Here is a 56,795-nt window from a genome sequence, read left to right on the forward strand (position 1 = left end):
CCGGTTGCTTCGCTGACGCTTTTCCAATTGGTGCCGCGCCCGGTGACGGTGGCAGCCAAGGATTTGAAATAAGAAGAGAAATCAAATTCGGCGACGGGGCGCATGCGTTTTTCCTTCCAGATTGCTAAAAAGCAATTGCAATTCGAAGTGGCAATTCCTATAATTGCTCATCAGCAACTGCATGCCAAAGGAGAAAGGTGATGGCAAGTCCCGATAAGCCGGACAAACCGGACAAACCCGATAAGGATCCGAAGCCCAAGAAGATCAAGATCGAGGTTAACGGCAACGAAATCACGGTTCCGGAAAAGGAAATGAACGGCGCCGAGATCAAGGCGGCGGCGATCGAACAGGGTGTCCAGATCCAGCCGAACTTCGTCCTGCAGCTCGAACTGCCGAACGGCACGAGCAAGGTGATCGGCGACACCGAGGAAGTGAAGCTCCACAACCATATGAGCTTCACCGCCATCGCCGCTGACGACAATAGCTGAAGGAGCGGGCCGTGAACCAGGATGTCCTCCAAGCGATCGAAGAATTGAAGCGGGCCTTTCCGTCTTCGGCCGTCACGGTTGCCGAGGATGGCCAGGGTGGAGCGCGGGTCATCATCGAGACGGTCGATCTCGGGGACCGCTATGTTCCGCGCATCACCTGGATGGGCGGTCATATCTCCGCGCTCTATCCCAATGCCGACATCTATCCCGTCTTCGTCGGCGGCGATGTCGCCCGCACCGATGGACGGGCCTTCGAGGTGCCGGTCACGGGCGGCCATAGCTTCGAAGGCCGTCCCGCGCTCCAGGTGTCGCGGATGAATAATCAGATGCATCTCGCGCGGCAGACCGCGCTCTCGAAATTCCTCAAGATCCTGCATTTTATGGAGACGCTGCCATGACCAAGACTTGCGACGTCTGGATCGGCGAGGCGGATCATCGGGCGCTCATGGCGCATCTCTATCCGGGGGACCGGGACGAATATGGCGCAATCCTGCGCGCCGGCATCGTCGACGTCGGCGGACGCCTCCGGCTGCTCGTGCGCGACATCGCTACGGCCAAAGTCGGCGTCGATTATGTCGGCGGTCAATATGGCTATCGCGCCCTCAAACCCTCCTTCATCCATACGCATATCACGCGCTGCCGCGACGAGCGGCTCGCCTATCTCGCGGTCCACAACCATGATTGCGACGAATGGGTGGATTTCAGCCCGATCGATGTCGAATCCCACGAACGCGGATATCCGGCCTTGCGCGATATCGGGAAGGGCGTCCCCGTCGGCGCGCTAGTATATGGTCGGCGCTCTGTCGAGGCCGACATCTGGCTGCCCGACGGCACGCGCGCAAAGCTCGGCGAATATCGTATCATCGGTCAGACAATCAGTCGGCTCACCGCAAGGCCGTGCAGCGCTGCGGCACCCGGCAGCGCCTACGACCGGCAGGTTCGCATGTTCGGCAAGACGGGACAGGACATTTTGGCACGCGCGAAGGTCGCGATCGTCGGGTTGGGCGGGGTCGGTTCGCTCGTTGCCGAATATGCGGCGCGGCTTGGCATAGGCGAGCTGATCCTCATCGATCCGGATGAAATCGAAGACACTAATCTCTCGCGCGTCGTCGGCGCCACGGCAGCGGACGTGGCTGCGCGTCGCCGCAAGACCGCGATCGCTGCGCGCCTCATCCGCGCTGCCAATCCGGGCGTGAAGATCGCCGAATATCCGGTCGATGTCCTCGACGCCGATGCGGCGGCCGCGCTGAAAAGCTGCGACTATATATTCCTTTGCGCGGACTCGATGCGTGCCCGCCTGCTCGTCAACGCCGTCTCGCACCAATATTTCGTACCGGCGGTCCAGCTCGGCGCCAAGATCGCAACCGATGATCGCGGTGCGCTTGTCGATGCCATGAGCGCAGTGCGCGCGGTCCGCCCCGGCGAAGGCTGCCTCTGGTGCAACGGGTTTATCCCGTCTGGGGTGCTTGCGCTCGAGTCGAAGAGTGACGAGGAGCGAAAGGCGCAGGCTTACGGTACGCATGAGCCGAACCCGAGCGTCATCACGATGAATGCAATTGCCGCCGCGCAGGGCATCAACGACTTTTTGTTCGACTATCTCGGCCTCCGCGAGACTGTCGGCGACTGGCGATACGAGCATATGCATTTTCTATCCCGCAAGACGATGAAAGTCGTGCCGCGCCGAGAGGAGGAGTGCTCCGACTGCGTGCAACGCTACGGTCGTGGGGACGCGTTGAGGCTGCCGGGCGTCATGGCGAAAATATCCGAAGTTCAGAAGCCAAGTACGCGGAAACCGTGGTGGACAAACCTTATGGCGCGGTTCGGCCGATGAACGATCTCCCGACGCACGGCGGTACTTATCGTCGCCCAGAAGACCGGGGGGGGGGGGCGCTGCCGCCGATGATCTGAGCAGCGAAGTGTCGCGGTTCGGATCCGGCAGCTGGCGCGACGTAACCAGAGATGTCGAAGACGCGTCGAGCCGGGTCATTGGCGCGGTGTCGGAGCTCGAAACAGCGGGCGACTACTAGGGCGGCGGGATTGCTTTTTTTCAATCTGGCCCTAGATTCGGATCATGATCGACCGCTTGTGGAGATGGTGATGAGTTTTTTCGTGAAGCTCGGTTTCGCTCCCAGTGAGCGCGACAAAAAGCTCAAGACTCTCGTTGATAACAGCTACCCGTCGGTGCGCGTCGTTGGACGCGGCACAGTGAAAATCGATGCGAAGGAAGTCCGCAAGACTGACGAGTTCAAGCAGGCACGCGACAAGGCTAGGATGGTCGTTAAGCCCTGACAGGGATTCGAGGGCATGTTCTTCCTGCTGATCTTTCCGGTGCTCGTCGCCGGCTTTGTTGCGTGCCACATCCATCCCGTCCACTCATACCGCCTTCATCGCTACGAAGGCCAGTATCTCTACCTCAAGAGCGCCGAGCTCGGTCTCAAATGTTTCTTCCTCGCCAGCCTTGCCGCGCTCGCCTTGCATTATTGGCTGCCCGATAACGTGAATATATGTCACCGGCTCTTCTCTTGGGAACTGCTGACCTGGCTCACCGCGCAGATGACGATGGTGGGCGCTGCAGAAGGTAGCGAATCTAGCAAGATGGCCTGGTTCATCGAATTGAGTTTCCTCACTTTCGTCGCGGCCTACGTCCTCAAACTGTGGGCGCATTTTCGACTTTGGCTCCGTTTCCGGAAATGGGACACCAAAGTCTATGTTATCGCCGAAATCCTCGAGGACAGCCCGCTCGACAATCTCCTCTTCAGTCTGTCCCTCGCCAAGGACAAGAATGTGATGCTGATGATGGAAGACCGCAAAGTCTATGTTGGCCGCGTGATCGATCTCGGCGAACCGTCGGCGACCGGCGGCATGGACCAGGACATTCTCCTCATTCCGCTGATGAGCGGTTATCGCCATAAGGACACGCTGAAAGTCACCTTCACGACCATGTACAGTGAAGTAGACGCCGAAATTGTTATCTCGCTCAGGCAGGACAATATCGTTTCGGCAACCGAATTCGATTTCGACGCATACCGAAAGTGGAACCCTGAAACGTCCCCGAGGGCCGTGAAGGACGGCGAGGTGGCCATGTCTGCCCCGAAGGTCCAAAAGCCGACCGCCAAGCCAAAACCGGCGGCCGACGCATAAAATATGACGAATCTTTCGCGGCGCCCGCCACCTTGATTGCGCGCTCATCGGGCGGGTTGCAAACGCGAGAATTGAAGGCGGACGCAGGCCTTGGCGCTGACTGAGCGTCTACATCATCAGCTTTGGCGCTCAACGTGCCGAACCCGGATTGTCTCAAACCAGGCAACACGCGATCTCCGGCTCAACATGTGGCAAATCAGCCACACGGCGTACCAATTTTGTTCTCCGGCACCCAATCACCTTGCGCCGCGTAAGAAATCGCGCATGTTGCGATCTGTGGATGCGAAAGACCCAATATCTTGCGCTGCACGCGGAAAGGAGGTGATGTGATGAGCAAGACTTTCAAACCTGGCCAGACCGCTCCGCGGTCCGGACAATATGGCATCCTTGGTCCTCGGGGCGGTGCTACCGGCGCGGAGCGAACTGTCGTTCGCGGCGAGCCGCTTCCGCCGACGCCCAAGCCTGGGATGGGTTATCGTTTGGTCGATCCGACCAAGCACAAGTAAAAAAATGCGATAGCTGCGGCAAACGGGGAACCGGCAAGATCCTAACGCGGAACGGTTTGGCGGACACGTGAGATACTGCCTGCTGGGAAGGTTCATATCTACTGGGACCAGGAAACTGACTTCAGCTCGCTAATCCAAACTTGGGCGGCTCAACAAGTCGCCCATTTTTATGACCGCTTTTTCATGCTGCGTTCCGGGTAGCTGTCAGTCCGGAACGGCCATCCGCGGTCATCGTCGACCCCGTATTCGCTGACCAAGAATCACCAGTTTCAGCGAAACCGGTCATTCCCATGCACGGCGATCGGCGGCTCTTTCATTTCTTTTTGGGGGGCTTGCTAGATTTGCTGGGTTTGAGGGACGGTGTGTTACCTGGTGTGGATTTGTTGTCACGGCGACGCTGATCGGGTTTCCCTGTTGATTTTGCTATCGGCTTGGGTCCTGGCTTAAGTGCCATGGGCGCTCTCCCTTTCTTGTTTAAAACCAATCCTGCACGTAACTTTTGCCTATGCTTTAGCGCGGGGAAGTATTACGCAACAATCCGCACGATTTAATAATGAAGTCAAGGCTGAATGCCTTTCCCAGCCTGCCAGCAATCATAGCAGCCGGTGAGAAAGGATTACAGGGGGACATCGGACGATCGTCCCATGCGCTTCAATTAGCGCGCGCAAATCTCGTTAGAGGAAGCCAGAGCATAATTGCATAAGTCCGCTTTTGCAGACTTCTGAGTGAAACCGGTCAGTCCGAAATCGGCCACCATCAGCACGACCGCGTAAGCCTCCAAGACAGCGACTGCAGAAATGTTGCAGCGCCGGCGAGCGCCAGCCCGATTGCCACGGTCCCTGGCCATCCGAAGGCGAGCCAGGCGGGGGCAGCAGCAGCTGAACCGGCCGCGCCGCCAAGAAACATGGTGCCCATGAAGATGGTGTTGAGACGTGCCCGGGCATCGGGGCGGAGCGCGTAAACGAGGTGCTGGTTGGAAACGAGCGAAACTTGCACCGCGAAATCGAGAAGGATCACCCCGACGATCAGCCCTGCCAGCGAGGTCCAGAGACCGAAGATCGCCCAGGAAGCGAATGTCAGCGCTGTGCCTGTCAAAATCATCCGGTGCGGTCCCTGCCGGTCGGCGATGCGCCCGGCGAGCGGCGCTGCCAGTATACCGACGGCGCCGACAATACCGAATAGGCCAGCGACATCGGCACCAAGCCCGAAGCGCGGCTCTTCAAGACGAAAGGCCAGGATCGTCCAGAAAACAGTGAACGATCCGAATACGAGCGCCTGCGTCACGGCGGCGAGTCGCAAGGCCGGAAATTCGTTCCACAGATGGATCAGCGAGCGCATCAGCGAACCATAGGTCAGGCTGGTCTCGGGCCTGCTTATGGGCAGTTTGCGGGCCATCCAGGCGCCGCTCAGCAAGGCGACGGGCGCAGCAATCCAGAACATGGCTCGCCAGCCCGCAGTCGAGACGATGAAGCCGGCAATGGTCCGGCTGAGCAGGATGCCGCAAAGAAGGCCCGCCATGACCCGGCCGATGATCGCTCCGCGCCGCTCTGGCGGAGCGAGATGTGCAGCAAAGGGTACGATTTGCTGGGCGACCGTCGCCGCCGCGCCGAGAAGCAGCGATGCGAGGACGAGCATGGCTGCTCCCGGTGCGATTGCGGCGGCGGCGAGCGCGAGAGCCAGGGCTCCAAACTGCGTGGCGATAAGCCGCCTGCGCTCGACAAGGTCGCCGAGCGGTACGAGCAGGAAGAGGCCGGCGGCATAACCAAGCTGGGTCGCGGTCGGGACGAGTGCCGTAACCGGTCCGGGCAGATCGCGCTCCATTATCGCAAGCATCGGCTGGTTGTAATAGATGTTGGCAACCGCGATTCCGGCGGCAGCGGCCATCGAAAAGGTCAGCGCATTATCCATCGATGGGCGAAGATCGTTGGTCATGGGGATCTCCTGATCAGCAGGTTTGGTCATCTTCGCGGAACATGATCGGCCGGACATGGTTGGGTGCGGTCATGGTAGAATGCTTTCGCGATGAGGGAGAGGCGAGGGTCGCTCTCCGGATTGCTGCGGAGGCTAGGCAGGGGCGGACGAACCGCCAATCATACGAAGATATGCAAACCTTTGTTTGGATTGGATGAGGCCTTTTCGCCTGTATCTAAACCTCCGCCGGACGGCATAGGGCCGCCCCGACCAGGAGAATCAAGATGGCGGATCAACACCAGCGCGTCTCGCTAGCCGAGCGCTTTCTCGGCACACCCACAGATCTCGGCACCGATGCTACCCGCGATATTTCGGCGGGTCTTGCGGGTCTGCTTGCCGACGTCTTCGCGCTCTATCTTAAGACCAAGAATTTTCACTGGCATATGAGCGGGCCGAATTTCCGCGACTATCATCTCCTGCTCGATGAGCAGGGCGATCAGATTTTCGCGATGACCGACATGATCGCCGAACGCGCGCGCAAGATCGGCGGCACGACGATCCGCTCGATCTCCGACATCGCTGGCCGCCAGCGGATCCTCGACAATAACGCCGCCTACGTCGATCCCAAGGACATGCTCGCCGAACTGCACGGCGACAACAAGCAGCTCGTGGCGGAGATGCGCCGCGTTCATGAGCTATGCGACGAATATGCCGACGTCGCCACCGCGAGCCTGCTCGAAGTGTGGATCGACGAGACCGAACGGCGAAGCTGGTTCCTTTACGAGAGCTGCCGATCGCCGAAGATCCTCTGAGGACTTCGGCCGCGGCGACCCGCCTGCCTCCCGCTCTCCCCCGGCGGGTCGCCGCATCCTCCAATCGAGAAACCTGACAGACACATGCTCCCGGTTGCTGTCGGTCTCATCTTGTTGATCACCGGCTGCCGGAATTACCAACGGCGCGGCGATCAGCGGCTTGCGCGCTTGCGATGCGGCGGCGGGTGCGAGCGATATCGCATATTTCCTGTTGCGGACGATCCTGCCGATGTGGCGAGGAAGCGCGCGATCACGGGGTTCCGCAAGGCCCCCAGTGCCGCCTTCCGCGTCCGGATTGACGCGCCGCTCGGCGACAAAAAATCTCCCTTGTTAAAGCTTCGGCGTCGTCGCGGCTTCGGCGCCCCTCCATCTGATCGCGTCTTCGATCGCGTCGAGCAGGCGATCGGGGTCGACCGGCTTGGTCAGGAATCCGCAAGCGCCTGCCCTCGTCGCCTGGTCGCGGGCGGCGTCGGTTGGATAGGCGGTCACGAGAATGAAGGGCGTCCGCCAGCCGCGCGCGCCCATTTGGGCCTGCAACTCCAATCCTGTCATCCCGGGCATGTGCAGATCGGTCACGATGCAGGCGAGCTCCTCATGCCCGCCGCTCGCCAGCATCTCTTCGCCACCCGCATAGCAGCGCGGCGTCATGCCGGCCGAGCGGAGCAGACTGTCGAGGCTGCCACGGACATCGGGATCGTCGTCGACAATGGCTATGATGGGGGAAGAAGACACGAAAGCAATTCCAGTGAAATAGCGGCACGGGGCACGGGGGACTTTCTGAATGCGCCCGCCCACGCCGTTTTTCCATCATACTCAGATGTTAAACCGGTGGATGCTGTCGTCGCGCACGCCGAGCTGTTCGGCCATGCGGACGAGGTCGGCGAGCGACTGCGCCGCCATCTTGCGCATCACATTGCCGCGGTGGATCTTGACCGTGATCTCGGACAGATTCAATCGCGCTGCGACCTGCTTGTTCATCAGGCCCGTAACGACCAGCGCCATGACCTCGCGCTCGCGCGGGGTGAGCCTGTCATGGGCCTCTTTCACGGCAATAGCTTTGGCGGCTTCGGCGCGCTGCGTCCGGCTGGCTTCGATCGCCGCCGCGACCGCCGTCAGCATCTGATCATCGCTGAACGGTTTGGGGAGGAAATCGACCGCGCCTGCCTTCATTCCCCGCACCGTCATCGGAATATCGCCATGTCCCGTCATCAGGATGACGGGTATCTGGATTCCCTGCTTGGCCAATCGCTCCTGGAAATCGAGACCGCTTTCGCCGCGGAGCCGGATGTCGAGGACCAGGCAGCAGGCCGTGTCGGGTTGCCCGGACGCGAGGAAATCCTCCGTTTCCTCATGAAGCGCAACGTCATGGCCGGCAGAGCGCAAAAGGCTCCCCAAGGCGCCGCGCACCTCGGCATCGTCGTCGATAACATGAACGCGTGCCGCATTGCTCATATCGCTTCGGCTCCCTCGGGCGCGATCGGCAGACGAAACCAGAATGTCGCGCCGCGATCGCCATTGTTCGCGGCACCGATCGTGCCGCCATGCTGCTCGATAATCGAGCGACAGATCGAAAGGCCCATGCCGAGGCCAGTCGTCTTGGTGGTAAAGAAAGGCGCAAAAAGGCTTTCCGGATCGGCCGCGATACCCGTGCCCGCATCGCAGACGTCGATCCTCACCGCGTCGCCATCGCGGCGCGCTTTGAGGTCCAGTGTTCGACGCTCGACCGGAACCTCGCTCATGGCCTGCTCCGCATTCAGCATCAGGTTCATCAGCACCTGCTGGATCTGGACCCGGTCGCCCGCCACGCGAGGAAGATCGGCGGCAACAGTCAGCTTGATGGCGACCCCATGCGTTTGCAGGTCGCGCTGCAACAGGGCGACCGTTTCCTCGATCAGCGGCGCAAGCGCTATGGCCTCCCGGCGCGGGTCGGCCTTGCGCGCGACATCGCGGATTCGCGCGATCACATCGGCGGCGCGTGTGCCGTTGGCGGCAATATGATCGAGACAGTCGGACACCTCGGCGGCATCCGGCGCCTCGCGCGCGAGCCATCTCTTGCCCGACTTGGCATAGGTCACGACCGCCGACAGCGGCTGGTTGACCTCGTGCGCGATGGAGGCGGCAAGCTGGCCGAGCGTGGTGAGACGCGAGACATGGGTCAACTCGGCTTGTGACTGCGCAAGCCGCGCCTGCGCGCGTTTGCGTTCGGTAATATCGAGCGCCATCACAAGAACCCGTTCCCAGCCATCGCTGCCAGGCGGGATGGTAACACGCAGCAAGACGTCAACGGGCTCACCGGATGCGTCTCGGAACTGGGTTTCCTGCTCGATCGTCTGATCACCCGAGGTCAGCGCCCGCGCGATATCGCCAAAGGTCGCCTCGGCCGCGGGGGTGTGGTGCGGCGTGAGCGTCTGACCAACCAGCGCGTCGCGGCCCTGCAAACCGAATAGGCGCGCCGCCGCTTCATTTGCGTCGCGTATGACCGCCGCTCGGGCCGCGCGCTGGATCATGGGGAGTTCCGGCTCATCAACGTCGGCCAGAAGGCTGTGGGCCGCCGACCAGTCACTTTCCCAGATCGACAGACCGGCAGCGTTGAAGATGGTGCGATACCGTGTTTCCGAGCGCCGGCGCGCTTCGGCCAATAGCTGATGTCGTACGCACAGCAAGGTCGTGATGCCGATCGCGACGAGGCTGACGGCGAGGCGCATCGCCGCCGAATCGAGCGGTTCGCCCCAATGGCTGATGTAATAGCCCGTTACCGCGAGCAGGATCGTCAGGCTCCCGGCCGCCCATATCAGCGCGCGCATCTGACTGCGCGATGCGACAAGCACAACGGTCGTATAGAGCACCGCTACTGCACCCTGCAGCGGGCTCAGAATATCGAGGGCAAAAATAACGAGCGCGAGGGTCGCCGCCATCGCGCCGTGCAACTGCGCGCCCAGCCTTCTGGCGTCCGCATCCCCGCGCATCAAAGCCTCCCGCAGCTGGCCCGGCGAGGAGAGCCGGCCCCAGGGGAAGCTGGACGAGCCAGGGCGCAATCGCAACAGCGAAGGCGGCTCGAGACCGAAATTCAACGTGGTTCGACGCATAGTGTGAACCGCGTTCCTGGCGCGTTATCGTGCCACCCATGCGCCGCTCGCAGACGCTGCGCCATTATCGCTACGAGCTGCGAGCCGATGCCGGTGCCTCCAGACGGCTGGCCGCGCACCATGCCGCAGCCGCGGTCCGAAACCTCGAGCCAGTAGCCGCCGTGCGGCAGAGCGCGCAGAGCGATACTGACGTGACCCGGCGCGCCCGGGGCATAGGCATATTTGAAGGCGTTGCCGACCAGTTCCGAGACGATGATCCCGACCGCGGTCGCATCTTCGGCGGGGACATCGACCGCAGCCGGCTCGACCCGGATCCGGCTTTCGCCTTCGATAGCGGCTGCCGCCGCATCAAGCTCTTCGGCTAGCTCGCAAAGATAGGCGCCGAGGTCCACGAAGGCCTTGTCAGGTGCAATATAGAGCTGGCGGTGGACATTGGCGATCGCGCCGATGCGCCGCTGCACTGTGGCGAACCAATCGCGCATCTCGGGGTCGGCTACCCGACGGGCGTCCAGGGAAATGAGCGCGCTCAGCAACTGGAGATTGTTGGCGATGCGGTGATTGGCCTCGTCGGCACGGCTCGGTTCCCGCAGGGGCGGCAGGACCGCGACAGGGGACGGCGCAAAGATCGGGACTTGATGTTGCTGGGTCATCGGGCATCCTTTCGGTCCGCCGCCAAGCGGCATGTCCCCCTTGTTTCCCGATCGCGCGGGCAGGCGCCATCATACCTAGGTTTGCCGGCTTCAACGGGCGACCCGAAACCTGCGTATAATATCGCCGCGGAGCCGCAGCGCCGATGGTTCGATCACCGGACGGACACGTCTTGCCGTCCGCTGCATTCACAGGAGACGATCATGGCTTTTGTTACCACGCCCGACGGCACCGAAATCTTCTACAAGGACTGGGGTCCGAAAGACGCTCAGCCGATCATGTTCCATCACGGCTGGCCGCTGTCCGCCGATGATTGGGACGCGCAGATGCTCTTTTTCCTTGCCCATGGCTATCGCGTGATCGCCCATGATCGCCGCGGACATGGCCGGTCATCGCAAACCGACATCGGCCATGATATCGATCATTATGCGGCGGACGCCTCGGCTGTCGTCGAGCATCTCGATCTTCGGGGCACGGTGCACATCGGGCACTCGACCGGCGGCGGCGAGGTCGCGCGCTATGTGGCGCGGTTCGGTCAGCCGCAGGGGCGCGTCGCCAAGGCCATTCTGGTGGCTGCGATTCCGCCGCTGATGCTGCGAAACGACGCGAACCCGGGGGGAACTCCGATCGAGGTTTTCGATGGTTTTCGCGAGGCGCTTGCAGCCAATCGTGCCGCCTTCTTCGTCGATGTCGCCGCCGGGCCCTTTTACGGCTTCAACCGTCCCGATGCCGCCGTATCGGATGCGGTGATCCGCAACTGGTGGCGGCAGGGCATGATGGGCAGCGCGCTGGCGCATTATGAAGGCATCAAGGCATTCTCCGAAACCGACCAGACCGAGGATCTCAAGGCGATCACTGTGCCGACGCTGGCGGTGCAGGGCGATGACGACCAGGTGGTGCCCTACACCGACGCCGCACTGCTTCAGGTCAAGTTGTTGCAGAACGGAACGCTGAAGATATACCCGGGCTTCCCGCACGGCATGCTCACCACCCACGCCGATGTCATCAACCCCGACCTGCTCGCCTTCATCACGCAATGAGCTTTGCATGAAGGGGCGGCGCGCGGCGCCGCCCCTACCCATCCAGGGAGATGATCATGACCGACCCCGATACTCGCGCACCCCAGATGTTTCCCGTTCTGAGCCATGCGCAGATCGAGCTTGCGCGGCGTTTCGCCAGCGGTCCGGAGCATCGCTTTGCGCCCGGTGAGACCGTATATGCGATCGGCGAGCGCGGCGCGCCAGCCTGGCTCATTCTCGATGGCGAGATCAAGGTGACGCGCGGTGACGGGCTCGATCGCACGGCGCCGATCACCGTCCATGGCGCGGGGCAGTTCACCGGAGAGGTCAATCAGCTTGCCGGCCGTCCTTCGATTGCCGGGGGACACGCAGGCGACCTAGGATGTACAGCGCTCCCTTTCGATCCCGCGCATCTCCGGGCCTTGATGATAGGGTCTGCCGAGATCGGCGAAATCATCATGCGGGCGCTGATCCTTCGGCGCGTCCGGCTTATCGAACAAGGAGGCGCCGGCACGATCCTGATCGGTATTCCCGGGAGCGCCGAGATTATCGCGCTACAGGAGTTTCTGACCCGCAGTGGATTGCCCAATCTTGTTCTCGATGTTCGCGTCTATGGCGAGGGACGCGCGCTGGTCGAACAGGCTGGGGTTTCGTCTGACGAGCTTCCCCTCGTCGTCTGCCCCGGCGGGGCGCTTCTTCGCCGGCCGACGAGCGTAGAGATTGCCGCCTGCCTGGGGATCATCCCGGACCTCGATCCCGATCACCTCTACGACGTCGCGGTCGTCGGTGCGGGCCCCGCAGGTCTCGCAACCGCGGTCTACGCCGCGTCGGAGGGGTTATCGGTTATCGTTCTCGATGCGCGCAGCATGGGCGGACAGGCGGGGGCCTCGGCCAGAATTGAAAATTATCTCGGCTTTCCCACCGGCATCTCGGGACAGGCGCTTGCCGGACGCGCCTTCAATCAGGCGCTCAAGTTCGGAGCCGAAATCGCGATCCCGGTCGCCGTCGAGCGGCTGGTCTGTGACGCAGGTCCGCTGACCCTGGTCTGCGCGGAGGAACGCCGTGTCAGCGCGCGGTCGGTAGTAATTGCCTCTGGCGCGCAATATCGCCGGCCCGACGTCCCCAATCTGGCGGCCTTCGAAGGAAAGGGTGTCGCCTATTGGGCGTCGGCGATCGAGGCACGGCTGTGCGCAGGCGAAGACATCGCCCTTGTCGGCGGCGGCAATTCGGCGGGACAGGCAATCGTATTTCTCGCACCCTTTGTGCGTACGCTTCGCCTGTTTGTTCGGCGCGATCTTTCGGAGACCATGTCGCGCTATCTGATCGACCGCATCGCTGCGCTCCCGAATGTGGAAATCCATTCCGGCGAAGAATTGTCTGCACTTGAAGGAGATGAGGCCGGAAATCTTGCTGCGGCGACGTTTCGCAGAGCGGCCGACGGCGAGGCCCGCCGTTACGCGCTGCGACACCTTTTCCTGTTCATCGGGGCCGACCCCAATGCCGGCTGGGCACGCGATTGCGTGGCCACCGATGAGGACGGCTTTATCGTCAGCGGTGCCGGCAGCCGATCGCTCGAAACGAGCCGCGCCGGCGTCTTTGCAATTGGCGATGTTCGTGCCGGATCGACGAAGCGCGTGGCCGCCGCGGTCGGCGAGGGCGCGGCGGTCGTTTCGCAGATTCATTCGTTGCTCGCACAATCCTGAAGGAATTCGCTGTGTCTGGATGTTCTCACCTGTCGCAGGTTCACGACGTTACACCGAGTGCACGGGGCTGCGAGGAATGCCTCAAAATTGGCAGCCCATGGGTGCATCTGCGGCTCTGTCGCGAATGCGGACATGTCGGTTGCTGCGACCAATCGCCAAATCGCCATGCCCGCGCGCACTTCGAGCGTTCGGGCCATCCGATCATCGAGGGATATGATCCGCCCGAAGGTTGGGGCTGGTGCTATGTTGATGAGGTCCAGGTAGCGCTTCCTGATCAGACCAGCCAAATCGGGCCCATTCCTAGCTTTATCTAGCCCTTGTTTCTGACACCGGGATTGCGTTGCAACTGTCCGCTGTTCTAGATTCTTCACTGAAATCTGCCAGTCTCCAAACTGGCCACCTCAAGCCCATCGCAGCAAGAAGTTGGTCAAGGCGACGTGCGGATATCGGGCGTCGTCCCAAGGGATCGGGCGGTCGAGGGGATCTTCGTTCAGCGGACCATCGATATTCTGGAAATCGAGCGACAGTCCGGTGAGCGTCCGACCTGCTTGCATCATCGCGAGCAGCCGGTCGAAGGCGGCGGGCGACAGATCGATCGAAACCACATAGTCGGGCGCGTCGGGGGTACCTGTCCCGAAGGCGCTCCGGCGGATGCTGCCGCTCCAGTCGGAGCCGTCCTCTTGGGCGTCGAGGACGACCAGCATTCCTTGTAGCGCGCCGATATGCTGCGCTGCGCTGGTGATCGGCTGGCCCTCGATCGCACTGAGTGGAGCGGTCATGCACCGCTCCAGCCGTTCATACTCGCCATGCGCACCGCCCAGTTCGAGGCCGATCGCGCCGACCTCGAAACGGAGGAAATCCGGAACGATGGCGTAGGTGGCCGGGTTCGTCATGCCATCGTCCGATGGCGTGACGACGAGCTCTTTTCAGAGATCACGGACTTTTTTCCAGTAGAGCGCCGAAATCTGGCTTCCATCGTCGGCCGTATACCAATCGACGACCGCCTTGCCGTGCTCGACCCGAAAGACGCGGTACCCCTTCTCCGTCCGCAGATAGTCGACCTTTTGTACATAGCCATATCCAGCGACCATCTTGCTTTCTTCGGCGCGTTTGGGATCGGCGATGCGGCGCAGCGACGCGGACATGTGGATCGTGGAAGGATAGTCGCTGCGGAGCCAGTAGAGGAGGATGGTATCCTCCAGCATCGCGCGAGACCGGGCGTTCGGATCAGCTGCAACGGGCGTGAACCGGATAGAGTCGTAGATGCGCGTTGAATCGGGGGGAACGTCGCCGGCGTCGCCCCATACCCAGTTGAATGTGTAAAGCTTGTTTCCTCGCGCCACGATCAGATAGCGGTGGGTTGCCGGGGTGTTGAAATAGTCGATGGTGAACGAGAAGATCACCTCGCGCGCCGGGAGACCCTGGAAGGTCAAGGGACGGTTTTTAAGGACCTTGAAATTGTTGAGGCCGCCGCTGGCGATCTGATCGGCCTGGTCCTTCAGAAGGCCGGCGACGTCGGAAATTTCATAAATGCCGAAATCCACGACCCCGAAGTTGAAGCTGCTGCAGCGGCCGCCGATCTCTTTCCCGGGCCGCGCGCGCTCGGTTACCTCGACATTGACGAAATCTTCTGCCCCCAGGCTGTAGGTTTGATGCACATCGGTGCTGACGTCGAGCGTCACGCCGAGCCGCGGATCGGTGAAGCGTTGCCATTCCGGCCCGTAGCAACTCATCGTCGCGGCGGCTGGTGATGCGGCCAACACGCCCGCGAGAGCCACGAGGCCAAGGTGCCATTTCGTCATTTTCATTTCCCCAAAGCGCTTGCGATTAGCAAAAGCAGCAACCCCTTGGTCTGCATTGCCTATCTCGTCGCCGTTCGCAACATGCCTGTCTCTCGATGATGACGCTCTGCCTGCCGCGATCTTAGTCCGCTGCATCGGGCGGACGGTCGATGGCGGCTGTGGATCACGCCTTCCCCGGCCGATCAACCGGCATATCTTCGATTGGCGTCATAGGCCTCGAGTTCGAGTGGGGATTTGTCGTGGCCATATTGGATCAATTCCGAGACATATTGGCCCGCATAGGCCGCGAAGCTCGTGCTCCGCTCGATCTGCCACACATGAACGAGCTCATGTGCGAGGCGCGGCTGGTCGAGCGTGAAGCCCTTCCGCACCCAGATTGTGTATCCAAAGGCCTGGGCGTTGTTGACGATGCCCGGACCGATGAAACCGAACGTCTCGCCGGCAAGCTTGATCTCGGGATTCTCCCTCGGGAAAGGGATTTCGTCGACGAAAACGAGGCGCACTTTTTCGGGATGTTTTATGCCGATCTCTGCGGCGAGGCGCACCTGGTCCGGATCGAGAGGAGTGCCCGTCGCTTGGCCGCGCGCTTCAATTTCCTCCGCCCATTTGACATAATAGGCCATGAATTTGCTCAGAAACTCTTCCTGGTTGGCCGAGACCGCTTTCTGACCTGCCTGCGCTTCGGCTGCCAGAAGCGTGGCTGAGGGGGGCACGGTGCACCCAACAAGAGCCGCGACCATGATGGCTTGCCTCAGCACGGAATGACGCTCTGGCCGTCCTGCGAAAGCAAGATGGGTGCTGATATGCTGCAATTTTTCGGCCTCCTGTTATGGAATGGTCTTCAGTGTTTGCGGGCGGCGTAGGTGCCGCGCCGCCGTCGACTGATGGAGCCGGCTGCTACGGCTTATTCATCGCTTCGTCGAGACGGGAAGCGCGAATGGCTCGCAAAGTCATTCATGCCATTGCAGCTGCGAATCCGGCGAGCCTGCTTCAGTTCGCAAGCTGGACCGAGGGGTTGGTCTGCAATAACGGCTTTTCGCAATCCTGTGGCTTTCGCCCCCGCGCCTCTCCAAGCTTATCTAGAAAGTCACCCACGCGCGCCACGACCTTTTCTCTGCCCTCGGGCGCAATGGCCGTGAAGGTCAAGCCCGCTGTGGCCATGAACTTATACTCTAAAAACCTCCCGCACCGCCGGAGCCATTCCCAGCCAGCGCGCCACCCGCGGCAGGCGCGGCAGGATCAACCGGTCGACGAGCCACAACAGGATCAGCGACGCCGCAAGCAGCGGCAGCAGCGCGGCAAGGCACAGCACGATCGCCGCCACACCCTTAAGCCGCGCCGGATCGCGCGGCATGGGCGGCGCGCCGATCGCATCATAGGGCTTGCGGCGGCGCCACATCAGGAAACCCGACACGGCAAGCGTGATCATCGCAAGCGCCGTTGCGACGCCGACGAGTTGATTGACGACACCGAATAGCTGCCCTTCGTGCCAGGCGATGCCGTAGCCGACGGCGCGGTCGATCACATGCTTGTCGGCAAAACCGCTGCGCCCCACCTCGATCCCGGTCACCGGATCATAGCTGACCTTGCGCACGAGCGGGCGGTTCTGCGTCTGCGTCGTCAGCGTCCAGACATTGCCGTTGGGCGGCCCGAACATATTGGGCGCCCCCGGCGGCTGGATGATCGCCGGCGCGGGCATATGTTCGGCTTGCGCGCGCAGCACGATCCGATCGAGCTTGACCCGCGGCGCATCGTTTGCATTCGCCATCCGATGCGCCGGCGTCGCCCCGCTCATTGCCTTGGCCATCGCGCCATGGTCGTGCGCGGCGTGCGGATCGAGCCCCCCCTTCCAGTCCTGCACCCCCGACACCCAGCCCATCTCGGCGCGCACGGCGCGAAAGCCCGTCGCCCAGATGTCGGTCCACGGCAGCGCGGTGGTGAGGAGAACGAGCGCGAGGCCCGAAACCCAGAATCCCGTGACGGCGTGCAGATCGCGCAGCGCCGCGCGTCCGCCAAGGCGCAGCCGCGGCCAGACGACCCCGGCCAGTCCCCGCCCGCGCGGCCACCAGAGATAGAGGCCGGTCAGGATCATCACGATTGCCCAGCTTGCGGCAAGTTCGACCAGAATGCCGCCGCCCAGCCCAAGGAGCAGCTTGCCGTGCAACCGCGCGAGCCACGCCGTCCAGCGCAGCTCGGGATCGGCCGACCCGATGACGCGCCCCTGCGGCGACACCGCCACATCGCGCATTGTGCCGCCGGGCAGGCCGAGGTGGATCACCGCGGCGTCGCCCGGCGCTTCCGGGATGCGATAAGAGTGAAAGGCCGCGCCGGGAAAGGCGGCGAGCGCCGCCGCGACCTGCGCGTCGGCATCGACGGGCTGCGCGGCGGCGAGCCCGCGCCAGTCGCGCTCCTCCCACCGGTCGATCTGCGGCTTGAACAGATAGGCCGCGCCGGTCAGCGACAGGATCAGGATGAAGGGGATGACGAATAGCCCGGCATAGAAATGCCAACGCCAGATCGTGCGATAGAGCGGCATGCGGCTGACGTCGGTCATCCCCCTCCTCCCCCTCAGAACCGCGCGCGAAGGCCGGCCGAAATGGCACGGCGTTCGACGGGGTAGTAGATCGCCGACGCCGGTGCCGCGGTGATCGTCGCGCTGATATCGCCGATGGCCTTTTTGCCGGTGATGTTGCGCACATCGACGAACGCGTCGATGCCGTCGGTAATCCGCGCACCGCCGGTGATACCGATCAGCGAATAGCCCGGCGTCCGCACCAGATTGCGATAATCGGCAAAGGGGCCGTCGGGTACCCATTCGACATTCGGCGCGACGTGCAGCGCCTCGCTCCCCAGCCGCAACTCGGCGCGATAGACATGCTTCGGCACCACCGGCAGGCGGTTGTTGCCGAACTGGCTGTCGCCGCGGAAGCGGAAGTCGCTGTAGGTATAGATCTGGCGCAGCCGCACCCACGGCGCGAAATTGAGCTCGAGCGCCGCCTCTATCCCCTGATGCAGCGTCCGGTCGGCGTTGAAGGTCGCGGCCGGAATGCTGCTGTTCGTCGAGAATTGCAGCATCTCACCGGTCAGCGTCGAACGGTAGAGCGCCAGATCCCAATGCGCGATGCCGACGCTGCCGCGCGTACCGATCTCGGCCGTCCACGCACACTGCGGGCGGATGGCGGAGACGACAGCGCTGGTCGGCGGGGTGCCGATCGTCTGGAACACCTCGCCGAAACCGGGGAATTCGGCCGAACGACTGTAGTTGGCAAAAATCTGGATGCGGCTCAATGGTTCGAACAGCAATCCGAATTTCGGCGAAAAGGCGTCGAGATCGACGCGCCCGTCGCTCGCCGGAGAGGCCGAAAAATTGACGTGGCGCTTGCGCCAGCCATCGGCATAGACGCCGCCCGCAATCAGCGAAAGCTGCGGCACCGGGCGCACGCGGACCTCGCCATAGAGGCTCGCCGTCTGCGCTTTCTGGTCGGCATCGAAGGTCAGCGCGCCGCGCGACCCGCTGATGTTGACGAACTGCTTCGCCTTGGTGCTGCCATGGCGAATTTCGCCGCCCAGCGTCAGTTCGACCGGCCCCGCCGCATAGTCGAGCCGCGCGAAGCTGCCGACATCGGTCGATTTCTGGTCGATCACCTGAAAGATCGGGTGGAACAGCGATTTGGCGTTGATGAAGCCGCCAACCTCCAGCGTCGCCGATCCGAAATCGAAGGTCGTGCGGTTCTGCAGGCGCAGCGAATCGATGTCGCGCTGCTGATCGCCCGCCGCACTGCCCGCGTTCGCAATTTTCGGCGTCGTGAGCGCCTGATCATAGGTCAGCGCGCCGGGAAGCTGCTGGTTGATATTGTTGAAGCTGGCGTAAAAGCGCGTCGAGACGGTATCGCTGAGCCGCAGGCCAACATTGGAATGAAAGCGAAAGCTCCGCCGCTTCGCATGATCCCGATCCCCGTCGGACGTGTCGGCGCTGACCGCGCCCCAGGCATCGACCGCATCGCTCGCCACCCCGGCCGAGACGAGGCCGCGCAGCATCGAAAAGCTGCCCGCGTCGGCGCGCAGATAGACGCCCTCGGCGGTGCGGCCGGTCGGCGTCACACCATTGATCGCGCCGCCCAGCGTGCCCGACCCGAAGCGCAGCGCATTGGCGCCGCGATAGACTTCGAGATGGTCGAAGAAGATCGGTTCGAGTTCCTGAAAGTCGCCATTGTCGTCGGCGAGATTGATCGGCACGCCGTCCTGGAGCAGAGTGATGCCGCGCATGTGGAAACCGCGCGACAGGCCCGAACCGCGGATCGACAGGCGCACTTCCTGCCCATAGCGCGGCTGGAGATAGACGCCGGGTGAAAAGGCCAGCGTGTCGCGCAGGCTGACGATCGATTTGTCGGCATAATCTTCATAGGAAACGACATCGGTGCCGCCGGGCGTCCTCGCGGCGCGCGCTTCGGCCGCGTCGGTAAGCTGCGGCGCGGTGACGATGATCGTCGACTGGTCTTCGGCGTCCGCGGCATGGGCGGCAGGCGCCAGGGAAATGGCGAGCGCCAGTAACGGCGCCGCACGGGTAACGTGACTCTTCATGGAAAATCCTTCGCTTGAACACAGGCAGAACCGCGCCGCGCGAGGTGCGCGGACGGTCGTCAAACCGGGTCAGGCGAAGGCGGGTGGTCCGGTGCTTGGCGGCAGCGGCGACGCGATCCCGGGCGCATAGCCAAGCGCGGGAATCGCGACCGGCGCGGGATCGGCCGCGGCGAGCGCGGCGGGGAGCACGGGCGTATCGGGAACGATCGGCGCGACCGCGAGCGCGCCCCACGGACAATGTTGCTGCCCCTTGCCGCTGTCGTGGTCGCCCGCCTTTTCAATGGGGATGGTCAGCGTCGCGCCGGGATTGGCGGGGTCCGAACAGACGCGCACCGTGATCGCGCCCTTTGCGTCGCTTTCGATCATCCAGCCGGGCGCGACGAAGACGCGCGCCGCCAGCGCCAGCAGCACGGGCAGCAGCAACAGGATGCCGGGACGGCGCAAGATGGCAAGAACCCCCACGCGCCGCGCCTTATGTCCGTCCGCGTGCGCTGGCAAGCGGGCATGATGCCCTATTCGGCGGGCGCCTCGTCGATCTTCTTGCCCGTCCGCGTCCACGGATAGAGGAACTGGCCGCCATAGCTGCGCGGTACATCTTCGGGGATGCCATAATTTTCGGGCCAGCGATCCTTGGGCAGATGAAAGGTGCCGAACAGCTTGTCGAGAAAAGGAAAGTGGATCGCGAAATTGACGTCGAACGCCTCGCGCTCCAGCCCGTGGTGCCAATGGTGAAAGCGCGGCGTCGCGACCCAATGCCCCAGCCGGTTGAAATCGCCGCCGACATTGGCGTGGAGCAGCGACGACCAGACATAGACGAAGCCGATATAGGCCTGCATCACCGACGGGCTGAACCCGAGCGTGAAAAGCGGCAGCGAGGTGATCGAACGCAGGAGGATGATCTCGACGAAATGCATCCGCGATCCCGCGAGCCAGTCCATCGATTTCGCGCTGTGATGGATCGCGTGAAATCCCCACAGAAAGGGGATTTTGTGGAACAGCCGGTGATACCAATATTGCGCGAGGTCGGAGACGAGAAGGACGATGGCGAACTGTGCGATCCACGGCAGCGCCGCGACCCCGGCGCGGAATGCCGCCCAGCTGCTCGTATGGTCATTGACGAACGCCTGCGGGGCGAGCGCGAGAAAGCCCAATATCTGCACGAACATCGTGCTGACGAGATAATAGAAAAGATCCTCGCGCCACTCGGTACGGAACAATCGCTGCGCACGGCGGTGCGGAAAGGCGCGCTCGAGCGGCGCGAACATGAAGCCGGTGACGAGAAGGTTGACGACGAAAAAGTCGAGCCCGAAGAAAATGCCCCAGTCGCGCGTCTCGGCGGGCTGGACATTGGCGCCGCCCATCAACGCCGCCGCCAGCCCGATCATCAGCGCGGTCAGCCCCAGCACCTTGCGCGGCCGCAGCAGCAGGCTGAGCAGCGACAGGCCATAGCTCGCGAGCAAAGTCAGGTGGACGATCCCGCGAAATCCGGTCCAGCCCTTGACGATCTCGAGCTCGGGGGTCGCGAACCAGTCGGGAAAGCGCAGCGCGACGACCATGAAAAAGCCGCTGATCGCAAACAGCAATCCGAAGAAGCCCGACAGCCACCCGCTCCCGAACCGTCGCACCTCGGTATGCGATTCCAGATCGCGCATGAGGCTTTTCAGATAGTCGCTCTTCGCCATTTTGCCCCCCTCGCCCCCTCCGCATGACCAACCATATGCGCCGCGGTGCTATCCCGCCGCCGCCACAATTTCCGCCCACGCCGCTTCGTCGATCACGCGGATGCCGAGCGCGGCCGCCTGCTTGAGCTTCGATCCCGCGCCCGGCCCGGAGACGACGAGGTCGGTCTTGGCACTCACCGATCCCGCCGCCTTGGCGCCGAGCGCCTCGGCCTGCGCCTTCGCTTCGTCACGGCTCATCGTCTCGAGTTTGCCGGTAAATACGACCGTCTTGCCCGACACCTCGCTCTCGCGGGTTTCGACGACGTAAAGAGGCGGCGACACTTCGCTGAACAGATCGTCCCAGAGCGCGCGGTTGTGCGGCTCATGGAAGAAATCGCTCAGCGCCTCGGCGACCGCGGGACCGATGCCGTCGGCGCGCACCTCGAGGATGGCCTTGATTGCGTCGAGCTTGCGGCTTGCATATTTGCCGTCGGATTCGTCCGAATCTTGCGGGTTCGCCTCGGTCCAGGCCCGCAATTGCTCGGCCTTTTCGGGCAATCGCCGGATGTCGCCGATCCCCTTGAGCAGATCGCGCGCGGTTACTGCGCCGACATGACGGATCCCGAGCCCGAACAGCAGCCGCGCAGCATCGGGCTGCCGCTTTGCGTCGATTGCGGCAAACAGCTTGTCGACCGATGTTTCCTTCCACCCTTCGCGTCCGAGCAGTTCGTCCCGGTGCGCCTTCAGGCGGAAGATGTCGGCCGGGCCCTTGTCGAGCCAGCCGAGGTCCATGAACTCCTGAATGCTCTTCTCGCCCAGCCCCTCGATATCGAGCGCGCCGCGGCTGACGAAGTGGCGCAGCCGCTCGAACTTCTGCGCCGCGCAGATCAGCCCGCCGGTGCAGCGGACATCGACCTCGCCCTCCTCGGCAACCGCTTCGCTGCCGCAGACGGGGCAATGATCGGGGAAGATATAGGGGTCGCGCGCCGTGTCGCGGGTGAGATTGTCGACCACTTGCGGAATCACGTCGCCCGCCCGCTGGACAATGATGCGGTCCCCCGGCCGGACACCGAGCCGTTCGATCTCGTCGCGATTGTGCAATGTCACGTTCGAGACGACGACGCCGCCGACGGTAACGGGGGTGAGGCGCCCGACGGGCGTGAGCTTGCCCGTCCGGCCGACCTGGATGTCGATCGCCTCGAGCGTCGTCTGCGCGCGTTCGGCGGGGAATTTATGCGCAATCGCCCAGCGCGGCGCCTTGGCGACGAAGCCGAGACGCGCCTGCCAATCGAGCCGGTCGACCTTGTAGACGACGCCGTCGATATCATAGGGCATCTCGGCGCGCTCGGCCTCGATCGTCCGGTAGTGCGTCAGCACGCCCTCGACGCTGTCGAAACGCTTCAACAGCGGCGATACGGGGACGCCCCACCCCGCGATACGCTTCATCATCGCAAATTGCGTCGCCTCCGGCACCGCGCTGACGTCGCCCCAGCCATGTGCCAGGAAGCGCAGCGGGCGCGACGCGGTGACGCTGGCGTCCTTCTGACGCAATGATCCCGCCGCCGCGTTGCGCGGATTGGCGAACTGGCGCGCCTTTTCGGGATCGTCAGCCTCGGCAAGCAGGCGCGCGTTAAGCGCCGCGAAATCGGCCTTGGCCATATAAACCTCGCCGCGGATCTCGAACACGTCGGGTACTTCGCCGCTCAGCATTTCGGGAATGTCAGCGATGGTGCGGACATTGGCGGTGACATCCTCACCGACCGTACCGTCACCGCGCGTCGCCGCCTGAACCAGCTTGCCCATTTCATAGCGCAGCGAGCAGGACAATCCGTCGATCTTGTCCTCGGCGGTCAGCGCAATCGCCTCGTCCGCGTCCAGATTGAGGAAACGCCTTACGCGCGCGGCAAATTCTTCGACATCTTCCGCCGCGAAAGCATTGTCGAGGCTCATCATCCGCACCGCATGCGTCACCTTGGCGAGGGGCGACGCCTCGACTGCCGCGCCGACCAGCCGGTTCGGACTGTCGGCGCGGACGAGATGCGGGAACGCCGCTTCGATCGCATTGTTGCGGCGGACGAGCGCATCATAATCGGCGTCCGAAATCTCCGGACTATCCTCGGCATGATAGAGTTTATTGTGATGCGCGATCTGTTTCGCGAGGCGCATCAGTTCGTTGGCGGCGTCGGCTTCGGTCAGCGATTCAATGTCGATCATGGACGCGCTTTTGCCACCGGCACGAACTCGGCGCGAGCGCCAAATCCGGAAATCAGCGGTCGCCCCTTCGCAATCGCCGCCTGCACCGACGGCAATTGCAGCGAGGCGGCATGGGCATCCTTGTCAGCCCAGAGCTCGACGATCCACAGCGCATCCGGATTCGCGCTGTCCTCGCCGACCAGATAGGCGAAATTGCCGGGCATCGCGTCCGTATTCTCGGTCAGGATCGCAGCAAGCGCGGCGCGCTGGCCGGGCTGCGCGATCATCTGGCCGATCAGGCCGTAATGGGGCTGTTCTTCGTCCATGATCGTCTCCAAGGCCAGCAGGTCGCGCGGTGCCAGAACGGCTGCTGCGAACGTCGCGAGCGCGGCAAGATGGGTGCGTCTGCCGATCACCGTGCAATCACCAGCACATGCACCTGTCGCCGTTCCCGAAAGCCGAGCGATTCATACAGCGCGATCGCGCCTTCATTGTCGGCATAGCTGTGCAGAAAGGGCATCTCGCCGCGCTGCGCCATCGCGCGCATGACATGGCCGATCAACGCGCGCGCCAGTCCGCGGCCGCGGCAATTTGCCCAGGTCGCGACGCCGCTGACCTCCGCCATGCCGGGAACAAGCATGCGTTGCCCCGCCATCGCAAGCAGGCGCCCCTCTTCGCGTACGCCGAAGAAGGGGCCGTAGAGATGCGTCTTCGGCCCCCACGGCCCCGGCTTCGCATGCTCGGCGAGTGCGGTCATTTCAACCGCATCGGCCTCGCCCAGCGGCACGATGGGGGGATCATCCGCGCGCGGTTCGGGCGGCGGTCCTTCCGCAACCATCTGCGTCAGAATGGCGCGCTTGATCTCGCGGGTTCCCGGCGGCAGCGGCCAAGCCTCGCCTTCGACCAGCCACAGCTCGCCGTGCTCAGGAACAAGCGCCGCGAGCGCGGCTTGCGCCGCCGCGCCGGTGTCGGCGGCGGCACCGAACGGGCCGTAGTCCCCATCGATCCGCACCGCCCGCGCGTCGCCCTGTGCCAGATGTGCCTGTCGGCCGGTCAGGATGCTGAGGATCGGCCGATCGAGGGGGTGCGCGCTCACCCCGCAACCTCGAGCAACCGGTCTGCCTGTGCCCGCGCCTCCGCGGTCACTTCGGCCCCCGACAGCATCCGGGCGATTTCTTCGCGGCGCCCCGCTTCGTCGAGCGCGCGGACGCCGGTGCGCGTCACCGTTCCTTCGCTCGACTTGGCGATCATGAAATGCGTCGCGCCCTTGGCGGCGACCTGCGGGCTGTGCGTCACCGCGAGCAATTGCTTGCCCCCGCCCTTTCCGCTTCCGCCGGCCAGCCGCGCCAGCCGCTCGCCGATTGCGCTCGCGACCGCACCGCCGACACCGCGGTCGATCTCGTCGAAGATGATCGTGTCAGCACCGCCCTCTTCGGCAAGCGCAACCTTCAGCGCGAGGATGAAGCGCGACAATTCGCCGCCCGAGGCAATTTTGGCGAGCGGAGCAAAGGGTGCGCCGGGATTGGTCGCGATCAGAAATTCGACGCGGTCGATACCGTCCGCACCCCAACGCTCGGCAGGCAGGCGTTCGACGAGCGTGCGGAAGCGCGCCGCATCGAGCTTGAGCGGCGCCAGTTCGCCGGCGACCGCCGCATCGAGCCGCGCCGCGGCCTTCGTCCGCTGATCCGACAGCGCGGTCGCGGCATGAGTGTAGGCGGCGGCACCTTCGGCGACCGCTGCTTCGAGCCGGGCAAGCCCCGCGCTGCCGCCTTCGATCGCATCGAGCCGCGCGGCAAGGTCGTCGGTCAGCGCCGCCAGTTCGTCGGGCTGGACGCCATGCTTGCGCGCCATCGCGCGCAGTTCGAACAGCCGCGTCTCGGTCGCCTCGAGCCGATCGGGATCATATTCCAGGGCGCGTGCCGCCTCGTGCAGCTTGGCCTCGGCATCGTCGGCATCGATGATTGCGCGATCAAGGCTGGCGAGCGCTTCGGCAAGCAGCGGATGGTCGCCCGCCAGCCGGTCGAGCCGCCGCGCGGCACCGCGCAGCAGGGCGGGACCGCCGGCGCTGCCGTCGAATGCTTCCATGATCGTCGACAGGTCGCCCGCAATCCGCTCGCCCTTCTGCATCGCGGCGCGCGCCTCGGCGAGTTCGGCTTCTTCGCCCGGCTGCGGTGCCAGCGTTCGCAACTCGGCGACGCAATGTTCCAGCCATTCGCGGTCGCGCTCGGCCTCGGCAATCGCGGTCCGTGCAGCCGCCAGTCGCTCCTCGGCGCTGCGCCAACTCGCATGCGCCGCCGCCACCGCGCCGGCATCGGCGCGCGCATAGGCATCGAGCAGCGCGCGATGCCCCGCGGGCGCGAGCAGGCCGCGATCATCGTGCTGCCCATGAATTTCAACGAGATAGCTGCCGACTTCGCGCAGCAGCGCCGCCGAACAGGGCTGATCGTTGAGAAAGGCGCGGCTGCCGCCGTCGGCCTTGACGGTGCGGCGGATGAGCAGCGGTTCGCCATCCTCCATTACGACATCATTGTCGGCGAGCAGCGCGGCGAGCGGCGTGCCTGCTGCCGGCGGCGCAAAGCTGGCGGTGACCTGCGCGCGGTCGCTGCCCTGCCGCACCAGCGCCGTGTCGGCGCGCGCGCCCAGCGCAAGCCCCAGCGCGTCGAGCAGGATCGACTTGCCGGCGCCGGTCTCGCCCGTGAGCACGCCCAGCCCGCCCTCGAAATCGAGGTCGAGCCGTTCGATCAGAACGATATTCGATATGGACAGCGCGGTCAGCATCCGGCCCCGCCTTACAATAGAACAAAGCGCGAATCTATCGCGCGATGCATCAGGCGCTGGGCGCGTGCTTTTCCATCAGCTTGTACGCGCGTTCGTACCATTTGCTGCCGGGATAATTGGCGCCGAGGACGGCCGCCGACTTCTTCGCCTCTTCGGGAACGCCGAGCGCGAGATAGCATTCGGTCAGCCGGAACAGCGCCTCGGGGGCGTGGCTGGTGGTCTGATATTTGTCGACGACTTCGCGGAAGCGGATCGAGGCCGCGAGCCAGTTCGAGCTGCGCTCGTAAAAGCGGCCGATTTCCATCTCCTTGCCCGCCAGATGGTCGCGGACAAGGTCAAGCTTCAACCGCGCATCGGCGGCGTAGCGGCTATCGGGATAGCGGCGCACAATCTCGCCCAGCGCGGCCTGCGCCTGCTGCGTGATCTTCTGGTCGCGGGTCACGTCGCTGATCTGCTCATAATAGCTGAGCGCGATCAGATAATAGGCGTAAGGCGCATCCTTGTTGCCGGGGTGGATCGACAGGAAACGCTGCGCCGATTCGATCGACGGCGTATATTCGCGGTCCATATAATAGGAAAAGGCGCTCATCAGCTGCGCGCGGCGCGCCCAGGGCGAATAGGGGTGCTGACGCTCGACCTCGTCGAACAGCGCCGCGGCAATCTTGTACTGGCCGCGGTCGAGACGATCCTGCGCGGCGCGATAGAGCGTATTCACGTCACGCGCGACGTAGCGCGTGTCCTTCTTGACCCCACCCCCGCCGGCGCAGGCCGCGAGTAGCGGCGAAATCACGAGGGCGGCGGCGATCAGGCGCACGGCGGCGCGAGAGGAAGGGCGCTGAGTCATGGGCGCGGTATAGCCACAGCGCAGATGAACGCAAAATAAATGATCATGTCTTTCGTCGGCATCGCGAACCAAATCGTCCGGCGGCGCCCGGGGGCGTCACGGCGCCGGAACCGGGGGCGCCTTCACCACACAGCCTTTGGGTGCATCGGCAGGCGCCGGAACGCGGCGCGCCGACAGGATGGTCACGGCCGGATCGAGGATCTGGCCGCGCATCACGCCCTCGCCCGCGGTCTCGGAAACCGGCATCGCGAAGATTTTTTCGGCGACGTCGCGCCCCGAAGCAATCTCGCCGAATACCGCGAAACCCGCCCCATCGCCGCCGGGCGCGTCGGCGTCGAAGCCCTTGATGCCGGACAGCAGCAAAAAGAAATCGGTCGTCGCATCGCCCGGGCGCAAATGCGCCATCACCAGCGCACCATCGCAATTGGTAAGGCCGGTTTTCGTTGTCGGCTCATGCGCGATGGGTGGGAAGTTGGTCCGCGGGTCGCCGCGGTTGCCCGCCTGAATCAGCTTGTTTCCCTCGCCCCAGCTGCGCGTCGTGCGATAGAATTTGAACCCGTCCATCCGCTTGCTGTCGACATAGCGGAGGAAATTGGCGCTGGTGATCGGCGCCCGCTTGTCCTCCAGCCGAACGACGATCGTGCCCGCGTCGGTCTTGAGCGCCACATAAGGCCGCGTATCGGGCGCCGCGACTTCGACCGGGGGCGTCACGGCCGCCGGAACGGGCGGCGGCGGCGGGGGCAACTGCGTGGTCTGGGCTGGAACCGACTGCACCGCAAGGACGAGCGACAGGATCAAGGGAGCGAACATGGATCTCTCTGCGGACCTCTCTCTGGTTGGCGGGGGGTCAGGCTAGACGCCCCGGCAGCGAACGCCAAGCCTTTGCGCCGACACCTATTCGACGAAGGCCGCCGCCACGGTCACGCCCTCGGGGTTCCAGGCAGGAACCGCCTGCGCGGTCATCGGCACCATGAAGCGCTTCGGCTTGTGTCCCGCTTCGGCCGGACGTTCGATTTCCAATATGTCGCCGGCGCCGAAATTCTCGACCGCCACGACATGGCCGACAGCCTCGCCGTCGGTCGAAACGCAGGGCAGGCCGATCAGATCGTGATGATAATATTCCCCCGGCGCGAGCGACGGCAGCGCCGAGCGCGGGACTGTCAGCACCGTGCCGCGCAGCGCTTCGGCGGCGCTGCGATCGGCGATTTCGGCAAAGCTTGCCACCGCGCCCTGATTGGCGGGGCGTATCGATTTCAGCGTCAGCTTGCGGGCGCCGGCGTCGAAAACGGAAAAGGCGCGGAGAGCCTCCGCGCCTTCACCGAACAATTTGAGCCGCACCTCGCCCCGGACCCCGTGCGCGCCGGCAATGGCGGCCAGGGTGACGGGACGATCGGCGGCGGCCAAGGGTTTAGCCTTCGGCCTTTTCTTCGCCGGCTTCGGCGACGGGGCCGCCTTCGGCAACTTCTTCGGCGATCGCAGCCGCGTCGTCGGCGCTCGCGTCGGCCGGAACTTCCTCGGCAACTGCGTCGGCAACCGCTTCGGCGGTTTCTTCGCTCTTCACCGAGCCGGTCGCATCCGATTCAGCCGCTTCGGGAGCCGCTTCTTCGGCCGGAGCCGGAGCCGCAGCGGCGGCCGCCGCAGCTTCTTCGGCCTCGGCCAGCTTCGCGGCCTTTTCTTCGGCGCGTTCCTTGGCCTTTTCACCCGGGACAGCCTTGTTCGGGTTGTTGCGGGCCGAACGTTCCTTCACGCCTGCGGCGTCGAGGAAGCGGGCGACGCGGTCGGTCGGCTGCGCGCCAACCGAAACCCAATGCTTCGCACGTTCGGCGTCGAGCTTGACGCGGTCCGGATTATCCTTGCCGAGCAGCGGGTTGTAGCTGCCGATGCGTTCGATGAAACGGCCGTCGCGCGGGCTGCGCGAATCGGCAACGACGATCTTGTAATAGGGGCGCTTTTTCGAACCGCCGCGCGAAAGGCGAATGGTGGTAGCCATGATATTTTCCTTCTGACTTGCTAACTTTGACTTTGATTTTTAAGGGTTATTTCTTCTTGTTCAGCAGATTGGCGAGATCGGGCGGAAGTCCGGCACCGCCAAGGCCGGGCAGTCCGCCGGCACCGCCGCCGCCGCCCATGCCGCCGCCGCCCATTCCGGGGATACCGCCGCCGCGGCCGAGGAGAGCGCCAAGGCCCTTGAGGCCGCCCATCTTGCGAATCTTCTTCATCGCGGTGGACATTTCCTGATGCATTTTCAGCACCTTGTTCACCTGCTGCACCGTGGTACCCGACCCGTTGGCAATGCGGATCTTGCGCTTCGCATTGATGATTTCGGGTTTCGCGCGTTCCTTTGGCGTCATCGAGCCCATGATCGCGTCGAAATGGACGAGCACCTTGTCGTCGGTGCCGCTCTGCGCCATCGCCGCCTGTGCTTTCTTGAGGCCGGGGATCATGCCCGCCAGCGCACCCAGCCCGCCCATGCGGCGCATCTGGTTCAATTGCGTGCGAAGATCGTCGAGGTCGAACTGACCCTTCGCCATCTTCTTGGCCATCGCCTCGGCCTCTTCGGCCTGAATCGTCTCGGCGGCGCGTTCGACGAGGCTGACGACGTCGCCCATGCCGAGGATGCGGCCCGCGATGCGCGAGGGCTGGAAGACTTCAAGGCCGTCAAGCTTTTCGCCGGTGCCGGCGAATTTGATCGGCTTGCCGGTGACGGCGCGCATCGACAGCGCGGCGCCGCCGCGCGCATCGCCATCCATGCGGGTGAGCACGACGCCGGTCAGCGGCACCTGTTCGGTGAAGCGCTGCGCGACCTGCACCGCGTCCTGACCGGTCAGGCTGTCGACGACAAGCAGCGTTTCGGCCGGATTCGCCGTGCGCGACACCGCCTGCATTTCGTCCATCAATTGCTGATCGACGTGGAGGCGGCCCGCAGTATCGAGCATCAGCACGTCGAAGCCCTGAAGCTTGGCCGCCTGCATGGCGCGCTGCGCAATCTCGACCGGCTGCTGCCCGGCGATGATCGGCAAGGTCGCGACGTCGATCTGGCTACCGAGGACGGCGAGCTGTTCCTGCGCGGCGGGACGATTGACGTCGAGCGACGCCATCAGCACCTTCTTGCGCTCCTTGTCCTTCAGCCGCTTCGCGATCTTCGCGGTCGTCGTCGTCTTGCCCGACCCCTGAAGGCCGACCATCATGACAACGGCGGGCGGCGTGACGGCAAGGTCAAGTTCAGCAGCTTCGGAGCCGAGCATTTCGGTCAGCGCGTCGCTGACGATCTTGACGACCTGCTGCCCCGGCGTGACCGAGCGCAGGACATTCTGACCGACCGCAAGTTCGGTGACCTGGTCGACGAAGCTGCGCACCACGGGCAGCGCGACGTCGGCTTCGAGCAGTGCGATGCGCACTTCGCGCATCGCCGCGCGCACGTCGGCCTCGGTCAGCGCACCGCGGCCGCGGAGCTTCCCGAATACATCGCCTAGCCGATTGCTCAGACTGTCGAACATGCGCTTCCAAATCCTTCTCTCGATCCGCAACGCAAAAGACGCCGGTGAGCGAAACCTCGCCAACCAGCGGCTATCCGTGGACAGAAATTCCGTCGCGGATGTCGATATGCCCACCCGAATCCAATAGGCGGACAGCGGCTCCTTAGGCGAGATCGCCCGCAAAGGCAAGTCGGACCGCCCGCTGGCTTCGCGATCGCCACCAAGCCCCACTTAACGCAAATTTCACCGCTTTGCCGGCATATGCGAGGGAATGGTGGGGACTATAGCATGAATTCGACGATGAAGCCGCGAAACCGTAGCGAGGACGCCCGACGCGACATGATCGCAGGGGGAATCGTCGTCGCCGCGATCGTGATGTTCGTCGGCACCGGCGGCAATGTGATGCAGGCGGTGGTGCAGACGCTGATCGGCATCGGCGGCGGGCCGGACAAGGTCTTGTCGGCGGCGCTGATCCTGAATGTCGCGCTGATCCTGTTCGGCTGGCGCCGCTACGAAGACCTCAACCGCGAGATTCGCGAGCGCACCGAGGCCGAACAGCGCGCGCGCTATCTGGCCGACACCGATCCGCTGACCGGATTTCTGAACCGCCGCGCGCTGATCGTTGCGGGGCAGCAGCTCATCGCCAGCGCCGCGGCCGAAAAGCGCAATGTCGCCCTGTTCCTGCTCGACCTCGACCATTTCAAGACGGTCAACGATATTCACGGCCATGCCGCGGGCGACCGTGTGCTGCAGGTCGCGGCCGAGCGGATCACCGCCATCCTGCCGCCCAATGCGACCAAAGCGAGGCTCGGCGGCGACGAATTCGTCGCGATGATTCCGTTCGAGCCCGCCGCGCGCGCCAACATCGACGCGCTCGCCGCGGCACTGGTTTCGTCGCTCGAGGATTCGGTCGCCCATGATGCGCAGCATATCCGCATCGGCGCCTCGCTCGGCATCGCACTTGCCAATGATGCCAGCATGACGATGGAGACGATGATCCGCCAGGCGGACATCGCCATGTATCACTGCAAGGACGAGGGCCGGAACCGCTATTGCTGGTTCGAGCAGGGCATGGAAATGGCGGTCCAGGTCCGCAACCAGATCGAAAACGGCATCCGCGAAGGCATGCCGCGCGGCGAGTTCATTCCCTTTTTCGAGCCGCAGGTCGACATCGCGACCGGCCGCCTTGTCGGCTTCGAAATGCTGATGCGCTGGGATTCGCCCGAATATGGCATGATCCCGCCCGAACGCTTCATTCCAATCGCCGAGGAAAGCGGGCTGATCGGCGAATTGTCCCTGCTGGTCATTCGCCGCGCGATGGAAATCGCCAAAGGCTGGGATCCGTCGATCATTCTCGCGGTCAATATTTCTCCGCAACAGCTCAAGGATCCCTGGTTCAGCCAGAAGCTCACCAAGCTGCTGGTCGAAACGGGCTACCCCGCCAGCCAGCTCGAGGTCGAGATCACCGAAAGCTCGCTGTTCGAAAATCTGCCGCTGGTCCGCTCGATCGTCACCAGCCTCAAGAATCAGGGCGTTTCGCTCAGCCTCGACGATTTCGGCACCGGCTATAGTTCCTTGTCGCACCTGCGCGCGCTGCCCTTCGACCGCATCAAGATCGACCGCAGCTTCGTCGCCGCGATGCGGGGCAGCCCCGATGCGCAGGCGATTGTTGTGGCAATTGTCCGCCTCGGCGAAAGCCTGGCCATGCCGATCACTGCCGAGGGCGTCGAAGACGAAGCAACCGCCACCGAACTGACGCGGCTCGGCTGCGCGAAGGGTCAGGGCTGGTTCTACGGCCGCGCCGCATCGGCCGACGACACGGCGCGCATGCTTGCCGACCGCGGCCTGCTCCGCGCGCCCGCGCTGCCACAAACGCCGTCCCCCGACGTCGACGAGGAAGTGCTGCGCAAGACGGCCTGACGCCGCCACATCGCTAGACTTCGCCCGTCGGCGCCCTTACATGCGCGGACTATGGCGGACCGCTTCACCAAGATGCACGGCCTCGGCAACGACTTTGTCGTGATCGATGCGCGCGCGAACAGCGTCGAGATGACGCCGGCGCGGGCGCATGCGATTGCCGATCGCCGCCACGGCATCGGCTGCGACCAGCTGATCCTGCTCGAACCGTCGTCGAAGGCCGACGTCAAAATGCGGATATTCAACGCCGACGGCAGCGAGGTCGAGGCGTGCGGCAACGCGACGCGCTGCGTCGCCACGCTGATCGGCAAGCCCGCGGTCATCGAAACGCTGGGCGGGATGCTGCGCGTGACCCCCGCCGACGGCGGCGCCGAAGTCGTGCTGGGTGAACCCGTCTTCGATTGGGAGCATATTCCGCTCGCCATGCCGATGGACACCCGCGACATGCCCGTCGCGTGGGACGAACTGGAACATGGCGCGGCGGTCAATGTCGGCAATCCGCACATCATCTTCTTCGTCCCCGAAGCCGATGCAGTCGCACTGGGCGACCTCGGCCCGCGGATCGAGACCGACCCCCTGTTTCCCGAGCGGGTCAACGTCAATGTCGCGAGCCTCGACGGCGAAAATCAGCTCCAGCTTCGCGTCTGGGAACGCGGCGTCGGGCTGACGCAGGCGTGCGGCACGGGCGCGTGCGCGACCGCGGTCGCCGCCATCCGCGCCGGCATCGTCAAATCGCCCGTCACCGTGTCGCTTCCCGGCGGCGATCTGGTGATCCGTTGGTCGCCCGGCGAGCCGATCGTGATGAGCGGCGCGGCGACCCGCGTGTTCGAGGGCGAGACCGACTGGGCGCAATTCGGATGAGCGTTGCCGAAGCCGGCCGGGTCGAGGTCGTCAATTTCGGGTGCCGGCTGAATCTGGCCGAAGGCGAAGCGATCCGCGCCGCCGCAACGCGCGCCGCAGCGCCCGACACGATCGTGTTCAACAGCTGCGCGGTGACCGACGAAGCGGTGCGCCAAGCTCGCCAGGCCGTGCGCCGCGCGCTGCGCGAGCGCCCTGACACCGCGGTGGTCGTTACCGGCTGCGCCGCCGAACTGGAGGCCGAGCGCTTTGCCGATATGGGTGCGCGGGTGGTCGCCAACGATGCGAAGGGGCTAACGGCAAGCTACCAAGTCGAAAATATTGCTTCGTCAAGCTCGGCACGAGCGGAGATGGATGACGCAGCTCCTCCTCCACCCTTCGCCCTGAGCCTGCCGAAGGGCCGTTCTTCCCTCCCCTACCTGCCTGCTCTTTCCGGCGCTGACCACGCCCGCGCTTTCCTGGGCGTCCAGACGGGCTGTTCGCATAGCTGCACTTTCTGCGCGACGGTGCTGGCACGGGGAACCGCCCGCTCGGCCACGGTCGGTTCGATCCTGACGGCGGCCCGAACGGCGATAGACCGCGGCCAGCGCGAGATCGTGCTGACCGGAGTCGATCTTGCCAGCTATGGCGACGACAGCGGCACCAGCCTTGCTGCGCTCGTCGAAGCCTTGCTGCGCCTGCCCCTCGAACGCCTCCGCCTTTCGTCGCTCGATCCGGACCGCATAGACGATGCGCTGTTCGCGCTGCTGACGCAGGATGCGCGGATCATGCCGCACGTTCATCTCTCGCTGCAGGCGGGCGACGACATGGTGCTGACGCGCATGAAGCGCCGCCACCGCCGCGCCGACGCGGTGCGGCTGGTCGAAAGGCTGAAGGCCGCGCGCCCGGAAATCGCGATCGGCGCCGACCTGATCGCCGGTTTTCCGACCGAGGATGCCGCCATGTTCGCGAACAGCCTGGCGCTGATCGACGATTGCGACATCGTTTTCGGTCACATCTTTCCTTACAGCGCGCGCAGCGGGACGCCCGCGGCGCGAATGCCGCAGGTCGGACGCAGCGCGGCGCGCGACCGGGCGGCGCGGCTGCGCGAGGCCAATGCGCGGCGGCGTCATGCCTGGCTGGACCGGCTGACGGGATCGACAACGACCATGCTGGTCGAGCGCGACGGCCGAACCGGCCATGCCGAAAATTTCGCCGCGCTGATATTGGCCACGCCCGCCGAGCCGGGCGCCATCGTGCCGGTCCGTGCGGGCGCACGGGACGGCGACAGAATGACTGCGGAAAGGATATCGGGATGAGCGGACCGAGCTGGAGCGAGCGGCTGCTCGGCGGCTTTCGGCGCACGTCGGAACGGCTTGGCGAAAATCTGGCCGGGCTGACGGGCAAGTCGCGCCTCGACGAAGACGACCTCGACCGGATCGAGGAAGCGCTGATTACCGCCGACCTTGGCCCCGGCATGGCGGCGCGTATCCGCGACCGCCTGTCCGAACGCCGCGACATTGCCGCTAACGGCACCGACGAATTGCGCCGGGTCGTGGCCGAGGAGATTGCGGCGGTGCTGCGTCCGGTCGCCGAGCCGCTGGAAATCGATGCTTTCCCGCGCCCCCAGGTCATTTTGGTGATCGGGGTCAACGGGTCGGGCAAGACCACGACCATCGCGAAGCTCGCGCATCTGTTCCAGGAACAGGATTATGGCGTGATGCTGGTCGCCGGCGACACCTTCCGCGCTGCCGCGATCGGCCAGCTCAAGGTGTGGGCCGAACGGCTGGGCGTGCCGATCGTCACCGGACCCGAAGGCGGCGATGCGGCGGGCATCGTGTTCGATGCGGTCAAGCAGGCGACCGCGACGGGCATCGACGTGCTGATCGTCGACACCGCCGGGCGGCTTCAGAACAAGCGCGAACTGATGGACGAGCTTGCCAAGATCAAGCGCGTGCTCGGCCGCCTCAACCCCGCAGCACCGCACGACGTCGTGCTCGTTCTCGACGCGACCACCGGGCAGAATGCGCTATCGCAGATCGACGTGTTCCGTGACGTGGCGGGCGTGACCGGGCTCGTGATGACCAAGCTCGACGGCACCGCGCGCGGCGGCGTCCTCGTCGCCGCGGCCGAACGCCATGGCCTGCCCATCCACGCGATCGGCATCGGCGAAACGATCGACGATCTGCGCCCCTTCGACCCCGACGAGATCGCGGGCATCATTGCAGGAAATATCCGATGAGCGAACCGCTCGACCAGCTACCCGGCGGCCCCGAAGCCGTCCCCGCCGCGCCGCCCGCCAAGCATGGCTGGCTGAACTTCGCGATCGATTTCGGGCCGCTGCTGGTGTTTTTCCTGACCTATAAATTCACCGCCGGCGGCCAGGGCGCCTTCGCCGCGACTGCGGGCGCGATCAAGGGCACGATCGCCTTCATGGTCGCGATCCTCGTTGCGATGGCCTTCTCGAAATGGAAGCTCGGGCGAATTTCGCCGATGCTGTGGATGTCGGGTATCCTCGTCATCGGGTTCGGCGCGCTGACCGTTTATCTTCACGATCCCAAGTTCATCGTGATGAAGCCGACGATCATCTATGCGGTCTTTGCGCTGATGCTGCTCGGCGGCTGGTGGTTCAAGAAGCCGATGCTCAAATATCTGCTCCAGTCGGCGCTCGACGGGATGACTGAACGCGGCTGGCTGCTGCTGTCGCGCAACTGGGGCCTGTTCTTCGCCGCGCTCGGCATCGCCAACCATGTGATGTACGTGCTCATCGAAGCCGGGCGGATGAGTTTCGATACTTGGCTGACGATCAAGGTCTGGGGCGTGACCGCCCTGTCCTTCCTCTTCACGCTGACGCAGGTACCGGTGATGCTGAAGAACGGGCTGGCGGTTCCGGAAGAAAATTAACGCCTCCCTCCCCTCCCGCAATCGGGAGGAGGGAAGGTTCAGCCGTCGATCGCCGCCTTGTGCATGCGTCCGTTGAGGACATAGTGGGCAACGCCCATCTGCATTCCCGCCGCCTGCGCGTCGCCGATTTCGCGCACCCGGCGCGCGGGCGACCCGGCCCATAGTTCGCGGTCGGGAATCTCCTTATTCTCGGTCAGCAGCGCACCCGCCGCGAGCATCGCGTCGCTGCCGATGCGGCAGCCGTTCATCACCGTTGCCTTCAATCCGACGAAGGCGCGGTCGGCGAGCATGCAGCCATGCACCATCGCCATATGGCCGATCAGCACATCCTCGCCGATGATCGTCGGATAGCCTTCGGGGCGGCTCGGCATCGGGCCGTCGCAGTGCACGACGCTGCCGTCCTGGATATTCGACCGCGCGCCGATAACGATACGGCTGACGTCGGCGCGCAGCACGCAATTATACCAGATGCTGACATCGGGTCCGATCGTCACATCGCCGATGATCCGGCAGCCGGGCGCGATGAAAGCGCTCGGATCGATCTGCGGCGACTTGCCGTTGACGCTGATGATGCTGACGTCCGTGTAGGTCATTCATGTTTCCCGATCAGATTGCCCCAGAGAAGTATCGGTAGCGTGGACGCATAATCGTCGGTCCAGCGCTCGAACCCCGCCTCGCTACGCAGCGCGACCCAAGTGTCGTTCGCGGCGGCATTCTGACGGGGGCGCAGGCCGTGCGTCAACTGGGCAAGGCGGGCGGGCGTCGCCGTCAGCGCCACCCAGTTCGATCCGGTGAGATCGCCGAACTCGCTGTCCTCCGGCCCCGGGTCGAGCCGGATCGCCGCGCTCCACCCGCGGCCTCGCGCCTCGGCAGCAAGCACGGGTTCGAGATCGAAGAAGCGGTTCGAGATATGGACGAGCAGGATGCCGCCGGGGCGCAGCGCGCGCGTATAGGCGTCGAACGCCTCGCGCGTCAGCAGATGCAGCGGAATGGCGTCCGACGAAAAGGCGTCGATGACCAGCACATCAAAGCGCGCGGGCGGCAGCTTCGCGATCTGCAGGCGCGCATCGCCGATCACGATCGGCGTATCGGCGGCGCAGCGCGACAGGAAGGTGAATTTGGTGGGATCACGCGCGATATCGGCCATGACCGGGTCGATTTCGAAGATCGTCCAGTGCTGCCCCGCCTTGCGATAGCAGGACAAGGTTCCCGTCCCCAGGCCGACGATGCCGACAGCGGCATCCGGCCCGGCGAGCTCGGGTAGCCTGTCGAGCGTCAGGCCGACCCCAGACTGATGGCCATAATAGGTGGTCGGATCGAGTTCGTGACCGGGCGTCGTGCGCTGGAGTCCGTGCAGCGTCGTGCCATGCGCGAGCCGCCGCTGCTGATGATAGCGATCGTCGGTGACGGTGTAGATGCCGAAATAGCTGCGCACCCGCATCCCGTCGCGCCCCTTTTCGAGCGTCTGGACGCCCCCGAATCCGAGCATCAAGAGGAAGAGTACGGCAACATAGGCCCAGCGCCAGCGAATGACGAGCAGGCCGACCGCCACGATGATCGCCGCCCAGACGACATGCGCGCCGTGCAGCGTCCCGTCCCAGCTCGCCACAAGCTTCCACGATGCGAAGGCGGCAATCGCGACCAATGCGACGACGACGGTTAGCGGACGGCGCAGTCCCAGCCATTTTTCCCACGGCAGCAATGCAGGCAACGGCAAAAGCATCGCCGCGGCAAGCACGAGCACCGGATGCTCATAGACCCAGTTGAAGACGAGCGGCGCCACCAGCGCTGCGAAGGCGCCGCCAAGGACGCCCCCCGCAGACATGATCAGATAGAACAGGGTCAGATACCGCGGTCCCGGCCGCAGGAAATAGAGATAGCCGTGGAGCGCGGTCGCGACGACGAACAGCATGACGAGGCTCGCCAGCGCGACGAGCATCGTGCCGCCGCCCGTCCCGAGCAGCGCCTGCCCGCCAACGAGCAGCAGCAGCGCCGGGGCGATCGTGACGATCACGTTGGTGAGCGACGTCCAGCTGGAAAAAGCGATCACGAAACTCAGCAGATAGAGCCCGAGCGGCAATACCCAGAGCAAAGGCATCGCGACGATATCGGTCGTAAGATGCGTCGTCGTCGACAACATCAGGCCCGACGGAACCGCGGCGATCAACAGCCAATGCACCTGTCGCCGCCAGTCCGGCCTGGCTTCGTCGCCGGCCGTGTCAGTCGGCTGGGCGCTTTCCGGGCCGCGCCCCCAGCGCGCCGCGGCGGCGGCCGCAACCAGCATGAACAGCAGAACATAGCCCAGCGTCCAGCCGATGCTCTGCTTCTCGAGTGGCAGCAGTGGTTCGACGAGCGCTGGATAGCTGATCAGCCCGGCGAAGCTGCCCAGATTCGAGGCCGCATAGAGGAAATAGGGATCGCCGGCGCGCGGATCGGCGGCGAACCAGCGCTGCATCAACGGCGCCTGCGCCGAAACCGCGAAAAAGACCGGTCCGATCGAGGCAAAGAGCAGGAGCGGCACCCACAACGCCTCCTGCCCCGGCGCCGGCGGTGCGATCCGTGCAAGGCCGACCGGCAGCCACAGCGCGGCAACGAGCAGCAGGCCGAGATGGATCATCGCCTGCCGCCGCACCGCGAAACGCCCGAGCCAATGCGCATAGGCATAGCCGCCAAGGAGCAGCGCCTGGTAGACGAGCATCGCGCTGTTCCACACCGCCGGCGCCCCGCCGAGCCGCGGCAGCACCATGCGCGCGACCATCGGCTGAACGAGGAAGAGCAGGAAACTGCCGACCAATATGGTCAGAACGAACAGGAGCCGACGCGGCCCACGGTCGGCGACGGTCATATGCGATCCCAATCTGCGCGAGAAAGCGAATAGGTAACATGGCGGCGCAATCGGTCGCCCGCGTCGAGCTTGGGATGATCGAAGTCGAGCCCGGTGCAATAGCGCATACCGAGCCGCTCCATCACCGCGCGGCTGCGACCATTGTCCTCCCACGTGATGGCCCGAATTTCGTCATCGTCACGATTGGCGAAACTCCACGCCGTTGCGGCCCTGGCAGCCTCGCTCGCATAGCCGGCGCCCCAACAATCGCGTGCCAGGCGCCAACCGATTTCGAGCATGTCCCGCACCGGATCGATATCGCCGCGGATCACGCCGCACCATCCGATCAGCCGCGCATCGTCGCGGCGTTCGAGCGCCCAGAAGCAATGGCCATGCTCGCTTTCGTGCCGCTGCATCCATTCGATCCGCGTCGCCGTAGCCGCCATGTCAAGCGGCGGCCCAAGCGTCGCCATCACATCGGGATCGCTGCAAATTTGCTGAAAGGGCGCGAGATCGCTTTCGCGCCAAGACCGCAAAACCAGTCGCTCGGTTTCGATCATGCAGCGAGGAGCCTCGCCGCGTGCAGTGCGTGATAGCTCAAAACCCCCGACGCGCCGGCGCGGCGGAAGGCGAGCAGGGTTTCGAGGACGAGCGCGTCGCGGTCGCCCGCGCCTGCCGCGGCGGCGGCCTCGATCATCGCATATTCGCCCGACACCTGATAGGCATAGACTGGCACCGCGAAAGCGTCCTTCACCGCGCGCACCACGTCGAGATACGGGAGGCCCGGCTTGACCATCACGCTGTCTGCGCCCTCGGCCAGATCCTGTTCGACCTCGCGCAGCGCCTCTTCGACGTTGGCGGGGTCCATCTGATAGGTTTTCTTGTCGCCCTTCAGCAACCCGCGCGACCCCACCGCATCGCGGAAGGGACCATAGAAGGCCGACGCATATTTGGCGGCGTAGCTCATGATCTGGACATGGCCGAAGCCCTCGATCTCCAGCGCTTCGCGGATCGCACCGATGCGTCCGTCCATCATGTCGCTGGGCGCGATGATGTCGGCGCCCGCGCGCGCCTGGTTGAGCGCCTGGCCGACCAGCAACTCGACCGTTTCATCGTTGAGGACATAGCCCGCCGCGTCGATGAGCCCGTCCTGCCCGTGGCTGGTATAGGGATCGAGCGCGACGTCGGTCAGCACGCCGATCGCATCGCCGAGCGTGTCCTTGATCGCCGCGGTTGCGCGGCACATCAGATTGTCGGGATTGAGCGCCTCGGCGCCATCCTCGCTGCGCCGGTCGGGCTGCGTATAGGGAAAGAGGGCAAGACAGGGGATGCCCGCATCGACCGCATCGCGCGCGCGCGCGACGAGCAGGTCGACCGACCATCGCGAAACGCCAGGCAGGCTGGTGATCGGTTCTTCGACGCCGTCACCCTGACAGACGAATAGCGGCCAGATCAGATTGGCGGGGGTCAGCTGCGTCTCGCGCACCATCGCGCGGCTCCATGCGGTTCGGCGGGTGCGGCGCAGGCGCAGGTCGGGGAAAGCGGCATGAGTCATGCCCGTGTGCATAGCGGCGCTTGGTCGCCGGGCAAATGGATATTGGATATCGGTGCGCCCCGCGCACCGACGGGAAAGCCCGACGTCAGATCCCTTCGCCGGCCCGCTTCGACGCGGTGTCGGCGAGCGAACCGAGCTTCCGCCCTTCGGCGGGCCGGACGGCGACCGGCGTCAGCGCGGCGCCGACCGAGACCGAGGTGAGCTGGCGAATGCGGGCACGGAAGTCGGCGAGCGCCTTGCCTTCGAGCTGTGCGCGCGTCACGAAGCTGACCGACAGCGGGTTCACCGCGACGCCGTTGCGGTAGACTTCATAGTGAAGATGCGGGCCGGTCGATAGGCCACTCGACCCGATATAGCCGATGACCTGACCGCGATTGACATGCTGGCCGGGGCGCACCGCAATGCGGCTCATATGGCCATAACCGGTGCCGAGACCGGCGCCATGGTTCAGTTTCACATAATTGCCGAAACCGCCGGTCCGCCCCGCGATCGTCACCACGCCGTCGCTGACCGCATAGATGGGCGCGCCGTAACCGCCGCCGAAATCGACGCCGCTATGCATGCGCGTATAGCCGAGGATCGGATGGCGGCGCATGCCGAAGGTCGAGGTGATGCGGCCGTTCGTCGGACGGATCATGCCGCCGCGCTGCTGCCCGATGCCCGAGGCCTCATACCATTGGGTTCGGCCGTCGACGGTCCATTCGATCATCGACAGCTTCGGCTTTCCGCCGCGCACCAGCCCGGCATAGAGCAGCTTGCCAGTCTCGCTCTCGCCCGTTTCGGCGCGGCGATGGTCGAGGATGATGTCGAATTCGTCCGATGAGCGAATATCGCTGCCGACCGAAATCTGGCGGCTGATCACGCGCAGATAGGATTGGATCGCCTCGGGCGGCGCGCCAGCGGCGCGCGCCGAGCGATAGAGGCTGTCGCCGACCCGGCCGCGAATGCGCAGCGGCGTATTGTCGACCGCGATCGGGATGCGGCGCATCACCAACCGGCCGTCGATGCGCTCCATCTCGATCCGAAGGTCGAAGCGCGCCCGCATCGCAAGCGCATCGACCGGGCGCGGCATCGTGCGTGCGGCGCGGCGGCCGAGGATCAGGTCGATGCGCGTTCCCGCGGCAATATCGGACAGCGGGACGGCGCCCGCGACCTGGCTGGCGATCGCCTGCGCATCGGGGCTGCCGACGCCCGAGCGTTCGAGCACGCGGGCGAAGCTATCGCCTTGCCCCAGTGTCGCGGTGAGTTCGATCTGCGGCCGTTCGGGCGTCTGGGCCAGCGGGCGCACCGCGTCGGTTGCCGCCATATGGCGCCCGGTATCGCCGCCATAGGCGATCGGCACGATCATCTGCGCACGCGCTTCGTTGAAGTCCGATGCGTCGAGCGCCGGAGCGCCGCCGATCTCGAGCGGCTTCAGCCCCGGAAAGGTCGATATGGCCGTGCCGCAGAGCAAGGTGAGCGTGGCCAGCCCGCGCCACCATTCCGCCGATCCGATATTGTCGCCAAGGTCGGGGACGAGGTCGATATGCGCGAAACGGTCGCGCAGCGCGTCGATCCAGGACAGCGCGCGGGGCGGTTCGTCGGCAACACGGCGCAGCGAAATCGCCTGCGACATCGACAGGGTCGCGGCATTGCCCGACATACCCGCGATGGGTTCGTGACGCTGAAACAAATCGCAATCCCCGCTCGACGGGCCCCCAAAGCCCGGCCGTCGATCATGTTTTCGACCCGAGGTCTGTAAACAAAGGCCGTTAAAGTCAATTTAACGGCCACGCGAACGTGCTGGCTTGCGGCCAGTCGTGGCGCGTGCGGGTTATAATGTGCCGCAATCGGGAAATCGACCGGATCGACCCGCCTTCGTCGATCCGCTGTTGCGCCGCCGCGCCGCCCGTGCCAGCGTTGCATCCAAGAAAATGCCGTCCCACTCCTCCCACCCGGTCAAGGCTGTCCTTGGCCCCACCAACACCGGCAAAACCCATTTGGCGGTCGAGCGCCTGACGGCGCACGCCAGCGGAATGATCGGCTTTCCGCTGCGCCTGCTGGCGCGCGAGGTCTATGACCGGGTTGTCGCCATCAAAGGGCCGGCGCAGGTCGCGCTCGTCACCGGCGAGGAACGCATCTGGCCCGCCGAAGCGCGCTATGTGCTGGGCACGATGGAGGCGCTGCCGGTCGACCGCGACGTCGCCTTCGTCGGCATCGACGAGGCGCAGCTCGGCGCCGACCCCGAGCGCGGCCATGTCTTCACCGACCGCGTGCTGCGCGCGCGCGGCCGCGAAGAGACGATGATTCTTGGTTCGGCGAGCATAAAGGGGCTGGTGCGCGATCTGGTTCCCGAAATCGAGGTGATCAGCCGGCCGCGCTTTTCGACGCTGAGCTATGCCGGCGCCGCGAAGCTGTCGCGCCTGCCCAAACGATCGGCGATCGTCGCCTTCTCGGCTGAGGAGGTTTATGCGATCGCCGAGATGCTGCGCCGTTTTTCGGGCGGGGCGGCGGTGGTCATGGGGGCGCTCAGCCCCAAGACGCGCAACGCGCAGGTCGCGATGTTCGAAGCAGGCGAGGTCGACTATCTCGTCGCCACCGACGCGATCGGCATGGGGCTCAACCTCGACGTCCAGCATGTCGCCTTCGCGAGCCTGCAGAAATTCGACGGCCGTCGGGTCCGCCGTCTGACCATATCGGAAATGGCGCAGATTGCCGGACGCGCCGGGCGGCACCAGCAGGACGGCAGTTTCGGCACTGTCGGTCAGCCACAGGGCGGCTTCACGCCTGAGGAAATCGCCGCGATCGAAGGGCATCATTTCCCGCCGCTGACCAGCCTGTTCTGGCGCAATCCGGCGCCGCGCTTCGATACGCTCGACACGCTGATCGCCGACCTTGCGCGGCCGCCGGAGCACAAGGCGCTGCGCCCCGCCCCCGAGGCCGTGGATATTGCGGTGCTCAAGCATCTGGCGAGCGACATGGAGGTGCGTGCACGCGCTGGCGAAGCCGCTGCGGTGCAGCGCCTGTGGGACGTGTGCGGCCTCCCCGATTTCGAACAGCTCGGCCCCGAACATCATAGCCGCACCGTTCTCAAGCTGTGGCAGTGGCGCACGAGCGGCAACGGGATGATCGACCCCGACTGGTTCGCGCGCCGCCTCGCGCGGCTCGACCAGGTCGACGGCGATATCGACCAGCTCGCAAGCCGCATCGCCGCGGTCCGCACCTTATGCTTTATCGCCCAGCGCGGCGACTGGATCGAAGGCGGCGCCGGATGGACCGAGCGCACGCAGGACCTCGAATCGCGATTGTCCGACGCGCTGCATGCGGCGCTCGCGCAGCGCTTTGTTGATCGCCGCCTTGCGCTGCTGATCCGCGATGCGGGGCAGCGCCACGCCGCGCTGCCGGTCGCGGTCGGCGCCGACGGCACCGTCGCCGTCGACGGCGAAGCGATCGGGACGCTCAAAGGCTTTCAGTTCAAGGTCGACCCCGGCGCGCGCGCCAGCGATCACCGTCTGTTGCTCGCCGCCGCCGAGAAGCATCTGCGCGCCGAACTCGCGCGCCGCGCCGCGCTGCTCGCAAGCGGCGAGGACCAGGCGATCGAACTGGTCAGCGAAGCCGGCGCGCCGCCGCGGCTCGCCTGGCACGGCCAGACGATCGCGACACTCGCGCGCGGCCCGACGCTTGTACAGCCGGCAATCCAGATCGACCCGTCGCTGCGGCGGCTCGAACCGCAGCAGGTGCAGGCGATTGCCGAGCGGCTGCAGATTTTCGTCGCCGAACAGCTCGCGCGCCACGCCGCGCCGCTGGCCGCGATGGGCGAAGCGGCCGGCGACCTCTTCACCCCGCCGCACGTCCGCGCGCTGCTCGCCGCGCTCGTCGATGGCGGCGGCATGGCGCCGCGCGCGCAGGTCGAGGCGCAACTGGGCGCGATGAGCGCGGACGAACGCCCCTATCTGCGCAGGCTCGGGCTGACCGTCGGGTCGCTCGACCTATTTCATCACCTGCTGCTCAAGCCCGAAGCCGTGCGTTGGCGCGCCGCGCTGCTCGCGGCGCAACAAGGAAGCGCGCCGATCCCGGCGCTCCCGCCGCAGGGCGCGGTGCTGCAGAAGACCGGCAACCACGGCGGGCTGCGCATTGCAGGCTTTCGCCGCTGTGCTTCGGGCTGGCTGCGCATCGACATGGCCGAAAAGCTGGCGCGCCAGGCCCATGCCGCGCGCCTGAAGGCCTCGCATCCGCCGACCGAGCCCGTCGCGGGTGCAGCCGAACATCATGCCGACCATTCTGACGGCGCCGACGAAGGTCAGGGGGTTTCGGCCGCGCCGCCGCCCGGCTTCATCATCGACCCGGCGCTCGCCACATCGCTCGGGCTTGACGAGGAAACGCGCCGCGCGCTGCTGCAGGCGTTCGGCTTTCGCAGCGTCGGCGATCCCGCGCTCCAGCGCTGGCGCTGGTCGGGGCTTAAGGCCGCCGACAAGCGCAAGCGGCGCAAGCACAAGGTGGGCGACAATCGGCCTGAAGCAAAAGCCGCGCCCTCTACCGACGGACACCCGGCGCGGCACCGAGCCAAGCCGGGCAAGACCGGCAAGCCGACCACGGCAAAGGGTCAGCGGCCCCAAGGGCAGCAGCAGGGCAAAGCCGGGGTGCGGCCACCACGAACCGACCGTCCCGAGCGCCCGGTCCGGCGCGGCCCGTCGCCGAACAGCCCCTTCGCCGGGCTGGCCGCGCTAATGGCAGAGGCGCGCAAGGACTGATGGCGAGCCCCGGCGCAGCAGGCAGCATCCGGCTCGACAAGCTGCTCTGGTATCTGCGCTTCGCGCGCTCGCGCAGCATCGCGCAGGCGATGGTCGCGGCGGGCCATATCCGTCTCGACGGCCGCCGTGTCAGCCGCGCGTCGGTCGCGGTCCATCCCGGCGCGACGATCGTGCTGCCGGTCGGCGAACGCATCGAGGTGATCCGCCTCCTGACCCTGCCGCCACGCCGCGGTCCCGCGCCCGAAGCGCAGGCTTGTTACGAACGACTGGCCCCTGCGCCGGCCTCCCGGGAAAATGAGAGTGATTCGCAACTGGCGGCGGACCATTGACGCATCGCCGCCACGCGGCATAGGAGGCGGGGAATCGCAACAAGGGGCGGCAGCAATCCGCCACGAAGGGAGCCCTTACCCATGACCTATGTCGTCACCGACGCCTGCATCCGCTGCAAATATATGGATTGCGTCGAGGTTTGCCCCGTGGACTGCTTCTATGAGGGCGAGAATATGCTCGTCATCAACCCCAATGAATGCATCGATTGCGGCGTGTGCGAACCCGAATGTCCCGCCGAGGCGATTCTGCCCGATACCGAGAGCGGCCTTGAAAAATGGCTGGAAGTGAACAGCAAGTTCAGTGCCGAATGGCCGAACATCACGACCAAGAAGGACAGCCCTGCGGACGCCGACGAATATAAGGGCGTCGACGACAAATATGAAAAATTCTTCTCGCCCGAACCGGGCGAAGGCGACTGAGACCAAGAACAGGGCGAATTGTTAAGTTAAGACTATGTGATTGAAATAATTTTTCAAATCACATCCGCGTAATTTCAGACCCACACGGCCCCACCGCGCATCTGAATTCACGATACAGTCCGTTCCGTTCAATTCCTCTGCTATTGTTGTCTGAGATTGTCTATTCTACTCCATCGCGCAACGACAATAGGCCAAAGTATTTATCGCCATAAGATTTGAGGTCTGAAGTTGTCATGCGCAGCCTCGGGGGAGCGACCAGCGGGGAGGCGCGCGATGGGTAGGATTGGCCGATTGCGCTCGGGCGGCTTTCAGTGAGCAGACAACGAGAACGGACGTTCTGAGTTGCTGGAGAATGATTAGTCGAAAGCCGCCTCCCAAGTGCGACCGTCAATCAATCAACGCGCGGCGGGCAGCTCGGCCGTTGCCTCGCCGTTCAGCGCCCGCGTTACGAGGTCCGCGAGAAACTCGGCAAACGGCACAATATCCTGCTCGCTGCTCGCTGCTTCCAGTGCGACCATATAATCCTTGCGACGCTCGACCGGAATGACAGTCCAAGGGTAGCCGCCGGCCGCGAGCATGAGATTCATGAGGAAGCGGCCGGTTCGTCCGTTCCCGTCCATATATGGGTGAATATAGACGAATATGAAATGGCCGAGCACGACACGAACCGAGGCGTCTTTCTCCTCTCTCAAAAGCTCGAAGAACACTGGCATAGCATCACGCATCGCATCCGGACTCAGCGGTACATGAAGCGCTCCGCTCAGATAAACCTGTCCGCTGCGATATCCCGCAAGATCCTTCGCTTCGACCAGCCCCGCCTGAACGTTGGGGCTGAACATCGCCCGGTACCAGTCGCCATGATCCGCATCAGCGACTTCGCCGGGATTGGCACCGCCAAGCACATCGCGGACGCTATCCAGAACCGCTTGATAGGCGAGCCAGTAGCCGCGGGCTGCGAGGCCGTTCTTTAGCTCGCGGTCGGCGGCATCGGCATCGGGGTTCCAAGCGCCGCTGCGCACACGGTCGATAAGTTCGGGGCTTACGCGATATCCCTCGATCGACAGCGAGTGATAAGCGTCAGTAATATAATTGTCCTGAACGCTTTTGAGAAAGGCCTCGACGTCACCCGGAAGCCCGGGCGCCCTCGGAAAGCGCTCGATGATCGGGCCGCGCATCACATCCCACATGAGCCGAATGCGCCCGGCATAGGGCGAACGCTCGCGCGGCGGCATAACGGAAAGCTTTTGCTCGAACGGATCGGTTTCTCGAACCCGGTATCCCGCCCCGTCCATCGCCTTTAGAATATCGTCTGCAATCCGCCCGCGCCCGATGTTGCGGAATGCGCCGGCAAGCCGACCGGCAACGGTACTTTGCCCTTTATCCAGCAGGCGCTCGAGAAGCTCCGACGCGTCACGGATCGTCGCCAGCGCCGCGCGCGCGTCGATTGCATTGGCTTCGAAATAGCCCGGACTCGCCGCGATCAGCGCAGCGGGGATCGAAAAAAGCCTTAGCCCGTCCTGCACGACGAGGTCGTTTCCTTCAGGGATCGCAGCCCTCGTGTCGAAGAGCGATGTGCCGAGTAGTAGCCCGGTTGCCTTGTTACCGGCTTTCTTGGCCCGAACGAGCAACTGGCGGGGAATAGTCCGGTTGCCGGTCTGCAATGCGAGAGAAAGCTCGGGCGTAAGCGACCATGTTTCGCCGAACCGCTCGGCGAGATATTGGGCGCAGAAGCTCCAATAGGCGGTGTACCAGATACCGCTTTCGCCTTGCATGGTTTCCGGCGGGCTGGCGATGTACCAGCCTTTCATCACGGGCCTTAGAAACCCGCGCCGAATGAGGAGTTCACGCTGCGGCCTGTCGAGATCCTCGCTCCGAATTGCCACACGCCCATCATTTTGCAGCTGATGAAGCGCTTCGAGCGCGTTGGCCAATTTTTCCTGCGGGGTCGCCATTTGCATCTCTTGGAGTGATTTTAGGTTATTCGGTGGCACAGTTTTTAGGTTATTCAGATGTACGCTTTTTAGGTTATTATGCAAGACGAATTTTAGGTTTTCTTGTGGAGCGATTTTTAGGTAATTAAGATAGCCGCGCACAGCCGAGTCCACTACTCAGCTTGGCTGCAGGTCACGCTCATGGCTGCGCGAAAAGATGGCGCGCTGAGCGAGGAAGATTATCTGCGGGCCGTTCGGTGATCTTGCTTATATTCTGGCTCATCTGACACCCACCGGAGCAGATATCTTTTGGATCGAAAGCCCGGCTGGAGTGATATCGCACGATGACATAAGGACGGCTTACAAAGCAGGGCAGATTCATCGCGTAAATTAGCCAGTTGCTGACCACCTCGCGGGAAGCCGTCGCGCAACAACCGCGAGTAGCGAGAGTGATGCGATAGGCCGAATTGGCGGCAGATACCCGAAACGCCTCTCGACCCCGCAGCAAAGCTGGAGTTCTGAAAAACAGTTCGGGACTATGGGAGATTAGAAGGCCGCGGACAGGGCGGATTTCCCCGCCCTTTTCTTTTGCAGTTCCCGCCGCTGATACGGGGAGTGCTGCAAGGCCGCGCACCGCCTGTCGTTGAAGCGCCGCGGCACGGCGGCACCGAACGGGCTTTGCGCCATGGCTATGCGCGCCTATATCATGCGCATGACAAGCCCCACCGATCCCCGCCGCTTCCTGTACCGCACCGATGCGCTCGACCCCGATCTGGCGCAGAAACTCGCGCGCGAGGCACTGGCGAAGGCCGACGATGGCGAGCTTTATCTGCAATATCGCGCGACCGAGAGCTTCGGCTTCGACGACGGGCGCCTGAAGACCGCCGACTATTCGACCGACGCCGGCTTCGGGCTGCGCGCCGTGTCGGGCGAAATGACGGGCTTTGCGCACGCCAGCGACGTCAGCGCCGGCGCGATCCGCCGCGCCGCCGAAACGCTCGCGTTGCTCGATCCCGCAAAGCAGGCACCCGCCGGCCCGCCGCCGCGCACCAACCGCCACCTCTATGACGAGGCGAACCCGCTCGACCTTATCCCCTTCGCGAAGAAGGTCGACCTCTGCCAGAAGATCGACGCCGCCGCGCGCGCGCGCGATCCGCGCATCGTCCAGGTCTCGGTCGCGCTCGCGGGCAGCTGGTCGGTGGTCGAGATCGTCCGCGCCGACGGTTTCCTCGCAACCGACATACGCCCGCTCGTCCGCCTCAACGTCTCGATCGTCGTCGAGGAAAACGGGCGGCGCGAGAGCGGCTATTTCGGCCTTGGTGGCCGCTACATGTACGATCATCTGTTCGAGGATGCGCAGTGGAACCGCGCGATCGACGAGGCGCTGAACCAGGCGCTCGTCAACCTGCGCGCGGTCGACGCCCCGGCGGGCGAGTTCACCGTTTTGCTCGGCCCCGGCTGGCCAGGCGTGCTGCTGCACGAAGCGGTCGGCCACGGGCTTGAGGGCGATTTCAACCGCAAGGGCACCAGCGCCTTTTCGGGCCGGATCGGCGAGCGCGTCGCAGCGGCGGGCGTCACGGTGGTCGATGACGGCGCGATGGAAAGCCCGGTCGGCGGCGGCCGCCGCGGGTCGCTCAGCATCGACGACGAGGGCACGCCGACCGGCGAGACGATCCTGATCGAGGACGGCATCCTCAAGGGCTATATGCAGGACCGCCTCAATGCCCGGCTGATGGGGGTCGAGCCCACCGGCAACGGCCGCCGCGAAAGCTTCGCGCACGCGCCGATGCCGCGAATGACCAACACCTTCATGCGCGGCGGCAACGACGATCCCGCCGAGCTGCTGAGCCGCGTCAAGAACGGCATCTTCGCCAAGAGCTTCGGCGGCGGACAGGTCGACATCGTGTCGGGCAAGTTCGTCTTCAGCTGCACCGAAGCCTACAAGATCGAGAACGGCAAGATCGGGGACTCGATCAAGGGCGCGACCCTGATCGGCGACGGGCCGAGCGTGCTGACCAAAGTCAGCGGCATCGGCAACGACATGGCGATCGACGAAGGCATCGGCATCTGCGGCAAGGGGGGCCAGAGCGTCCCTGCGGGCGTCGGCCAGCCGACGCTGCTCGTGAACGGCCTGACGGTGGGCGGGACGGCGTGACAATCGCCTGACTGCGAGGAAAAGTGAAGTAGCAATCTCGATCGGCTGGCCTTGCGTGGCGGCGATGACTGGAGATTGCGTCGCTTCGCGCGCAATGCCGAAGACTGTGACTGCCCTCACTTGGCGTTCGCCCGATCCGCGCATATAGAGGGGCAAACAGAATAGATTTCGGTCGCATCATCCGTGGGGCACCCCCACAACAGGGAGGTTTGCATGCGTTCGAGTCTGCGTTTCGTGTCCGTCGCCGCCGTTGCCGCGATGCTCGCCGCCGTTCCGGGATCGGCGCAAAAGACCACCGGCCCCAAGGAACGTTATGAAATGGACGTCGCGACGATGTCCGGTTTCGCCGCAATGGCCGGGGGCGGTCGCGGCGGCCTGGGCGGCGCGATGAGCATGATGTTCGGCGGCGACCCGTCGAGCCGCGTCGCCTACACGCTCAACCTTCGTCTCGGCTCCGATCAGTCGCCGACCGCGCCGCCGCCCAAGGGCGATCATTATTTCGAACCGCAGGCCAAGCTCGGCAAATCGGTGCCGCTGATCGCGCCGCCGCGCGCCGAAGGCAGCTACACCACCGAATTCGAACGGCCCAAGGGGCGACTGCTGCTCTATTGGGGCTGCGGCGCCAAGGCCGGTCCCGGCCAGCCCGTCATCATCGATTTCGCCAAGGTCGCGGCCGGACAGGTTCCGCCGGGCCTCTTCTCGAGCGCGGTGCCAATCATTCGCGAGGTCAGCCAGGCGAACAGCAAATCCTATGTCGACTGGCCGAACAGCAAGGGCGGCAAACAGCCGCAGGCGGGATCGTCGCTGATCGGGGCGCACCGGATCAACAGCAATGTCGGGTCGGACATCAATTTCAATCTGGCGCAGGATTATATGCCGGGACTCCAGGCGTCGACCGCGCAACAGGCCGACGGATCGGTGATGATCCGCTGGGGGGCACTCCAGCCCGCGACCGGTTACGTCGCATGGACGATCGGCGGCATGGACCGCGGTGGCGGCAGTGGCGACATGGTCTGGTGGACGAGCAGCGCATCGAAGGAATTCGGCGGCGGCCTGTGGGATTGGCTCCCCCCGTCGGTCGTCGCCAACCTGATCACGAAAAAGATCGTGATGCCGCCATCGCAGACGAGCTGCCAGATCCCGGCCGAGGTCAAGAAAGCGTCGGGCGAAATGATGATCGGCAACCTCAACGCCTTCGGCCCCGAAGCCAATTTCTCCTATCCGCCCAAACCCGCGGGCAATGCGGTGTGGAATATCGACTGGACCGCCAAGGTGCGCTTCCGGTCACACACCATGCTGCTCGTCGGCGCCGATATGGGCGGCATGGGCGCGATGGGCGGCAGCAGCGCTAGCACCCCCGCCGAACCGCCCAAGAAAAAGAAGTGCAAAAGGCCGCTCGGCATCCCGCTGCCCGACGGCGCCTGCTGATTTCCCCCGGCGCTTTCAGGCTCGGTTCACGCGTCTCCGTCTATGGGATGGGGAAGGGTAGGACATTTCGAACCGCAGGAGCCCTGTCATGCGTCCGCTGATTACCGCCATCATCGCCGCCGCCGCTGTCGCGGCGGTTCCCGCTGCCGCCACCGCGCGCGAAAAGCTCGCGCCCGAGGCGCAGCTTGCCAAGCTGCTCGAAGGCCGCGTCGCCGGCAAGGCGCGCGACTGCATCTCGCTCTCGGCGGTCACGAGCAGCCAGGTCATCGACAAGACCGCGATCGTCTATCGCATCGGCGACACCCTGTGGGTCAATCGGCCGAAAAATGCCGACAGCCTCGACGAGGATGATGTACTGGTGACCAAGACGACGACGTCGCAGCTCTGTTCGATCGACACGGTCGAACTGCACGACCGCAGCAGCCACATGTATAACGGCTTCGTCTCGCTCGGCGAATTTACCCCCTATCGACGCGCGGGATCGAACCGATAGATAAGGGGAATGTTCGACGACGACCTATCCGCTCCCCCGCCGCCGCCCGCCGACTGGCCGCATCGGCTGCTCGCCTTCTGGTTCGACAGCCACGGCATGGACGACTGGTACGGCGGCGGCGCCGATTTCGATACGGCGGTACGCGATCTGGCGGCCGACTGGCTGGCGGCGCTGCGCAGCCAGCCTGCCGAGGCCTTTTTGACCGACCCCGACACCGCGCTCGCCGCAACGATCCTGTTCGACCAGGTGCCGCGCAACATTTTTCGCGGCAGCGCAGAAGCCTTTGCAACCGACGATCTGGCGCGCCAGATCGCGCGCGGCATCGTCGCGCAGGGCTGGGACCAGCACTGGCCCGACGCACGGCGTCAATTTGCTTATCTGCCCTTCGAACATAGCGAGGATATCGCCGATCAGCGCGAATCGCTGCGCCTGATGTCCGAACTCGCCGATCCGGTCTTCCACGACTATGCGCAGAAGCATTTCGACATCATCGACCGTTTCGGACGCTTCCCGCACCGCAATGCTGCCCTCGGCCGTGAAACGCGTGCCGATGAGCAGGGCGCGATAGAAGAGGGTAAGAATTGGTGATAAGCCGGCGGCCGAACGGAGCTTTGCCATGGCCGAATTTTTCGACGCGCTGACCGAAAAACACGTCGCTTTCATCGAGAAGCAACCCATATTTTTCGTCGCGACCGCGGCCGCCGACGGGCGCGTCAACCTGTCGCCCAAGGGCTATGCCGACAGCTTCCGCATCTTGTCCGGCAGCCAGGTCGCCTATCTCGACCTCGGCGGATCGGGGAACGAAACCCATGCGCATCTTGCGGCCGAACAAGCCGAGCGCGGACGCATTACGATCATGTTTTGCGCCTTCGACCGCAGCGCGCTGATCCTGCGCCTCTATGGCCGCGGCCGTGCGGTGCTGCCGCAGGATGAGGAATGGGATGCGCTCGCGGCGCATTTCAGTCTGCTCCCCGGCACGCGCCAGATCTTCGTCATCGATATCGACAGCGTGCAGACGAGCTGCGGCTGGGGCGTGCCGATGATGGAACTGCAGCACGAGCGCGACACGCTGCAGAAATATCATCGTCAGGCCGATCCGGTCGAATGGACCGAAAAGTTCAAGGGCCGCACGCGCAGCATCGACGGACTGCCAACCCGGCCGACCGACCGCTATATCGCGGGCGAAGCCTGAATGGCGCTGGTCGAACTGGTGCGGATGCCGAACGGTGCCGAGGCCGAATTGCTGCGCGGCCGCCTCGAAAGCGCCGGGGTTCCTGCTGTCTGCTTCGACGCGGGGATGAATATCGCCGAAAGCGTCGGCCTCGCGATTCCCGTCCGCGTCATGGTGCTCGACGAGGATCTCGCCGACGCGCGCGCCTTGATGGCGGAGTTCGGGATCGCCTAGGATGCGGATGACGGCTGCAACCCGGAGCCGCCGCCGTTCGTCTTTACCGCAATGAAAGCAGCCCGCCCTCTCCCATGATCCCGCCCCCTCCCACGATCAAGGTCGCCAGCTACAATATGCGCAAGGGCATCGGCCTCGACCGTCGCCGCGATCCGGGGCGGGTGCTGTCGGTACTCGGCGAACTCGATGCCGACATCGTCGCCTTGCAGGAGGCCGACCGCCGCTTCGGCACGCGCGCGAGTGCGATCCCGCCGCACATGTTCGAAGATCATAGTGACTATGTTCCCGTCGACCTGCTGGACGGCCGCCCCTATGCGATCGGCTGGCACGGCAATGCGCTGCTCGTGCGCAAGGGCGTCGTGGTCGAGGAGAGTCACGCGCTCCATCTGCCGACGCTCGAACCGCGCGGCGCGGTCGCCGCGACGGTGCGCGTCGGCGATACGCGGCTCCGCGTCGTGGGCATGCATCTCGACATTTCGGGGCTGCGTCGGCGCCAGCAGGCGCGCGCCATCCTCTCGCATGTCGCCGAGGGCGAAAAGCTGCCGACGGTGCTGATGGGCGACTGCAACGAATGGCGCAATCGCGGCGGCTGCCTCCATGATTTCGGCGAGCATCACCGCCTCGTCGACACCGGCCACAGCTTCCACAGCCGCAAGCCCGTCGCGCGCCTCGACCGCATCTTCGCCTCGCCCGATCTCGAAGCCCTGGATGCCGGCGTCCATCAGAGCGCGCTCGCCGCGCGCGCATCCGACCATCTGCCGATCTGGGCGCGGTTCAAGCCCGCCGGCTGACCGGCCGCGCCCTCCCAAGTCGGGCGGACAGGCATAAGCGCGAGGAGCGCATCGCTGCTCAAAATTTAGGCAAATGCCTGCCTCGCCTGCCCAGGTTGCGACCGATTGCACCTGCCGGGCGGTTAAAACTCGTCACAAAATGTTAACTTTCCCGCCCCTCGCCGCAATTTGGCACGGCTGTTGCACCGCAACATGGTGCCATAAGCAAAAGGGGGCATCATGAAGCTGATCCTTGCTATCATTAAACCGTTCAAGCTCGACGAGGTGCGCGAAGCACTGACCGGGCTGGGCATCGCGGGAATGACCGTCACCGAGGTCAAGGGGTTCGGCCGGCAGAAGGGCCAGACCGAAATCTATCGCGGCGCCGAATATGCAACCAACATGGTGCCCAAGGTGAAGATTGAGCTCGTCTGCGACGATGCGCTCGCACCGCGGGTCGTCGAAACGCTTCAGCAAAGCGCCGGAACCGGGTCGATCGGCGACGGCAAGATTTTCGTCCTCGACGTCGGGCAAGCCGTGCGCATCCGCACCGGCGAGACCGGCGAGGCGGCGCTGTGATGACGAAGGGGGAAAATATGACGTTCGCAAAGAAAATGGGGGTCGGTAAGATCGCGGCGAGCGCCGCGGCTGGCGGCCTCGCGCTGTTCGCGGCGCTGCCCGCCTGGGCGCAGGAAGCGGCTGCCGCCGCGCCCGTCGTCGACAAAGGCGACACCGCCTGGATGATGACCTCGACCGTGCTCGTCCTCGCGATGATCCTGCCCGGCCTTGCGCTTTTCTACGGTGGCCTGACCCGCAGCAAGAATATGCTTTCGACGATGACGCAGATCGGCGCGGTCGCCTGTCTCGCGATGATCGTCTGGGTTTGCTACGGCTATGGCCTTGCTTTCGGCCCCGAAGGCAATGCCTTCATCTCGTGGGGTAAATTCTTCCTCGCCGGCGTCACGCCCGACAGCCTTGCCGATACCTTCTCGGACGGCTTCAAGCTGCCCGAATATGTGTTCATCTGTTTCCAGATGACCTTCGCCGCGATCACGCTGGCGCTGGTCTTGGGCGCGACGGTTGAACGCATGAAATTTTCGGCGGCGCTCGTCTTCGGCGTCATCTGGCTGACGATCGTCTATTTCCCGATCGCCCACATGGTGTGGGCTGCTGGCGGCCTATTCTTCGAAATGGGCGCGCTCGACTTTGCCGGCGGCACCGTCGTCCACATCAACGCGGGTGTCTCGGCGCTCGTTGCGGCGATGATCCTCGGCAAGCGCATCGGCTATCAGAAGGAAATCATGGCGCCGCACTCGCTGACGCTGACGATGGTCGGCACCGGCCTGCTGTGGGTGGGCTGGTTCGGCTTCAACGCCGGCTCGGCGCTCGAAGCCAATGGTTCGGCGGCGCTCGCGATGATCAATACCTTCGTCGCCACCGCCTCGGCCGGTCTCGCCTGGATGCTCGCCGAAAAGCTGGGCGGTCACAAGCCGTCGGCCCTTGGCTTCTGCTCGGGCATCATCACCGGCCTCGTCGCTGTCACTCCCGCGGCGGGCAATTCGGGTCCGTTCGGCGCGATCGTCCTCGGCGCGGTTGCCGCGTTCATCTGCTTCTATGTCGTCACGGTCCTCAAGCCCAAGCTCGGCTATGACGACGCGCTCGATGCCTTCGGCATCCACGGCGTCGGCGGCATCGTCGGCGCCATCGGCACCGGCATCGTCTACGCGCCGAGCCTCGGCGGTCCCGGCGGCGCAGATTTCGCGATCGGGCCGCAGCTTGTGACGCAGGTCTCGGCTGTCGCCGCGACGATCGTCTGGGCCGCCATCGGCACCGTCATCGCGGTCTATGTCGCCAAGGCGCTGACCGGGCTCCGCGTCACCGAAGAAGTCGAACGCGAAGGCCTCGACCTCGGCGAACATGGGGAACGCGCCTACAATATGTAATCACGAGACAGGATACCCGCCGCCGCTCTCTCCTCTTTCAAACGGGCGGCGGGGTCCTAACCAGGTTCCTCCTGCGAACCACTCATGGCCGGGATGCGAAAGCGCCCCGGCCATTTTTTTGTGCAGATTGCGCTGCACAATAAAAGGGCAGCACTGCCGCGAAATTAGGCCTTCCCATCATGACATTAATATGGCATTCAGCCTGTCAACAGTTTCAGGAGGGGAGAGCCTGAAAGGCTGGGCCAGGACGCAAGTCCTGGCCCTCTTTTTTTGCCCGTTTCGCAGGCACCCCCGAAAAGCCGGGCTTTTTCAGGCCTCTCGAATAGTGAGACATCGCTGAGGCTGCATGCCCCGGTCCGCCGAATCGGTCGCCCAGCGCCTCCGCCGCGAAAGACTCCGGCCGCCGCGATGCCTTTGCGCGCGGCGGCAAAGGCCGCTTATTGCAGCGCGGATTTGACGAAATCGGCGGCGCGTTCGCCGATCATGATGCTCGGCGCATTGGTGT

The 56,795-nt window shown here is 64.5% G+C and carries 55 protein-coding genes (2 of these 55 only partly in view); 26 read left to right on the plus strand and 29 right to left on the minus strand.

Features of this window, described 5'->3' with window-relative positions:
- Positions 1–104: the 5' portion of a helix-turn-helix transcriptional regulator gene (locus P1IM2_RS01325; protein WP_186401192.1), read on the minus strand. Its footprint begins 268 nt before the window's first position; only the first 104 of its 372 coding nucleotides appear in the window; it begins with the start codon at positions 102–104; the stop codon falls past the left edge of the window.
- 96 nt (positions 105–200) lie between these two features.
- Here P1IM2_RS01325 and P1IM2_RS01330 point away from each other — a divergent pair, with 96 nt between their 5' ends.
- The 5 genes from P1IM2_RS01330 (at position 201) to P1IM2_RS01350 (ending at position 3,629) form a co-directional block, all read left to right on the plus strand.
- The gene (locus P1IM2_RS01330; protein ID WP_186401193.1) at positions 201–488 is read left to right on the plus strand and encodes a multiubiquitin domain-containing protein; all 288 of its coding nucleotides are present in this window, start codon (positions 201–203) and stop codon (positions 486–488) included.
- Between the two features lie 11 nt (positions 489–499).
- On the plus strand, positions 500–886 hold the full coding sequence (locus P1IM2_RS01335; RefSeq protein ID WP_186401194.1) for a hypothetical protein: 387 nt from the start codon (positions 500–502) through the stop codon (positions 884–886).
- Complete coding sequence (locus P1IM2_RS01340; protein WP_186401195.1) at positions 883–2,319, plus strand: ThiF family adenylyltransferase; 1,437 nt, start codon at positions 883–885, stop codon at positions 2,317–2,319. The genes P1IM2_RS01335 and P1IM2_RS01340 overlap by 4 nt, the downstream gene beginning before the upstream one ends.
- A 266-nt stretch (positions 2,320–2,585) precedes the next feature.
- Positions 2,586–2,777 (plus strand): hypothetical protein, encoded by a 192-nt coding sequence (locus tag P1IM2_RS01345; protein WP_186401196.1) that lies wholly within the window; start codon positions 2,586–2,588, stop codon positions 2,775–2,777.
- A 15-nt stretch (positions 2,778–2,792) separates the two neighbouring features.
- Positions 2,793–3,629: a hypothetical protein gene (locus P1IM2_RS01350; protein ID WP_186401197.1), complete on the plus strand. Its 837-nt coding sequence runs from the start codon at positions 2,793–2,795 to the stop codon at positions 3,627–3,629.
- Positions 3,630–4,891: 1,262 nt separating this feature from the next.
- Here the strand turns inward: P1IM2_RS01350 and P1IM2_RS01355 are convergent.
- Positions 4,892–6,067, minus strand: a complete 1,176-nt coding sequence (locus P1IM2_RS01355; protein WP_260833888.1) for an MFS transporter — start codon at positions 6,065–6,067, stop codon at positions 4,892–4,894.
- Positions 6,068–6,330: 263 nt separating this feature from the next.
- On the opposite strand from P1IM2_RS01355, the gene P1IM2_RS01360 reads away from it, so the two are divergent.
- Positions 6,331–6,858, plus strand: coding sequence for a Dps family protein (locus P1IM2_RS01360; protein ID WP_186401198.1), 528 nt, complete (start codon positions 6,331–6,333; stop codon positions 6,856–6,858).
- Positions 6,859–7,188: 330 nt separating this feature from the next.
- Here P1IM2_RS01360 and P1IM2_RS01365 read toward each other — a convergent pair whose 3' ends face one another.
- The 4 genes from P1IM2_RS01365 to P1IM2_RS01380 form a co-directional block, all read right to left on the minus strand.
- Positions 7,189–7,590 carry a response regulator transcription factor gene (locus tag P1IM2_RS01365; RefSeq protein WP_217373083.1) on the minus strand — a complete coding sequence of 134 codons (402 nt, stop codon included), beginning with the start codon at positions 7,588–7,590 and terminating at the stop codon, positions 7,189–7,191.
- An 81-nt stretch (positions 7,591–7,671) separates the two neighbouring features.
- Entirely contained in the window at positions 7,672–8,310 is a 639-nt protein-coding gene (locus tag P1IM2_RS01370; RefSeq protein ID WP_186401199.1) for a response regulator transcription factor, read from the minus strand.
- The gene (locus P1IM2_RS01375; RefSeq protein WP_186401200.1) at positions 8,307–9,944 is read right to left on the minus strand and encodes a sensor histidine kinase; all 1,638 of its coding nucleotides are present in this window, start codon (positions 9,942–9,944) and stop codon (positions 8,307–8,309) included. Before P1IM2_RS01375 ends, P1IM2_RS01370 begins: the two co-directional genes overlap by 4 nt.
- The gene (locus P1IM2_RS01380; protein WP_186401201.1) at positions 9,926–10,594 is read right to left on the minus strand and encodes a sensor histidine kinase; all 669 of its coding nucleotides are present in this window, start codon (positions 10,592–10,594) and stop codon (positions 9,926–9,928) included. Before P1IM2_RS01380 ends, P1IM2_RS01375 begins: the two co-directional genes overlap by 19 nt.
- Positions 10,595–10,795: 201 nt before the next feature.
- Between P1IM2_RS01380 and P1IM2_RS01385 the strand changes: the two genes are divergently transcribed.
- From P1IM2_RS01385 to P1IM2_RS01395, 3 genes are read left to right on the plus strand one after another with little or no spacing between them, the layout of a single operon-like run.
- Positions 10,796–11,632 (plus strand): alpha/beta fold hydrolase, encoded by an 837-nt coding sequence (locus P1IM2_RS01385; RefSeq protein ID WP_186401202.1) that lies wholly within the window; start codon positions 10,796–10,798, stop codon positions 11,630–11,632.
- Between the two features lie 56 nt (positions 11,633–11,688).
- Positions 11,689–13,314: an FAD-dependent oxidoreductase gene (locus P1IM2_RS01390; RefSeq protein ID WP_186401203.1), complete on the plus strand. Its 1,626-nt coding sequence runs from the start codon at positions 11,689–11,691 to the stop codon at positions 13,312–13,314.
- 11 nt (positions 13,315–13,325) lie between these two features.
- The gene (locus tag P1IM2_RS01395) at positions 13,326–13,628 is read left to right on the plus strand and encodes a UBP-type zinc finger domain-containing protein (RefSeq protein ID WP_186401204.1); all 303 of its coding nucleotides are present in this window, start codon (positions 13,326–13,328) and stop codon (positions 13,626–13,628) included.
- Between the two features lie 87 nt (positions 13,629–13,715).
- On the opposite strand, the gene P1IM2_RS01400 is transcribed toward P1IM2_RS01395, so the two are convergent.
- From P1IM2_RS01400 to ffh, 16 genes are all read right to left on the minus strand, one after another.
- Positions 13,716–14,207, minus strand: coding sequence for a hypothetical protein (locus tag P1IM2_RS01400; RefSeq protein WP_186401205.1), 492 nt, complete (start codon positions 14,205–14,207; stop codon positions 13,716–13,718).
- Positions 14,208–14,240: 33 nt separating this feature from the next.
- Entirely contained in the window at positions 14,241–15,251 is a 1,011-nt protein-coding gene (locus P1IM2_RS01405; RefSeq protein WP_186401206.1) for a hypothetical protein, read from the minus strand.
- A 47-nt stretch (positions 15,252–15,298) separates the two neighbouring features.
- On the minus strand, positions 15,299–15,928 hold the full coding sequence (locus P1IM2_RS01410; protein WP_186401207.1) for a hypothetical protein: 630 nt from the start codon (positions 15,926–15,928) through the stop codon (positions 15,299–15,301).
- A gap of 353 nt (positions 15,929–16,281) precedes the next feature.
- A complete protein-coding gene (locus P1IM2_RS01415) occupies positions 16,282–17,670 on the minus strand; it encodes a PepSY-associated TM helix domain-containing protein (RefSeq protein WP_186401208.1) in 1,389 nt (462 codons plus the stop codon).
- Between the two features lie 14 nt (positions 17,671–17,684).
- A complete protein-coding gene (locus P1IM2_RS01420; RefSeq protein ID WP_186401209.1) occupies positions 17,685–19,697 on the minus strand; it encodes a TonB-dependent receptor domain-containing protein in 2,013 nt (670 codons plus the stop codon).
- A 69-nt stretch (positions 19,698–19,766) separates the two neighbouring features.
- Complete coding sequence (locus P1IM2_RS01425) at positions 19,767–20,159, minus strand: hypothetical protein (protein WP_186401210.1); 393 nt, start codon at positions 20,157–20,159, stop codon at positions 19,767–19,769.
- Positions 20,160–20,209: 50 nt separating this feature from the next.
- A complete protein-coding gene (locus P1IM2_RS01430) occupies positions 20,210–21,379 on the minus strand; it encodes a sterol desaturase family protein (protein WP_186401211.1) in 1,170 nt (389 codons plus the stop codon).
- Positions 21,380–21,427: 48 nt separating this feature from the next.
- Positions 21,428–23,572: an NAD-dependent DNA ligase LigA gene (gene ligA, locus P1IM2_RS01435; protein ID WP_186401212.1), complete on the minus strand. Its 2,145-nt coding sequence runs from the start codon at positions 23,570–23,572 to the stop codon at positions 21,428–21,430.
- A complete protein-coding gene (locus P1IM2_RS01440; RefSeq protein ID WP_313906777.1) occupies positions 23,569–23,967 on the minus strand; it encodes a putative quinol monooxygenase in 399 nt (132 codons plus the stop codon). The genes ligA and P1IM2_RS01440 overlap by 4 nt, the downstream gene beginning before the upstream one ends.
- The gene (locus tag P1IM2_RS01445) at positions 23,964–24,647 is read right to left on the minus strand and encodes a GNAT family N-acetyltransferase (protein WP_186401213.1); all 684 of its coding nucleotides are present in this window, start codon (positions 24,645–24,647) and stop codon (positions 23,964–23,966) included. Before P1IM2_RS01445 ends, P1IM2_RS01440 begins: the two co-directional genes overlap by 4 nt.
- Positions 24,644–26,329 carry a DNA repair protein RecN gene (recN, locus tag P1IM2_RS01450; protein WP_186401214.1) on the minus strand — a complete coding sequence of 562 codons (1,686 nt, stop codon included), beginning with the start codon at positions 26,327–26,329 and terminating at the stop codon, positions 24,644–24,646. Before recN ends, P1IM2_RS01445 begins: the two co-directional genes overlap by 4 nt.
- A gap of 49 nt (positions 26,330–26,378) precedes the next feature.
- Positions 26,379–27,173 (minus strand): outer membrane protein assembly factor BamD, encoded by a 795-nt coding sequence (locus P1IM2_RS01455; protein ID WP_040589805.1) that lies wholly within the window; start codon positions 27,171–27,173, stop codon positions 26,379–26,381.
- Positions 27,174–27,269: 96 nt separating this feature from the next.
- Positions 27,270–27,983, minus strand: a complete 714-nt coding sequence (locus tag P1IM2_RS01460; protein WP_062901083.1) for a peptidylprolyl isomerase — start codon at positions 27,981–27,983, stop codon at positions 27,270–27,272.
- 84 nt (positions 27,984–28,067) lie between these two features.
- The gene (rimM, locus tag P1IM2_RS01465) at positions 28,068–28,577 is read right to left on the minus strand and encodes a ribosome maturation factor RimM (RefSeq protein WP_062901084.1); all 510 of its coding nucleotides are present in this window, start codon (positions 28,575–28,577) and stop codon (positions 28,068–28,070) included.
- Between the two features lie 4 nt (positions 28,578–28,581).
- Positions 28,582–29,163: a 30S ribosomal protein S16 gene (gene rpsP, locus P1IM2_RS01470; RefSeq protein ID WP_003043030.1), complete on the minus strand. Its 582-nt coding sequence runs from the start codon at positions 29,161–29,163 to the stop codon at positions 28,582–28,584.
- Between the two features lie 46 nt (positions 29,164–29,209).
- Positions 29,210–30,670: a signal recognition particle protein gene (ffh, locus tag P1IM2_RS01475; protein ID WP_186401215.1), complete on the minus strand. Its 1,461-nt coding sequence runs from the start codon at positions 30,668–30,670 to the stop codon at positions 29,210–29,212.
- A 267-nt stretch (positions 30,671–30,937) separates the two neighbouring features.
- On the opposite strand from ffh, the gene P1IM2_RS01480 reads away from it, so the two are divergent.
- The 5 genes from P1IM2_RS01480 to P1IM2_RS01500 are packed head-to-tail and all read left to right on the plus strand — an operon-like array spanning position 30,938 to position 36,307.
- Entirely contained in the window at positions 30,938–32,569 is a 1,632-nt protein-coding gene (locus tag P1IM2_RS01480) for a putative bifunctional diguanylate cyclase/phosphodiesterase (protein ID WP_186401216.1), read from the plus strand.
- 51 nt (positions 32,570–32,620) lie between these two features.
- Complete coding sequence (gene dapF, locus P1IM2_RS01485; RefSeq protein ID WP_003043039.1) at positions 32,621–33,427, plus strand: diaminopimelate epimerase; 807 nt, start codon at positions 32,621–32,623, stop codon at positions 33,425–33,427.
- On the plus strand, positions 33,424–34,722 hold the full coding sequence (locus P1IM2_RS01490; protein WP_186401217.1) for a MiaB/RimO family radical SAM methylthiotransferase: 1,299 nt from the start codon (positions 33,424–33,426) through the stop codon (positions 34,720–34,722). The genes dapF and P1IM2_RS01490 overlap by 4 nt, the downstream gene beginning before the upstream one ends.
- Entirely contained in the window at positions 34,719–35,645 is a 927-nt protein-coding gene (gene ftsY / locus P1IM2_RS01495; protein ID WP_062764286.1) for a signal recognition particle-docking protein FtsY, read from the plus strand. The genes P1IM2_RS01490 and ftsY overlap by 4 nt, the downstream gene beginning before the upstream one ends.
- On the plus strand, positions 35,642–36,307 hold the full coding sequence (locus P1IM2_RS01500) for an inner membrane-spanning protein YciB (protein WP_186401218.1): 666 nt from the start codon (positions 35,642–35,644) through the stop codon (positions 36,305–36,307). Before ftsY ends, P1IM2_RS01500 begins: the two co-directional genes overlap by 4 nt.
- Before the next feature lie 38 nt (positions 36,308–36,345).
- Here the strand turns inward: P1IM2_RS01500 and P1IM2_RS01505 are convergent, their stop codons facing one another.
- The 5 genes from P1IM2_RS01505 to P1IM2_RS19005 form a co-directional block, all read right to left on the minus strand.
- Entirely contained in the window at positions 36,346–36,900 is a 555-nt protein-coding gene (locus P1IM2_RS01505; RefSeq protein ID WP_186401219.1) for a gamma carbonic anhydrase family protein, read from the minus strand.
- Positions 36,897–39,152 carry a spermidine synthase gene (locus P1IM2_RS01510; protein ID WP_186401220.1) on the minus strand — a complete coding sequence of 752 codons (2,256 nt, stop codon included), beginning with the start codon at positions 39,150–39,152 and terminating at the stop codon, positions 36,897–36,899. Before P1IM2_RS01510 ends, P1IM2_RS01505 begins: the two co-directional genes overlap by 4 nt.
- Positions 39,149–39,691 (minus strand): GNAT family N-acetyltransferase, encoded by a 543-nt coding sequence (locus P1IM2_RS01515; protein ID WP_186401221.1) that lies wholly within the window; start codon positions 39,689–39,691, stop codon positions 39,149–39,151. The genes P1IM2_RS01510 and P1IM2_RS01515 overlap by 4 nt, the downstream gene beginning before the upstream one ends.
- Positions 39,688–40,686 carry a porphobilinogen synthase gene (gene hemB / locus P1IM2_RS01520; RefSeq protein ID WP_186401222.1) on the minus strand — a complete coding sequence of 333 codons (999 nt, stop codon included), beginning with the start codon at positions 40,684–40,686 and terminating at the stop codon, positions 39,688–39,690. Before hemB ends, P1IM2_RS01515 begins: the two co-directional genes overlap by 4 nt.
- Before the next feature lie 85 nt (positions 40,687–40,771).
- A complete protein-coding gene (locus tag P1IM2_RS19005; RefSeq protein WP_186401223.1) occupies positions 40,772–42,328 on the minus strand; it encodes a M23 family metallopeptidase in 1,557 nt (518 codons plus the stop codon).
- Between the two features lie 271 nt (positions 42,329–42,599).
- Here P1IM2_RS19005 and P1IM2_RS01530 point away from each other — a divergent pair, with 271 nt between their 5' ends.
- From P1IM2_RS01530 to fdxA, 3 genes are all read left to right on the plus strand, one after another.
- Positions 42,600–45,416, plus strand: coding sequence for a helicase-related protein (locus P1IM2_RS01530; RefSeq protein WP_260833914.1), 2,817 nt, complete (start codon positions 42,600–42,602; stop codon positions 45,414–45,416).
- Positions 45,416–45,745, plus strand: coding sequence for an RNA-binding S4 domain-containing protein (locus tag P1IM2_RS01535; protein ID WP_186401225.1), 330 nt, complete (start codon positions 45,416–45,418; stop codon positions 45,743–45,745). Before P1IM2_RS01530 ends, P1IM2_RS01535 begins: the two co-directional genes overlap by 1 nt.
- A gap of 81 nt (positions 45,746–45,826) precedes the next feature.
- Entirely contained in the window at positions 45,827–46,165 is a 339-nt protein-coding gene (gene fdxA, locus P1IM2_RS01540) for a ferredoxin FdxA (RefSeq protein WP_003043060.1), read from the plus strand.
- Positions 46,166–46,560: 395 nt separating this feature from the next.
- Here fdxA and P1IM2_RS01545 read toward each other — a convergent pair whose 3' ends face one another.
- Positions 46,561–48,258, minus strand: a complete 1,698-nt coding sequence (locus tag P1IM2_RS01545; RefSeq protein ID WP_260833889.1) for a Fic family protein — start codon at positions 48,256–48,258, stop codon at positions 46,561–46,563.
- Positions 48,259–48,808: 550 nt separating this feature from the next.
- Between P1IM2_RS01545 and tldD the strand changes: the two genes are divergently transcribed.
- From tldD to P1IM2_RS01590, 9 genes are all read left to right on the plus strand, one after another.
- Positions 48,809–50,251, plus strand: coding sequence for a metalloprotease TldD (gene tldD, locus P1IM2_RS01550; protein WP_062903028.1), 1,443 nt, complete (start codon positions 48,809–48,811; stop codon positions 50,249–50,251).
- A gap of 213 nt (positions 50,252–50,464) precedes the next feature.
- On the plus strand, positions 50,465–51,679 hold the full coding sequence (locus P1IM2_RS01555; RefSeq protein ID WP_186401226.1) for a hypothetical protein: 1,215 nt from the start codon (positions 50,465–50,467) through the stop codon (positions 51,677–51,679).
- An 88-nt stretch (positions 51,680–51,767) separates the two neighbouring features.
- Positions 51,768–52,172 carry a hypothetical protein gene (locus P1IM2_RS01560; protein ID WP_186401227.1) on the plus strand — a complete coding sequence of 135 codons (405 nt, stop codon included), beginning with the start codon at positions 51,768–51,770 and terminating at the stop codon, positions 52,170–52,172.
- Between the two features lie 9 nt (positions 52,173–52,181).
- Positions 52,182–52,760, plus strand: a complete 579-nt coding sequence (locus P1IM2_RS01565; protein WP_186401228.1) for a DUF924 family protein — start codon at positions 52,182–52,184, stop codon at positions 52,758–52,760.
- A gap of 28 nt (positions 52,761–52,788) precedes the next feature.
- Positions 52,789–53,364 carry a pyridoxamine 5'-phosphate oxidase family protein gene (locus P1IM2_RS01570; RefSeq protein WP_186401229.1) on the plus strand — a complete coding sequence of 192 codons (576 nt, stop codon included), beginning with the start codon at positions 52,789–52,791 and terminating at the stop codon, positions 53,362–53,364.
- Positions 53,365–53,577, plus strand: a complete 213-nt coding sequence (locus P1IM2_RS01575; protein WP_003043073.1) for a DUF2007 domain-containing protein — start codon at positions 53,365–53,367, stop codon at positions 53,575–53,577.
- 74 nt (positions 53,578–53,651) lie between these two features.
- Positions 53,652–54,368, plus strand: coding sequence for an endonuclease/exonuclease/phosphatase family protein (locus P1IM2_RS01580; protein ID WP_062901098.1), 717 nt, complete (start codon positions 53,652–53,654; stop codon positions 54,366–54,368).
- A 219-nt stretch (positions 54,369–54,587) separates the two neighbouring features.
- Positions 54,588–54,926: a P-II family nitrogen regulator gene (locus tag P1IM2_RS01585; protein ID WP_003043080.1), complete on the plus strand. Its 339-nt coding sequence runs from the start codon at positions 54,588–54,590 to the stop codon at positions 54,924–54,926.
- A 17-nt stretch (positions 54,927–54,943) separates the two neighbouring features.
- Positions 54,944–56,290, plus strand: coding sequence for an ammonium transporter (locus P1IM2_RS01590; RefSeq protein WP_040589901.1), 1,347 nt, complete (start codon positions 54,944–54,946; stop codon positions 56,288–56,290).
- A gap of 437 nt (positions 56,291–56,727) precedes the next feature.
- Here P1IM2_RS01590 and P1IM2_RS01595 read toward each other — a convergent pair whose 3' ends face one another.
- Positions 56,728–56,795, minus strand: partial view of a GMC family oxidoreductase gene (locus P1IM2_RS01595; RefSeq protein ID WP_186401230.1) — the final stretch only. Its footprint extends 1,519 nt past the window's final position; the window shows 68 of its 1,587 coding nt (coding positions 1,520–1,587); the start codon falls outside the window, past its right edge; it ends in the stop codon at positions 56,728–56,730.

Source organism: Sphingopyxis sp. P1IMeth2 (assembly GCF_900185685.1).
Lineage (GTDB): Bacteria > Pseudomonadota > Alphaproteobacteria > Sphingomonadales > Sphingomonadaceae > Sphingopyxis > Sphingopyxis terrae_A.

Excerpts from the sequence above, each read along its gene's own strand:
- P1IM2_RS01515 (WP_186401221.1), bottom strand. The coding sequence starts at position 39,691 with ATGATCGAAACCGAGCGACTGGTTTTGCGGTCTTGGCGCGAAAGCGAT.
- fdxA (WP_003043060.1), top strand. The coding sequence starts at position 45,827 with ATGACCTATGTCGTCACCGACGCCTGCATCCGCTGCAAATATATGGAT.
- P1IM2_RS01370 (WP_186401199.1), bottom strand. The coding sequence starts at position 8,310 with ATGAGCAATGCGGCACGCGTTCATGTTATCGACGACGATGCCGAGGTG.
- P1IM2_RS01510 (WP_186401220.1), bottom strand. The coding sequence starts at position 39,152 with ATGACCGTCGCCGACCGTGGGCCGCGTCGGCTCCTGTTCGTTCTGACC.
- P1IM2_RS01400 (WP_186401205.1), bottom strand. The coding sequence starts at position 14,207 with ATGACGAACCCGGCCACCTACGCCATCGTTCCGGATTTCCTCCGTTTC.
- P1IM2_RS01535 (WP_186401225.1), top strand. The coding sequence starts at position 45,416 with ATGGCGAGCCCCGGCGCAGCAGGCAGCATCCGGCTCGACAAGCTGCTC.
- dapF (WP_003043039.1), top strand. The coding sequence starts at position 32,621 with ATGGCGGACCGCTTCACCAAGATGCACGGCCTCGGCAACGACTTTGTC.
- hemB (WP_186401222.1), bottom strand. The coding sequence starts at position 40,686 with ATGACTCATGCCGCTTTCCCCGACCTGCGCCTGCGCCGCACCCGCCGA.
- P1IM2_RS01560 (WP_186401227.1), top strand. The coding sequence starts at position 51,768 with ATGCGTCCGCTGATTACCGCCATCATCGCCGCCGCCGCTGTCGCGGCG.
- P1IM2_RS01345 (WP_186401196.1), top strand. The coding sequence starts at position 2,586 with ATGAGTTTTTTCGTGAAGCTCGGTTTCGCTCCCAGTGAGCGCGACAAA.
- tldD (WP_062903028.1), top strand. The coding sequence starts at position 48,809 with ATGACAAGCCCCACCGATCCCCGCCGCTTCCTGTACCGCACCGATGCG.
- ftsY (WP_062764286.1), top strand. The coding sequence starts at position 34,719 with ATGAGCGGACCGAGCTGGAGCGAGCGGCTGCTCGGCGGCTTTCGGCGC.
- P1IM2_RS01530 (WP_260833914.1), top strand. The coding sequence starts at position 42,600 with ATGCCGTCCCACTCCTCCCACCCGGTCAAGGCTGTCCTTGGCCCCACC.
- P1IM2_RS01380 (WP_186401201.1), bottom strand. The coding sequence starts at position 10,594 with ATGACCCAGCAACATCAAGTCCCGATCTTTGCGCCGTCCCCTGTCGCG.
- P1IM2_RS01430 (WP_186401211.1), bottom strand. The coding sequence starts at position 21,379 with ATGGCGAAGAGCGACTATCTGAAAAGCCTCATGCGCGATCTGGAATCG.
- P1IM2_RS01555 (WP_186401226.1), top strand. The coding sequence starts at position 50,465 with ATGCGTTCGAGTCTGCGTTTCGTGTCCGTCGCCGCCGTTGCCGCGATG.
- P1IM2_RS01390 (WP_186401203.1), top strand. The coding sequence starts at position 11,689 with ATGACCGACCCCGATACTCGCGCACCCCAGATGTTTCCCGTTCTGAGC.
- P1IM2_RS01565 (WP_186401228.1), top strand. The coding sequence starts at position 52,182 with ATGTTCGACGACGACCTATCCGCTCCCCCGCCGCCGCCCGCCGACTGG.
- P1IM2_RS01415 (WP_186401208.1), bottom strand. The coding sequence starts at position 17,670 with ATGACCGACGTCAGCCGCATGCCGCTCTATCGCACGATCTGGCGTTGG.
- P1IM2_RS01505 (WP_186401219.1), bottom strand. The coding sequence starts at position 36,900 with ATGACCTACACGGACGTCAGCATCATCAGCGTCAACGGCAAGTCGCCG.
- P1IM2_RS01490 (WP_186401217.1), top strand. The coding sequence starts at position 33,424 with ATGAGCGTTGCCGAAGCCGGCCGGGTCGAGGTCGTCAATTTCGGGTGC.
- P1IM2_RS01585 (WP_003043080.1), top strand. The coding sequence starts at position 54,588 with ATGAAGCTGATCCTTGCTATCATTAAACCGTTCAAGCTCGACGAGGTG.
- P1IM2_RS01500 (WP_186401218.1), top strand. The coding sequence starts at position 35,642 with ATGAGCGAACCGCTCGACCAGCTACCCGGCGGCCCCGAAGCCGTCCCC.
- ffh (WP_186401215.1), bottom strand. The coding sequence starts at position 30,670 with ATGTTCGACAGTCTGAGCAATCGGCTAGGCGATGTATTCGGGAAGCTC.
- P1IM2_RS01350 (WP_186401197.1), top strand. The coding sequence starts at position 2,793 with ATGTTCTTCCTGCTGATCTTTCCGGTGCTCGTCGCCGGCTTTGTTGCG.
- P1IM2_RS01340 (WP_186401195.1), top strand. The coding sequence starts at position 883 with ATGACCAAGACTTGCGACGTCTGGATCGGCGAGGCGGATCATCGGGCG.
- P1IM2_RS01375 (WP_186401200.1), bottom strand. The coding sequence starts at position 9,944 with ATGCGTCGAACCACGTTGAATTTCGGTCTCGAGCCGCCTTCGCTGTTG.
- ligA (WP_186401212.1), bottom strand. The coding sequence starts at position 23,572 with ATGATCGACATTGAATCGCTGACCGAAGCCGACGCCGCCAACGAACTG.
- P1IM2_RS01360 (WP_186401198.1), top strand. The coding sequence starts at position 6,331 with ATGGCGGATCAACACCAGCGCGTCTCGCTAGCCGAGCGCTTTCTCGGC.
- P1IM2_RS01420 (WP_186401209.1), bottom strand. The coding sequence starts at position 19,697 with ATGAAGAGTCACGTTACCCGTGCGGCGCCGTTACTGGCGCTCGCCATT.
- P1IM2_RS01330 (WP_186401193.1), top strand. The coding sequence starts at position 201 with ATGGCAAGTCCCGATAAGCCGGACAAACCGGACAAACCCGATAAGGAT.
- P1IM2_RS01355 (WP_260833888.1), bottom strand. The coding sequence starts at position 6,067 with ATGACCAACGATCTTCGCCCATCGATGGATAATGCGCTGACCTTTTCG.
- P1IM2_RS01405 (WP_186401206.1), bottom strand. The coding sequence starts at position 15,251 with ATGCAGCGGACTAAGATCGCGGCAGGCAGAGCGTCATCATCGAGAGAC.
- P1IM2_RS01385 (WP_186401202.1), top strand. The coding sequence starts at position 10,796 with ATGGCTTTTGTTACCACGCCCGACGGCACCGAAATCTTCTACAAGGAC.
- P1IM2_RS01590 (WP_040589901.1), top strand. The coding sequence starts at position 54,944 with ATGACGTTCGCAAAGAAAATGGGGGTCGGTAAGATCGCGGCGAGCGCC.
- P1IM2_RS19005 (WP_186401223.1), bottom strand. The coding sequence starts at position 42,328 with ATGTCGGGCAATGCCGCGACCCTGTCGATGTCGCAGGCGATTTCGCTG.
- P1IM2_RS01580 (WP_062901098.1), top strand. The coding sequence starts at position 53,652 with ATGATCCCGCCCCCTCCCACGATCAAGGTCGCCAGCTACAATATGCGC.
- rpsP (WP_003043030.1), bottom strand. The coding sequence starts at position 29,163 with ATGGCTACCACCATTCGCCTTTCGCGCGGCGGTTCGAAAAAGCGCCCC.
- P1IM2_RS01480 (WP_186401216.1), top strand. The coding sequence starts at position 30,938 with ATGAATTCGACGATGAAGCCGCGAAACCGTAGCGAGGACGCCCGACGC.
- P1IM2_RS01455 (WP_040589805.1), bottom strand. The coding sequence starts at position 27,173 with ATGACTCAGCGCCCTTCCTCTCGCGCCGCCGTGCGCCTGATCGCCGCC.
- P1IM2_RS01570 (WP_186401229.1), top strand. The coding sequence starts at position 52,789 with ATGGCCGAATTTTTCGACGCGCTGACCGAAAAACACGTCGCTTTCATC.
- P1IM2_RS01575 (WP_003043073.1), top strand. The coding sequence starts at position 53,365 with ATGGCGCTGGTCGAACTGGTGCGGATGCCGAACGGTGCCGAGGCCGAA.
- recN (WP_186401214.1), bottom strand. The coding sequence starts at position 26,329 with ATGCTGACCGCGCTGTCCATATCGAATATCGTTCTGATCGAACGGCTC.
- P1IM2_RS01460 (WP_062901083.1), bottom strand. The coding sequence starts at position 27,983 with ATGTTCGCTCCCTTGATCCTGTCGCTCGTCCTTGCGGTGCAGTCGGTT.